General features: G+C 67.6%; 45 protein-coding genes (1 of these 45 running past the window's edge). 36 read left to right on the top strand and 9 right to left on the bottom strand.

Annotated elements, in window-relative coordinates; translation table 11 throughout:
* From GVL03_RS06910 to GVL03_RS22275, 7 genes are all read left to right on the top strand, one after another.
* Window positions 1-957, top strand: partial view of a TIGR03842 family LLM class F420-dependent oxidoreductase gene (locus GVL03_RS06910; protein WP_159500250.1) — the 3' portion only. 72 nt of this gene lie to the left of the window's left edge; the window shows 957 of its 1,029 coding nt (coding positions 73-1,029); its start codon lies off the left edge, out of view; it ends in the stop codon at window positions 955-957.
* Window positions 958-996: 39 nt separating this feature from the next.
* Window positions 997-2,325, top strand: coding sequence for an aspartate aminotransferase family protein (locus GVL03_RS06905; RefSeq protein WP_159500249.1), 1,329 nt, complete (start codon window positions 997-999; stop codon window positions 2,323-2,325).
* Between the two features lie 26 nt (window positions 2,326-2,351).
* Window positions 2,352-3,857: a CoA-acylating methylmalonate-semialdehyde dehydrogenase gene (locus tag GVL03_RS06900; protein ID WP_159500248.1), complete on the top strand. Its 1,506-nt coding sequence runs from the start codon at window positions 2,352-2,354 to the stop codon at window positions 3,855-3,857.
* A 220-nt stretch (window positions 3,858-4,077) separates the two neighbouring features.
* Window positions 4,078-6,366 (top strand): 7,8-didemethyl-8-hydroxy-5-deazariboflavin synthase CofG, encoded by a 2,289-nt coding sequence (gene cofG / locus GVL03_RS06895; RefSeq protein WP_235038056.1) that lies wholly within the window; start codon window positions 4,078-4,080, stop codon window positions 6,364-6,366.
* Window positions 6,363-7,949, top strand: a complete 1,587-nt coding sequence (locus GVL03_RS06890; protein ID WP_235038055.1) for an NAD(P)/FAD-dependent oxidoreductase — start codon at window positions 6,363-6,365, stop codon at window positions 7,947-7,949. The genes cofG and GVL03_RS06890 overlap by 4 nt, the downstream gene beginning before the upstream one ends.
* The gene (fgd, locus tag GVL03_RS06885; protein ID WP_159500246.1) at window positions 7,946-8,959 is read left to right on the top strand and encodes a glucose-6-phosphate dehydrogenase (coenzyme-F420); all 1,014 of its coding nucleotides are present in this window, start codon (window positions 7,946-7,948) and stop codon (window positions 8,957-8,959) included. Before GVL03_RS06890 ends, fgd begins: the two co-directional genes overlap by 4 nt.
* Before the next feature lie 153 nt (window positions 8,960-9,112).
* Window positions 9,113-9,349, top strand: a complete 237-nt coding sequence (locus tag GVL03_RS22275; RefSeq protein WP_235038054.1) for a hypothetical protein — start codon at window positions 9,113-9,115, stop codon at window positions 9,347-9,349.
* 161 nt (window positions 9,350-9,510) lie between these two features.
* Here the strand turns inward: GVL03_RS22275 and GVL03_RS06875 are convergent, their stop codons facing one another.
* On the bottom strand, window positions 9,511-10,758 hold the full coding sequence (locus tag GVL03_RS06875) for a M20 family metallo-hydrolase (protein WP_235038053.1): 1,248 nt from the start codon (window positions 10,756-10,758) through the stop codon (window positions 9,511-9,513).
* Between the two features lie 380 nt (window positions 10,759-11,138).
* Between GVL03_RS06875 and GVL03_RS06870 the strand changes: the two genes are divergently transcribed.
* The 11 genes from GVL03_RS06870 to GVL03_RS06820 all read left to right on the top strand — a co-directional run bounded on the left by GVL03_RS06870 (window position 11,139) and on the right by GVL03_RS06820 (window position 23,359).
* The gene (locus GVL03_RS06870; protein WP_159500245.1) at window positions 11,139-12,071 is read left to right on the top strand and encodes an ABC transporter substrate-binding protein; all 933 of its coding nucleotides are present in this window, start codon (window positions 11,139-11,141) and stop codon (window positions 12,069-12,071) included.
* A gap of 161 nt (window positions 12,072-12,232) precedes the next feature.
* Window positions 12,233-13,075: an amino acid ABC transporter permease gene (locus tag GVL03_RS06865; RefSeq protein WP_235038052.1), complete on the top strand. Its 843-nt coding sequence runs from the start codon at window positions 12,233-12,235 to the stop codon at window positions 13,073-13,075.
* On the top strand, window positions 13,072-13,857 hold the full coding sequence (locus tag GVL03_RS06860; protein WP_306770317.1) for an amino acid ABC transporter ATP-binding protein: 786 nt from the start codon (window positions 13,072-13,074) through the stop codon (window positions 13,855-13,857). The genes GVL03_RS06865 and GVL03_RS06860 overlap by 4 nt, the downstream gene beginning before the upstream one ends.
* Window positions 13,858-14,090: 233 nt before the next feature.
* A complete protein-coding gene (locus GVL03_RS06855) occupies window positions 14,091-14,861 on the top strand; it encodes a transcriptional regulator (protein WP_159500243.1) in 771 nt (256 codons plus the stop codon).
* A 64-nt stretch (window positions 14,862-14,925) separates the two neighbouring features.
* Window positions 14,926-16,056: an aminotransferase class V-fold PLP-dependent enzyme gene (locus tag GVL03_RS06850; protein WP_159500242.1), complete on the top strand. Its 1,131-nt coding sequence runs from the start codon at window positions 14,926-14,928 to the stop codon at window positions 16,054-16,056.
* Between the two features lie 130 nt (window positions 16,057-16,186).
* Window positions 16,187-17,014 carry an aldo/keto reductase gene (locus GVL03_RS06845; protein WP_159500241.1) on the top strand — a complete coding sequence of 276 codons (828 nt, stop codon included), beginning with the start codon at window positions 16,187-16,189 and terminating at the stop codon, window positions 17,012-17,014.
* Window positions 17,015-18,026: 1,012 nt separating this feature from the next.
* Complete coding sequence (locus tag GVL03_RS06840; protein ID WP_159500240.1) at window positions 18,027-19,055, top strand: ABC transporter permease; 1,029 nt, start codon at window positions 18,027-18,029, stop codon at window positions 19,053-19,055.
* Between the two features lie 80 nt (window positions 19,056-19,135).
* Window positions 19,136-19,978 (top strand): ABC transporter permease, encoded by an 843-nt coding sequence (locus tag GVL03_RS06835; protein WP_159500239.1) that lies wholly within the window; start codon window positions 19,136-19,138, stop codon window positions 19,976-19,978.
* Window positions 19,975-20,787, top strand: a complete 813-nt coding sequence (locus GVL03_RS06830) for an ABC transporter ATP-binding protein (RefSeq protein WP_159500238.1) — start codon at window positions 19,975-19,977, stop codon at window positions 20,785-20,787. Before GVL03_RS06835 ends, GVL03_RS06830 begins: the two co-directional genes overlap by 4 nt.
* Window positions 20,784-21,602 carry an ABC transporter ATP-binding protein gene (locus GVL03_RS06825; protein ID WP_159500237.1) on the top strand — a complete coding sequence of 273 codons (819 nt, stop codon included), beginning with the start codon at window positions 20,784-20,786 and terminating at the stop codon, window positions 21,600-21,602. The genes GVL03_RS06830 and GVL03_RS06825 overlap by 4 nt, the downstream gene beginning before the upstream one ends.
* A 161-nt stretch (window positions 21,603-21,763) precedes the next feature.
* On the top strand, window positions 21,764-23,359 hold the full coding sequence (locus GVL03_RS06820) for an ABC transporter substrate-binding protein (RefSeq protein WP_159500236.1): 1,596 nt from the start codon (window positions 21,764-21,766) through the stop codon (window positions 23,357-23,359).
* 63 nt (window positions 23,360-23,422) lie between these two features.
* Here the strand turns inward: GVL03_RS06820 and GVL03_RS06815 are convergent, their stop codons facing one another.
* Complete coding sequence (locus GVL03_RS06815; RefSeq protein WP_159500235.1) at window positions 23,423-24,448, bottom strand: LacI family DNA-binding transcriptional regulator; 1,026 nt, start codon at window positions 24,446-24,448, stop codon at window positions 23,423-23,425.
* A gap of 89 nt (window positions 24,449-24,537) precedes the next feature.
* Between GVL03_RS06815 and GVL03_RS06810 the strand changes: the two genes are divergently transcribed.
* Both GVL03_RS06810 and GVL03_RS06805 read left to right on the top strand, forming a co-directional pair.
* Window positions 24,538-25,920, top strand: a complete 1,383-nt coding sequence (locus GVL03_RS06810; protein ID WP_159500234.1) for an NtaA/DmoA family FMN-dependent monooxygenase — start codon at window positions 24,538-24,540, stop codon at window positions 25,918-25,920.
* Window positions 25,921-26,047: 127 nt separating this feature from the next.
* On the top strand, window positions 26,048-27,127 hold the full coding sequence (locus GVL03_RS06805) for an aldo/keto reductase (protein ID WP_159500233.1): 1,080 nt from the start codon (window positions 26,048-26,050) through the stop codon (window positions 27,125-27,127).
* Between the two features lie 577 nt (window positions 27,128-27,704).
* On the opposite strand, the gene GVL03_RS06800 is transcribed toward GVL03_RS06805, so the two are convergent.
* Window positions 27,705-28,937 carry an MFS transporter gene (locus GVL03_RS06800; protein WP_159500232.1) on the bottom strand — a complete coding sequence of 411 codons (1,233 nt, stop codon included), beginning with the start codon at window positions 28,935-28,937 and terminating at the stop codon, window positions 27,705-27,707.
* Between the two features lie 263 nt (window positions 28,938-29,200).
* Between GVL03_RS06800 and GVL03_RS06795 the strand changes: the two genes are divergently transcribed.
* Window positions 29,201-30,202, top strand: a complete 1,002-nt coding sequence (locus GVL03_RS06795) for an aldo/keto reductase (RefSeq protein WP_159500231.1) — start codon at window positions 29,201-29,203, stop codon at window positions 30,200-30,202.
* A gap of 73 nt (window positions 30,203-30,275) precedes the next feature.
* A complete protein-coding gene (locus tag GVL03_RS22010) occupies window positions 30,276-30,863 on the top strand; it encodes a hypothetical protein (RefSeq protein ID WP_200847083.1) in 588 nt (195 codons plus the stop codon).
* A 221-nt stretch (window positions 30,864-31,084) separates the two neighbouring features.
* On the opposite strand, the gene GVL03_RS06785 is transcribed toward GVL03_RS22010, so the two are convergent.
* Genes GVL03_RS06785 through GVL03_RS06775 form a run of 3 tightly spaced genes read right to left on the bottom strand, consistent with a single transcriptional unit; the run spans window position 31,085 to window position 32,810 of the window.
* The gene (locus GVL03_RS06785; protein WP_159500230.1) at window positions 31,085-31,609 is read right to left on the bottom strand and encodes a hypothetical protein; all 525 of its coding nucleotides are present in this window, start codon (window positions 31,607-31,609) and stop codon (window positions 31,085-31,087) included.
* A complete protein-coding gene (locus GVL03_RS06780; protein ID WP_159500229.1) occupies window positions 31,606-32,151 on the bottom strand; it encodes a hypothetical protein in 546 nt (181 codons plus the stop codon). Before GVL03_RS06780 ends, GVL03_RS06785 begins: the two co-directional genes overlap by 4 nt.
* Window positions 32,148-32,810 carry a hypothetical protein gene (locus GVL03_RS06775; protein WP_235038051.1) on the bottom strand — a complete coding sequence of 221 codons (663 nt, stop codon included), beginning with the start codon at window positions 32,808-32,810 and terminating at the stop codon, window positions 32,148-32,150. The genes GVL03_RS06780 and GVL03_RS06775 overlap by 4 nt, the downstream gene beginning before the upstream one ends.
* Before the next feature lie 103 nt (window positions 32,811-32,913).
* Here GVL03_RS06775 and GVL03_RS06770 point away from each other — a divergent pair, with 103 nt between their 5' ends.
* Complete coding sequence (locus tag GVL03_RS06770; RefSeq protein WP_159500227.1) at window positions 32,914-36,642, top strand: bifunctional proline dehydrogenase/L-glutamate gamma-semialdehyde dehydrogenase; 3,729 nt, start codon at window positions 32,914-32,916, stop codon at window positions 36,640-36,642.
* 40 nt (window positions 36,643-36,682) lie between these two features.
* Here GVL03_RS06770 and GVL03_RS06765 read toward each other — a convergent pair whose 3' ends face one another.
* Together GVL03_RS06765 and GVL03_RS06760 are read right to left on the bottom strand one after the other, a co-directional pair.
* Complete coding sequence (locus GVL03_RS06765) at window positions 36,683-38,629, bottom strand: MDR family MFS transporter (RefSeq protein ID WP_235038050.1); 1,947 nt, start codon at window positions 38,627-38,629, stop codon at window positions 36,683-36,685.
* Between the two features lie 202 nt (window positions 38,630-38,831).
* Window positions 38,832-40,121: a glycosyltransferase gene (locus tag GVL03_RS06760; RefSeq protein ID WP_159500226.1), complete on the bottom strand. Its 1,290-nt coding sequence runs from the start codon at window positions 40,119-40,121 to the stop codon at window positions 38,832-38,834.
* An 80-nt stretch (window positions 40,122-40,201) separates the two neighbouring features.
* Here GVL03_RS06760 and GVL03_RS06755 point away from each other — a divergent pair, with 80 nt between their 5' ends.
* The 13 genes from GVL03_RS06755 to GVL03_RS06695 all read left to right on the top strand — a co-directional run bounded on the left by GVL03_RS06755 (window position 40,202) and on the right by GVL03_RS06695 (window position 56,336).
* Window positions 40,202-40,846, top strand: a complete 645-nt coding sequence (locus tag GVL03_RS06755) for a TetR/AcrR family transcriptional regulator (protein ID WP_159500225.1) — start codon at window positions 40,202-40,204, stop codon at window positions 40,844-40,846.
* Window positions 40,847-40,974: 128 nt separating this feature from the next.
* A complete protein-coding gene (gene ddaH, locus GVL03_RS06750) occupies window positions 40,975-41,844 on the top strand; it encodes a dimethylargininase (RefSeq protein WP_159500224.1) in 870 nt (289 codons plus the stop codon).
* A complete protein-coding gene (rocD, locus tag GVL03_RS06745) occupies window positions 41,841-43,061 on the top strand; it encodes an ornithine--oxo-acid transaminase (protein WP_159500223.1) in 1,221 nt (406 codons plus the stop codon). Before ddaH ends, rocD begins: the two co-directional genes overlap by 4 nt.
* Entirely contained in the window at window positions 43,022-43,378 is a 357-nt protein-coding gene (locus GVL03_RS06740) for a VOC family protein (RefSeq protein ID WP_159500276.1), read from the top strand. Before rocD ends, GVL03_RS06740 begins: the two co-directional genes overlap by 40 nt.
* A 76-nt stretch (window positions 43,379-43,454) precedes the next feature.
* A complete protein-coding gene (locus tag GVL03_RS06735) occupies window positions 43,455-45,224 on the top strand; it encodes a circularly permuted type 2 ATP-grasp protein (RefSeq protein WP_159500222.1) in 1,770 nt (589 codons plus the stop codon).
* Window positions 45,218-46,150, top strand: a complete 933-nt coding sequence (locus GVL03_RS06730; RefSeq protein WP_159500275.1) for an alpha-E domain-containing protein — start codon at window positions 45,218-45,220, stop codon at window positions 46,148-46,150. The genes GVL03_RS06735 and GVL03_RS06730 overlap by 7 nt, the downstream gene beginning before the upstream one ends.
* A complete protein-coding gene (locus tag GVL03_RS06725; RefSeq protein ID WP_159500221.1) occupies window positions 46,147-46,992 on the top strand; it encodes a transglutaminase family protein in 846 nt (281 codons plus the stop codon). The genes GVL03_RS06730 and GVL03_RS06725 overlap by 4 nt, the downstream gene beginning before the upstream one ends.
* 49 nt (window positions 46,993-47,041) lie before the next feature.
* Window positions 47,042-48,334 carry an ROK family transcriptional regulator gene (locus GVL03_RS06720; protein ID WP_159500220.1) on the top strand — a complete coding sequence of 431 codons (1,293 nt, stop codon included), beginning with the start codon at window positions 47,042-47,044 and terminating at the stop codon, window positions 48,332-48,334.
* A 73-nt stretch (window positions 48,335-48,407) separates the two neighbouring features.
* Window positions 48,408-49,760: an MFS transporter gene (locus GVL03_RS06715; protein ID WP_159500219.1), complete on the top strand. Its 1,353-nt coding sequence runs from the start codon at window positions 48,408-48,410 to the stop codon at window positions 49,758-49,760.
* Window positions 49,761-49,797: 37 nt separating this feature from the next.
* On the top strand, window positions 49,798-51,309 hold the full coding sequence (locus tag GVL03_RS06710) for a carboxylesterase/lipase family protein (protein ID WP_159500218.1): 1,512 nt from the start codon (window positions 49,798-49,800) through the stop codon (window positions 51,307-51,309).
* A gap of 221 nt (window positions 51,310-51,530) precedes the next feature.
* Window positions 51,531-52,871, top strand: a complete 1,341-nt coding sequence (locus GVL03_RS06705; RefSeq protein ID WP_200847082.1) for an MFS transporter — start codon at window positions 51,531-51,533, stop codon at window positions 52,869-52,871.
* A gap of 87 nt (window positions 52,872-52,958) precedes the next feature.
* Entirely contained in the window at window positions 52,959-55,244 is a 2,286-nt protein-coding gene (locus tag GVL03_RS06700) for a family 78 glycoside hydrolase catalytic domain (protein WP_159500217.1), read from the top strand.
* A gap of 84 nt (window positions 55,245-55,328) precedes the next feature.
* Complete coding sequence (locus tag GVL03_RS06695) at window positions 55,329-56,336, top strand: LacI family DNA-binding transcriptional regulator (RefSeq protein ID WP_159500273.1); 1,008 nt, start codon at window positions 55,329-55,331, stop codon at window positions 56,334-56,336.
* 145 nt (window positions 56,337-56,481) lie between these two features.
* Here the strand turns inward: GVL03_RS06695 and GVL03_RS06690 are convergent, their stop codons facing one another.
* Complete coding sequence (locus tag GVL03_RS06690) at window positions 56,482-57,615, bottom strand: hypothetical protein (RefSeq protein ID WP_159500216.1); 1,134 nt, start codon at window positions 57,613-57,615, stop codon at window positions 56,482-56,484.
* Window positions 57,616-57,671: the final 56 nt, after the last annotated feature.

Raw genomic sequence — 57,671 nt, 5'->3', positions numbered from 1 at the left:
GAGCACGGTTTCGGCTACTTCTGGACTTATGACTCCCACGTGCTCTGGCACGAGCCCTACGTCCTCTACTCGCAAATCCTCGGACAAACGACCCAGATCAAGGTCGGCACGATGGTGACCAACCCGGCCACCCGTGACTGGACCGTGACGGCGTCCACTTTCGCTACGCTCAATGCCTATTTCGGCAATCGAACCATCTGCGGGATCGGTCGCGGAGACTCGGCGGTTCGCGTCACGAATGGTTCGCCGACGACGCTCAAAGCGCTCCGGGATTCGGTGCACGTCATTCGGGAGCTCGCTAACTCCAGGGCGGTAGAGATCAACGGGTCTAGCATCCGATTCCCCTGGAGCCGGGACTCTCAGCTCGACGTTTGGGTGGCAGCCTACGGGCCGATGGCGTTGAAGATCGCCGGTGAGGTCGGCGATGGGTTCATTCTGCAGTGTGGTGACGTCGATATCGCCAAGTGGATGATCAAGAACGTGCGGGAGGCCGCTGAGGGCGCCGGGCGTGATCCCGATTCGGTCAAGTTCTGCATCGCCGCTCCGATGTACATCACGGACGGGACCGAAGAGGGTCGGCGTCATGCGCTGGATCAGTGTCGCTGGTTCGGTGGGATGGTTGGCAATCACGTAGCCGATATCGTCGCGAAATACGGCACCGGCATCGATGTGCCCAAGGTGTTCACTGACTACATCGCGGCCAGGACCGGCTATGACTACAACCAGCACGGCAAGGCGGGAAGCTCTCATGTTGACTTCGTTCCAGACGAGATTGTTGAGCGATTCTGCGTGATCGGCACCGCAGAGCAGCATCAGGAGAAGCTCGAGGAGTTGAAGGAACTCGGGGTCGATCAGTTCGCGGGCTACCTCGACCACGACAACAAGGAAGAGACCCTCAGGGTCTATGGCGAGGTCGTGATGCCGGCTTTGCGAGACTACGTCCCCGCCAAGGTTTGATGACGTCGCACGGTTATGGAAAGCGAAGCAACTCAGTACATGTCTCTTACGCTCGCCCCCGCCGACCAGCAGATCTCGCGTGAACTCGACCGTGCCCACGTCTTCCACTCTTGGTCAGCTCAGGCTGCCTTGAATCCTCTGGTGATTGCCGGCGGGTGCGGATCGACTGTGTGGGATTTCGAAGGAAACGAGTACCTCGACTTCTCGTCGCAACTGGTCAATACCAACATCGGCCATCAGCATCCCGCCGTGATCACGGCGATCAAGGAGCAGGCGGATGTGCTCACCACCGTGGCGCCTGCGCACGCCAATCTCACGCGCGGTCACGCCGCACAGCGAATCCTCGACCGTGCCGGCCCCTCGTTCAGCAAGGTGTTCTTCACCAACGGTGGCGCCGATGCCAACGAGAACGCCATCCGGATGGCACGCCTGTTCACAGGGCGTGACAAGGTTCTTTCTGCCTATCGCTCCTACCACGGTGCCACCGGAGCAGCCATCGTGGCCACTGGAGACTGGCGGCGCGTACCGAATGAGTACTCGCGCGGACACGTGCACTTCTTCGGCCCGTTCACCTATCGTTCGGAATTCTGGTCGGCGTCCCCGGAAGAGGAATCGGACCGCGCGCTGCACCACCTCGAGCGGGTCATTCAGGCAGAGGGCGCCGGATCGATCGCCGCCATCCTGATCGAGACCATTCCGGGCACGGCAGGTGTGATCGTTCCGCCCCCCGGATACCTGGCTGGGGTGCGTGCAATCGCAGACCGATACGGCATCGTTCTGATCTTCGACGAGGTGATGGCTGGATTCGGACGCACGGGCGGCTGGTTCGCCTTCCAGTCGCTGGCCGAGGACGGTGAAGTCGCGCTGCCCGACCTCATCACATTCGCAAAGGGCGTGAACTCCGGCTATGTCCCCGCAGGAGGTGTGATCATCCCATCGATGATCGCTGAGACCTTCGATGACGCGGTCTACCCCGGCGGTCTCACCTACTCGGGACATCCGCTCGCCATGGCGGCGATAGTAGCCACGCTCGACGCGATGGAGGCGGAAGGAATCGTGGCGAATGCTGATCGGATCGGGCGAGAGAAGATCGCTCTCGGACTCGCCGATCTCGCAGACAGGCACCCGATCATCGGCGATGTGCGCGGCCTCGGTGTCTTCTGGGCGCTCGACCTGGTCGCAGACCGTTCCACTCGGGAACCGGTACCTGCCGCAGTCATCGGCAAACTCAAATCGGCAATGCTCTCCCAAGGCCTGTTGCCGTTCTTCGCGGACAACCGATTGCACGTGGTGCCGCCCTGCGTCGTCACCGAGGCGGAGGTCGACAAAGCGATCTCCATCTACGACGCGGCATTCGCGGCGCTCTGACAGAACTGACTAAGGAAACAGAACCAATGACGACAATCGACGCGCTTCCTGTGATCCAGCATTGGGTCGGTGGAGGAGAGTTGACCCCGACGAGCAGCCGCACGGCGCCCGTTTTTGATCCCGCGCTCGGCAAGCAGGCCAAGAGCGTCGCGCTCGCGGGACCGACCGAGATCGATGCCGCGGTCGCCGCGGCGAAGGCGGCCTTCCCAGCCTGGCGGGACACTTCCATGGCGAAGCGCCAGCAGGTGATCTTCGCGTTCCGTGAGCTGCTCAACAGCAGGAAGAGCGAACTCGCTGAGATCGTCACCGCTGAGCATGGCAAGGTCGTTTCGGATGCTCTGGGGGAGATCAGCCGTGGCCTTGAGGTCGTCGAACTGGCCACCGGCTTCCCGCACCTCCTCAAGGGCGAGTATTCCGAGAACGTCTCGACCGGAGTCGATGTCTACAGCATTAAGCAGCCGCTCGGCGTGGTGGGGATCATCAGCCCCTTCAACTTCCCGGCAATGGTGCCGATGTGGTTCTTCCCCATAGCGATCGCTGCGGGTAACACGGTGGTGCTGAAGCCGAGCGAGAAGAACCCGTCGGCGGCGAACTGGCTGGCAGCGCTGTTCGCGGAGGCAGGTTTGCCCGACGGAGTTTTCAATGTCCTGCACGGTGACAAGGAGGCTGTCGACGGCCTCCTGAACCACGGGGATGTGAAGAGCATCTCCTTCGTGGGATCAACACCGATCGCCCAGTACATCTACGAGACCGCCGCTAAGAACGGCAAGCGCGTACAGGCTCTCGGCGGCGCCAAGAACCATATGCTGGTGCTGCCCGACGCCGATCTGGACCTCGCGGCCGATGCCGCCATCAATGCAGGATTTGGCTCCGCAGGAGAGCGCTGCATGGCCATCTCAGTGCTCGTTGCAGTCGACACGATTGCAGACGAGCTCGTCGCGAAGGTCCAAGAGCGGATGGCGGGTCTGAGGACGGGAGATGGTCGCCGCGGTTGCGACATGGGCCCGCTGATCACCGAGGCGCATCGGGACAAAGTCGCGGGTTACATCGATGTCGCTGACGCCGATGGCGCGACGGTCGTTGTAGACGGCCGTGGAATCGAGGTCGACGGGGATGCCGACGGGTTCTGGCTCGGTCCCACCCTGATCGATCACGTCCCCACCTCGTCCTCGGTCTATGTTGACGAGATCTTCGGCCCCGTGCTCTCGGTGGTGCGTGTGCACTCATACGAGGAGGGTGTCGAGCTGATCAACAATGGCACCTTCGGCAACGGCACGGCGATCTTCACCAACGACGGGGGAGTGGCCCGCCGATTCCAGAACGAGGTCGAGGTCGGCATGATCGGTGTCAACGTACCGATCCCCGTCCCGGTCGCTTACCACTCGTTCGGTGGTGTGAAGGACTCGATCTTCGGCGACTCAAAGGCCTACGGTACTGCGGGCTTCCGCTTCTTCACACAGGAGAAGGCGGTGACGTCTCGTTGGCTCGATCCTTCCCACGGCGGCATCAACCTGGGCTTCCCCCAGAATTGATAGGGAGTGTTCGCACGATCGTTCCGTTCACCGGTAAGCGTGAGGTGCTCATCTGGATCGCATCTGACTATCGATGTACGAGAGATCGATGACCATTATCGAGCCGCCACGCTCGTCGATGTCGGAACGAGAAGCGCTCCGTGAGGCACTGCGACTCGCTGAGACAGGCGAACGACTTGACGTCGCACAAACCGAGATGCTCCTTGGCGGGGCCCCTGCCATGCTCAAGGAAGTACTCGCGTCGGCGTCGCGGGTGCGTGACGCGGGGCTGGAGGCATCCGGTCGGCCCGGGGTGATCACCTACTCCCGCAAGGTGTTCGTGCCGCTCACGACGCTGTGCCGCGACCGCTGTCACTACTGCATCTTCGTCGACACGCCCGGCCAGCTCCTCAAGAAGCACAAGCCCGTCTACATGACCGGCGACCAGGTGCTCGCGGTCGCCCGGCAGGGTCAGGCGATGGGCTGCAAAGAGGCGCTGCTCACCCTCGGCGACCGCCCCGAGGACCGCTGGCCCGAGGCGCGTACGTGGCTCGACGAGCACGGCTACGCCTCGACCCTCGACTACGTCCAGGCGATGGCGCGGCTGATCACCGACGAGACCGGGATGCTCGCGCACGCCAACCCCGGCGTCATGTCACTCGATGAGCTGGCGGCGATGCGGCCGGTCGCCCCGTCGATGGGGATGATGCTCGAGACGACCTCGCGACGGCTGTTCGAGGAGCCCGGCCAGGTGCACCACGGCTCGCCCGACAAGGACCCGGCGGTGCGCCTGGCCGTGATCGAGGACGCCGGCCGGGCACGGGTGCCGTTCACGACCGGCATCCTCGTCGGCATCGGCGAGACGCTGCGCGACCGCGCCGAGTCGCGCGTCGCGCTGCGCGACGCGCACGCCCGGCACGGTCACGTGCAGGAGGTCATCGTGCAGAACTTCCGCGCGAAGCCCCGCACGGCGATGGCGGGGGCCGCGGATGCCGCGCTCCTCGAGTACGTCGCCGCCGTCGCGGTGACCCGCATCGTGATGGGGCCGCGGATGCGCGTCCAGGTGCCGCCGAACCTCTCCGACCCGTCCGAGTTCGAGCTGCTGGTGCGCGCCGGGGCCGACGACTGGGGCGGCGTGTCGCCGCTGACCGCCGACCACGTCAACCCGGAGCGGCCGTGGCCGCACATCGACGAGCTCGCCGAGCGCACCGCGTCGCTCGGCTTCGCACTGCGCGAGCGGCTGACCGCGCAGCCGGAGTACGTGATCGACCGCGACCGCTGGATCGACCCGGTGCTGCACGGCGCCGTCGCCGCGCTCGCCGAGCCCGCCACGGGCCTGGCCGCCGCATCCCCCGCACCCCGTGCCACGGTCGATCCGGCCGGGGCGACGGAGCGCGCCGGTTCCGGAACACGGCCCGCGGGAGGACGTGTGCGGTCGACGGGGCGCCCGGGGCGCAGGCTCGTCGAGCATGCGCCGAGTGACCCGCTGAGCCTCGACGACGCCGAGTGGGCGACGCTCCTGGAATCCACCGGCGACGATCTCGACACGCTCGTCCAGGCCGCCGACGACGTGCGCCGCTACACCGTGGGCGAGGCGGTGAGCCTCGTCGTGAACCGCAACCTCACCTCCACGGGGCTTCGCAGCGTTCGCGGCGACGACCCGGCGACGTTCACGCTCGCCGACGCGGGCGACATCGCCGCCGACGCGTGGGAGCTGGGCGCGACCGAGCTGTGCGTGCAGGGGATGCTGCCCGCCGGCGAGGACCCGGAAGGCTACCTGCGGATCGCCCGCGCCGTGAAGGCCGCGGCCGGCCGCAGCCACCTGCACGCCTACCGCCCGCAGGACGTCTGGGATCTCGCCGACCGCGGCGGGCTCGGGCTCGACGGCGCGCTCGCGGCGCTGCGCGCCGCGGGCGTGGACACCGTACCGGGCACCGGGGTCAAGGTGCTGAGCGAGCGGGTGCGCGCACGCGTGGCCCCCGGCGACCTGGAGATCGACCGCTGGGTCGAGGGCATCGCCGCCGCGCACCGGGCGGGGTTCCGCTCGACGTCGGTGCTTTTCTACGGGCACGTCGAGACGACCGGCGAGCGCATCGCGCACCTGAGACGGCTGCGCGCGATCCAGGATGCCGCGACCGCCGCGGGAGCCGGGGGCGGGTTCAGCGAGTTCGTGCCGATCCCGCTGCCGGGCCATGGCGTGCCGCTCGTGGCCGGCCGCGGGGACCTCGACGAGCACCGGGCGATGGTCGCCGTCTCCCGGCTGCTGGTGTCGGGCAGCATCCCTCACATCCAGATCCCGTGGACCCGGTACGGCCGCGAGGTCGCGGCCGAGCTGCTGCGTGCGGGCGGCGACGACCTCGGCGGCACGCTCCTCGACGGCCGCGTGCGGCCCGAGGCGGGCATCGAGCACGGCCAGGAGCTTCCGCTGCACGACGCCGCACGCATCGCGCAGCGCCTGTTCCGCCCGTTCCGCCAGCGCACCACCGACTACCGCGAGCCGCCGGCCGACCGCAAGGCGGCGGTGCGGTGACCAAGGCTCAGGAACGCACGCCCGAGCGCGTCGAGGTCGCGATCGTCGGCGCCGGATTCGCGGGGCTGGCGATGGCGATGGCGTTGCGGCGCGCCGGCCGCGAGTCCTTCACGATCATCGAGCGAGGCTCCTCGGTCGGCGGCACCTGGCGCGACAACACCTACCCCGGCGTCGCGTGCGACGTGCCGAGCCATCTCTACGGCTTCGCCGACCACCCGCATCCGGGATGGTCGGGACTGTATGCACGAGGGTCCGAGATCCACGACTACCTCCGCGGTATCGTCATCGCCGAACGGCTGGCACCCCATCTGCGCCTGGGCACGCCGATGCAGTCGGCGCGCTGGGATGCCGCAGCCGCCCTGTGGCGCGTCGAGACCGGCGGATCCGAGCCCGGCGTGATCGAGGCGGATGCTCTCGTGCTGGCGTGCGGCCGGCTCACCGAGCCTGCGATCCCCGACCTGCCTGGCCTCGCGGGCTTTCCCGGACCCGTGTTCCACTCGGCGAGGTGGGACCACGACGCGCCCCTCGAGGGTGCGCGCGTCGCCGTCGTCGGCACGGGCGCCTCGGCCGTGCAGCTCGTGCCGGAGCTGGCGCGCACGGCCGGCCGTGTGACGCTCTTCCAGCGCACCCCCGCCTGGATCGTGCCCCGCGACGAGCGCTCGTACACCGACGCCGAGCGCGCGCGGTTCGCCCGGCATCCCGACGAGCTCGCGGCCCTGCGCGCCGAGCTGTACGCGGAGGGGGAGGCCCGGTTCGCCTCGCGGTCGGGCGATGCGCGGGCCGCCGCCGAGGCCGAGGCGTCCGCCCTCGCCCACCTGCGCTCGCAGGTCGCCGACCCGGTGCTGCGCGACGCGCTCACCCCCCGTTACGCGTTCGGCTGCAAGCGGGTGCTGCTCTCCGACGACTTCTACCCGGCGGTGGCCTCCGACCGGGTCGCGCTGGAGGCGTCCGCCCTGGTCGCCGTCCAGGGACACACGCTCGTCGCCGCGAGCGGCGCCCGGTACGAGGCCGACGCGCTGGTGCTCGCGACCGGGTTCGCCTCGTCGCGCCAGCCCTACGCCGACCTGGTGCGCGGCGAGTGCGGCCAGACCCTCGCCGCCCACTGGAGCGGCGGCATGACCTCGTTCGCGTCCACGGTCGTCTCGGGGTTCCCGAACCTCTTCGTGCTCAACGGCCCCAACGCCTCGCTCGGCCACAACTCCTCGGTGCTCATGGCGGAAGAGCAGGCCGGCTACGTCTCGCGCGCGCTCGGCCGGCGATCCGCCCTCGGCGGGGTGCTGCGCGTGCGCTCCGAGACAGAGCGCGCCTACAGCGCCGAGATCGACAGCGCCGCCGCCGCGACGCCCAGGGTCGCCGGCGGATGCCGCAACTGGTACGTCGACGAGCGCTCCGGACGCCTCACCCTGCTGTGGCCCGGCACCGTCGACGCGTTCCGCGCGATGCTCGCCGCCACCGACGGCTCCGAGTTCCTGCGGGCAGGCGACGCCACGCGCGAGCACGGCGACGACCCGACCGATCCGACGACCGATCCGACCGAGGATGCCGACATCCTCTCCGACCCCGCACCGATGGGAGCACCATGACGATCCCCCTGCGCCTGGGATACAAGGCATCCGCAGAGCAGTTCGACCCGGCCGAGCTCGCCGACCTCGCCGTGCTCGCCGAGGACGTCGGCTTCGACTCGGTGTTCATCTCCGACCACTTCCAGCCGTGGATGCACGAGGGCGGCCACGCCCCCGCCGCCCTCCCCTGGCTCGGCGCGGTCGGCGCCCGCACGTCCCGCGTGCTGCTGGGCACCTCGGTGCTCACCCCGACGTTCCGGTACCATCCGGCCGTCGTCGCGCAGGCGTTCGCGACGCTCGGTGTGATGTTCCCCGGCCGGGTGATCCTCGGTGTGGGCACCGGAGAGGCGCTGAACGAGGTGACGCTCGGACTCGACTGGCCGGACCCCCCGGAGCGCTTCCAGCGCCTCAAAGAGGCCATCACCCTGATCGAGAGGCTGTGGGCGGGCGAGCGCGTCACCTACGAGGGCACCTTCTGGCAGGTGACGGATGCCACCGTCTACGACCGGCCGACCACGCCCGTGCCGATCTACATCGGCGCCGCCGGGCCCGCCGCCACCCGGCTGGCAGGCCGCATCGCCGACGGCTTCATCACGACCAGCGGCAAAGACCCGTCGCTCTACAGCGACACGCTGCTGCCTGCGCTGTACGAGGGGCTCGAGAAGGCCGGCCGCGCCGACGACGCGATCGACACGCTCATCGAGGTGAAGGTATCGCTCGCGCCGACGCGGGAGGAGGCGCTGCAGAAGACGCGCTTCTGGGCGCCGCTCGCCCTCTCGCCCGAGGAGAAGATGGGCATCCACGACCCCATCGAGATGCAGCGTCGCGCCGCCGAGCTGCCGATCGAGCGCGCCGCCTCGCGGTTCATCGTCGGGGTTGACCCCGACGAGCACGTCGAGCAGATCTCCCGCTACGTCGACCTCGGGTTCCGTCACCTCGTGTTCCACGACCCCGGCTTCGATCAGGCCGGGTTCTTGCGCCTCTACGGTGAAGAGGTGCTGCCGCGGCTGCGCGCGCGGTTCGGCGCGTGACCGAGACCGCTGCCGACGACGCACGACTCCGCCGATCCGCCGCTGCGGATGCCGTGTCTGCGAGTCGTGCCCCCGGAACAGAGGAGTCGCGCACGGGCTGGGTCGTCGTCATCCCGGTCAAGCCCGCGGCGGTCGGCAAGTCGCGGCTTCGCCGTGCCGGGCATCTCGCGGGTGCCGCTGGCACGCGCGATCGCGCTCGACACGATCTCTGCCGCCGCCGCTTGCACGGACGTCGCGCGCGTCGCCGTCGTGACCGGTGATACAGAGATCGCGACGACATTCGTGGGCGACCTGCGGGTTTCGGTCGTTCCTGACGGCGCGTACCGGCGTGACATGGAACAGCGCGTTCGGGCCGGATTCCTTTGCACGCCATCTCGCGCGCGCGTGTGAACTGCTCGATATCGCCGCAGAATCCTCACTGCGGCGTGATGTCGACACTGCTGATCAGCTGGCCGCAGCGTCGCGCCTCGGCCCACGCACCGCGGCGCTCCTTATCGCTTCATCTCGCTCTCATTCAACTGCGGTGGCAGCTGAATGAGAGTGAAGCGGGCTCAGTCGAGTTCGCCATTCGCGACGCCGGCGACGACCTTCTCGAAGACGTTCAAGCCGGCGAGCAGGTCTGCCTCGGTCGACAACTCGCGTTCGTTGTGCGAGAGACCGCCGATACTCGGGATGAACACCAGGATCGTAGGTGCGATGTCCTTGACATGGGTGGCATCGTGGCCGGCGAGTGTCTTCACGCGGGTACCCGGCAAGTTGAGGTCCGCTGCGGCGGATTCGACGAGGCTCACACCCTTCTCGATGAAATCGGAGGCATCCCAGACGACCCCGTCGGGGAACTCGATCGTGGTGCGCGTCTTCGCTTCGATTTCTGCGACGCGCTTCCTCAGCAAGGCGAGCGCCTGGTCCAGGACCTCGGTCGACTCCGCCCGCATGTCCATACCCATCCGCACCTCGCGCGCAATCGTCACTGGCGAGTTCGGTTCGACGTGAAGTTCCGCGACAGTAGTGTGCAGACTCTCCACTGGGAAGTGCTCGATCAGCTCGTTGACGGCGGCGACGAAGTACGCAGCGCCCAAGAGCGCATCCTGGCGGTCGGCCATCCTCATGGAACCGGTGTGGCCTTGCTCTCCCTTGACTAGGACGTCGTACTTGTATGCGCTCCAGGTCGCGTGTACCGCACCGATGGTGTGACCGGACTCCGCCATCGACGGGCCCTGTTCGATGTGTATCTCGGCATACCCCGCCAAGACGGGCGCTTCGAAGTCTCCAACGCCGCCGATTGCGGCGAGGGCTTCGCGCACTGAAACGCCACGTGGGTCGGTGGAGTCCAGGGCGGCCTCGAGTGAGACCTTGCCCGTCACCACTGCCGAACCCATGAGCCCCGGCTTGAATCGGCTGCCTTCCTCGTTGAACCAGTCCACCACCGCGATGTTGTACTTCGGAGCGGTGGAGGCAACGCGGTGAGCGTCCACAACCCGTCGTGCCGCGTGAAGCGCCGCGAGAACACCGTAGGCGCCGTCGTACTTGCCACCGTAGGGCTGGCTGTCCAAATGCGAACCGAACAGCACATACGGGGCTCCCGGAGTGAGTTCGGCGAGGCCATAGACGTTTCCGATCGCGTCCCGTCGCACCACGAATCCAGACTCGGCGAGGAGCCCGGCGAACCAGTCGGTGAGCTCACCGTGTGCTGCTGTCCCCGCTTCGCGATGTACTCCGCCGCGTTCCGTGGCGCCGAACGACGACATCGTCCAGAAATCAGTGAGGAACAACTGGTCTTGTTCAGCGGACATGTCCATACCCACTCATCATGCTGCTCAATGTATGTACTCCAGATTTCACAGACGTTTCGGGTGGCCTGTCGAACTTCGATAGGGCGCCCGGCGACGGGCCATACCCGAGGCTCACGCGCGGACGAGGAAGCCTTGGTCACATCACCTGGCTGGGTGCCGTAACGAACTGTTAACAACTTGTAACAAGCCGGTGACGGAAGTGACGCAAAGAGTCAACAAACTGTTGATTATCATGAGGGGGATGGCAGTCCTTTGCCATTATCAATCGCATACTGCGACTTTGTGTTGAGATACTCAACTGTGGGTGGCAGGAACAATCACGAATCACTCCCGTATCAGCCCCGCGTTGCGTCAGCGCCGCCCGAGACTCCCCAGGAGAGTCCGTCATGTCCCGTGTCACCGCAATCTCGAAGTTCGTTGTCACCGCGACCGCCGCGGTGTCCCTGATCGCGCTGACGGGATGTGCGTCGGATGACGGCGATACGCCTGCTCTCTCTGACTCGTCTTCGTCGACATCGGCCGTGAACCAAGAGGCGCGAGCCTTGCTGCCGGACGAGATCAGCGATCGCGGCACCCTCGTGGTTGCCAGCTCGCTGAGCTACCCGCCATTCGAGTACACAACGACGGACGGTGTGAACGAGGGCTTCGACATCGATCTGGTCGCGGCTCTGAGCGATGCCCTCGGCCTCGAGGTCGATCTGCAGAAGATTCCGTTCGAGGGACAGATCACGGGGCTGACCAACAGTCGCTTTGACCTCGCCATGGCGACGTTCACGATCACTCCGGAAAGGCTTGAGCAGGTGAACTTCGTCCAGTTCCTCAGCGCAGGAACTGTGGTGTCCGTACTCAAAGGAAGCGACGTCGGGATTGACGGCGTTTCCTCGCTGTGCGGTCACACCGTCGGAGTGCAGACCGGCAGCGCAGCCGAGGTGCAGGTGCAGACCTTGAACGACGAGTGCGTGGAGGGCGGTGAGTCGGAAATCGTCGTCTCGACTTTCCCCGACCAGTCATCGCTTGTGCAGGCGGTGCTCAACGGGCGTGTGGAAGCCAGGCTCGACGACTCCACCACGACCGCGTACATCAATGAGCAGGTCGATGGTCAACTCGAGGACATCGGCGAGGCCTACGCCACGTCGCCCACCGGATTCGCGATCGCCAAGGACAACGATGGCCTTCTCGCTGCCACTCGGGTGGCTCTGCAGGGTCTCATCGATGACGGCACGTACAGCCAACTCGCCGAGGAATGGGGACAGAGCAAGAACACCGTCACCGAGGCGACCGTCTTCACCGATCCGGCGGACGTGATCGCCGGCAGCTAGCCGCCTCAGCGATACCCGGACCAACTCCAAGGAATCACATGTCAACTTCTACGTCGCACCCCATCTTGGGCGGGGACGGTCATGCGAACGTGGAAACTCCTGCGTCGCAACTGCGCACCAAAGCGCCGAGGCGCCCAGGAAGGTGGGTAGCCAGCGTTCTCGTGCTGTTCCTCGCGTTGCTCCTGGTGCAGTTCCTCGTCACCAGTGAGAACTTCGAATGGGACGTGGTCGGGCAGTACTTGTTCTTCCCACGGATCCTGCAGGGCTTGTGGACGACTATCTGGCTGACCGTCGTCTGTATGGTTATCGCCGTCGTCCTCGGCACGCTGGTGGCCGTAGCGAGGATGTCGCCGAACCCGATACTCAGCGTTCCCAGTGCGATCTACGTGTGGTTCTTTCGTGGCACTCCCGTGCTGGTGCAGCTGATCTTCTGGTTCAACCTTTCGTCCCTGATACCGGAGATAACCATCGCGCTGCCTTTCGGGGGGCCGGTCCTTTTCAGTGAGTCCACTAACGCGCTGATCACGCCGCTGATGGCGGCCATCCTCGGGCTCGGGCTGAACGAAGCGGCATACATGTCCGAGATCGTACGCGGCGGCATCCTCGGAGTGGACCAGGGTCAAAGTGAGGCGGCGACGGCTCTCGGAATGCCCAAGAGGAGGATCCTCCAACGGATCGTCTTGCCCCAGGCCATGCGGCTGATTATCCCGCCCTCGAGCAATGAGTTCATCAACCTGCTCAAGACGACGTCGCTGGTCAGCGTGATCACGTTATCGGAGCTGCTGTACTCGGCTCAGTCAATCTACTCGCAGAGCTTCCAGATCATTCCGCTGCTGGTCGTTGCCAGCATCTGGTACCTGGTCGTAGTCAGTGTTCTTTCCTTCGGGCAACGGTTCCTCGAACAGCGGTTCAGCCGCGGAAGCAGTCGGTCGGCGCCCGTCTCTCTCTGGGCGCGATTCAGCCGCAACCTGATGCTCAGACGACCTCGAGGAGCAGCGTCATGACCCAGACGGGAATGGCCGGACAGCCGATGATCAACGCCGAGAACGTCCACAAGAGCTACGGGAATCTGCAGGTTCTCAAAGGTGTCAGCTTGGAGATCTCACGAGGCGAAGTCGTCTGCCTGATCGGACCATCCGGCTCAGGAAAGACGACGATGCTCCGATGCATGAACCACCTGGAGAAGATCGACTCAGGTGCGATCTTCGTCGATGGTGAACTGCTCGGCTATCGCCGGGAGAAGACGTTTCTGCGAGAGATGCGCGACAAGGACGTCTGCCGTCAGCGCGCTGACATAGGAATGGTGTTTCAGCACTTCAACCTCTTCCCCCACATGACCGTCCTGCAGAACATCATCGAGGCTCCAACCGGCGTCAGATCAGTGAAGGCGTCGGTCGCGAAGGATCGGGCGCGAGAGCTGCTCGATCGAGTCGGGCTTGCCGAGAAGGCATCGGCCTACCCGCGGCAGCTGTCCGGGGGCCAACAGCAGCGCGTTGCCATCGCTAGAGCTCTGGCGATGAACCCCAAGGTGATGCTGTTCGACGAACCCACCTCTGCCCTCGACCCAGAACTGGTCGGGGATGTTCTGAACGTCATGCGCGATCTCGCCGAGCAGGGGATGACGATGGTCGTGGTCACCCATGAGATGGGGTTCGCTCGAGACGTCGCGGACCGCGTCGCGTTCTTCGAAGCTGGAGAGATCCGGGAGTTGGGAACTCCCGCAGACGTGTTCGGCAATGCAAAGTCGCCGCGGACACGCGAGTTCCTGCGTCGGGTCGTGGCCTGACTTCCTCTCAACCAGTGATTCGCGCCACGGAAGGTGAAGGAACCGGCAGCAGGTCGTCCGGTCCCGTGATCAGACCCAGGCCTCAGGGGCGGCGACCGCGCCACGGGGCGCTGCGAGGCCGTCCTTACACTAAGACCATCGAGTGCCGTCCATCCCCTAATTTAGCCGGAGCGAGTAGCTGCTCGAGAACCAATCACCCATGCGCGGTATGCCAGCCGAGAAAGTCGTGATCTATGAGTACGCCCATCGCATCGCCCGACACCACACCGTCGGACCAGCTAACGGTCACGCATGACTCGCAGCCGTTGTCCATGGCCAGCCTGACAACCCTGATCGAGAAGCTGGGCGACGTCCTTCCTCCGTCGACCGAGATCATCCTCCATGACTTCGCCGACATCGATGCCACTGTCGTCGCGGTCGGCGGCGCTCTGACAGACCGTGTCAAGGGCGACCCGCCCACCGACCTGCTGCTCGCCCACTTCGCCGCGGGAGCGACAGAAGACCTCCGCGAGTATGTCAGCCATCTGCCCGACGGGCGCATCGTCAACAGCTCCACCCTGATACTGCGCGCACCGGACGGCAGCCCGGTGGGGGCATTGTGCCTCAACCACGATGTATCGCTCTGGCGGCGAGTGCGTGACATCGCCAATCTCGCCCTGAAGGATGATCCCTCGACCATCGCGACCGCGAGGGGCAGCACCCCAACCACCGAGACCCCCGCCGAAGAGCCAATGTCCCGATCCAGCGTCGAGCATTTCCCCCGGAGCATCGACGAACTTGCACAGCTGCTCATCTCTCGAGCGATCGCTGAAGTGGGCGTCGCCCCGGAGCTAATGCGGAAACACCACAAGGTTCGCGTGGTCGCCACATTGGAAGCTCAGGGGATGTTCATGCTGCGCGACTCCGTGGAAACGGTCGGCAAGGCGCTCGGCGTCACCCGTTTCACGATCTATAACTACCTCAGCGAGCTCGAGCCCAAGAGTACTGCCACCGAGCCCGGGTGACGCCCGCGCGGCAAACGGTCTGCCCCGGTACGATCTATCGCCCCTATCAAATAGCGAGAACGAGATGACTCAGGAATTCGACGGCATACATCGCTCCCTATATCCCGGTACCCAGGAAGCGCCATATCTCGATGCGGCTGCTGTCGGCATCATCTCCTCGGATGTGCGAGAAGCCATACTGCAGATCACCGCGGATCACGAAGCGAACGGAATCGGGGCCTGGATTGCCGGGGCAGATCCCCAGAAAGCCCTCGCGGTCGAACGGCTCGCCGCGCTCGTGAACGGTTCGCGCTCATCGATCGCGCTCACGCAGAACACGAGCACAGGTCTTGCCATCGTTGCCAACGGCATCCAGTGGCGTCATGGCGACAACATTGTCGTTCCAGTCAACGAGTTCCCGTCGAACTTCTACCCATGGACACAGCTTCGTCGTCACGGTGTCGAGATTCGCGAAGTACCCATGGCTGAGGGGCATGCCCTCATCTCCGACTTCGGGAAACTGATCGACGATCGCACCCGGGTGGTTGCCGTCAGCGCAGTGCAGTACTCCTCCGGCTATCGATACGACCTTCGCGCTTTGGGAGACTTCTGTCGTCAGCTCGACGCCCTCCTCGTTGTCGACGGAACTCAGGCCTTGGGTGCGATGACCATCGATGTCCGAGCGTCGCTGATAGATGTCCTCGTCGTCAGTGCCCACAAATGGATGCTCGGACCATTGGGAATCGGGTTCGCGCACTTTTCCGAACGAGCCCTTAACAGCCTCTACCCATCGACCACGGGGTGGCTGAGTGTCGACAGGCCATTCGACTTCGACCACGAGCCCAAGCTGGCGGTGGACGCGCGTCGGTATGAGTCAGGCACCGAGAACGCCGCGGGCATCGTCGGTATCAGCGCCGCGGTCAATCTCGTGCTCAAGGCGGGGCCGGCGGCCATCGAGTCGCACATCCTTCACGCTGGCGCTTACCTGGCAAAGCTTCTTCGCGATCTTGGCTGGAGAGTCCTCAATGACTACGGCGACGAGCACCGGTCCGGGATTCTCATCGCGTCCAGCGGGCGAAACGATGCGGGGTATCATCGTCGACTGCTGGACAACGGAGTGCGCTGCTCGTTGCGCGGCGGAGGAGTGCGTTTCTCGCCACACTACTTCACGTCGTCCTCGGACCTCCACCGGGTGGCGGATGTCGTCGCTGCATGAGGCAGCACTCTGGCATGCTGGGAGAAAGGAGTGGTCGCGGCGGCGGAGTAGCTGAGAGGCGTCCTCTTCTCGAGGAACTCGTGAATGACCCCGTCGATGCTCTGGGTTCGTCGCTGGCTAGGGTGGAGGGATGACGATCCCCACCGTGCAGTTCAACGACGGCAACAGCATCCCCCAACTCGGCTTCGGCGTCTTCAAGGTCGACCCGGCCGGCACCGAGCGCATCGTGCTCGATGCCCTCGAGGCTGGCTACCGCCACATCGACACCGCCGCGTTTTACGACAATGAGGAGGGCGTAGGCGCGGCCATCGCCCGCAGCGGCATCCCGCGCGAGGAGCTGTTCGTCACGACCAAGCTGTGGAACGACCGGCAGAGCGGCGACGAGCCTCTTCGCGCGATCGACGAGAGCCTGGCGAAGCTCGGCCTCGACCACGTCGACCTGTATCTCGTCCACTGGCCGGCCCCGGCCAAGGGCGACTACGTCAATGCGTGGCAGAAGCTCGTCGAGATCCGGGACGCCGGCAAGGCGCGCTCCATCGGCGTTTCGAACTTCCTGCCCGAGCACCTCGCCGCCGTCATCGAGGCCACCGACGTCGTCCCGGCGGTCGACCAGATCGAGCTGCACCCCGCGTATCAGCAGCGCGACGTGACCGACTACGCCGCAGCCCGCGGCATCCGCATCGAGGCGTGGGGCCCGCTCGGGCAGGGCAAGTACCCGCTCTTCGAGGAGGAGCCGGTGGCGGCCGCAGCGCGCGCCCACGGCAAGAGCCCGGCTCAAGTGGTGCTCCGCTGGCATCTGCAGCAGGGGAACATCGTGTTCCCGAAGTCGAACAGCCCCGAGCGCGTCCGCGAGAACCTCGACCTGTTCGATTTCGCCCTCACCGACGCCGAGCAGGCGGCGATCATCTCGCTCGAGCGCGGCGGGCGCGTGTCCGCTCACCCGAACGAGGTGAACTGACCGGGCGGCGGCATACAAGGAGGTCGCCAGAGGCTTCTTCCGCTACTCGCCCCATCGGGACCGGAGCATCGCGCATTGCGAGTGGACGCTGACCGACACACGTGGCGCTGATCGACATCGCCCTCGATGTGCGGAGCGCCAGTTCAGGGCGCTGCCCTCTACGTATCCTCATCGAGTTCTCCCAGCAGCTATTGGGGGAGGCCTCGGTGCAGGAATCGAAGTCGTGGACCGGTGGTGGACGCAGCAAGGGGGTGTGCTGAATGCCGCTCGCGAACGCACCGCCGAGCGTGTCGACGGATACCGGGGAGGGCAGCGGCCCGTCATCAATCCCGGGGCGTGGGTGTATGGATAGGTCAGTCACGTCGTGTACCCGAGAGTGAGACCTGTCTTGTGCATGCTGCGGGTGCCGTCGATCAAGGGCGTGTGTTTGGGTACCCTCACGAAGGATGGGTGCGTCTTGACGCCGCAGTAGGTGCGCGGGGTGATCTTGAAGCCCTGCTTTGCGTAGAACCGTGCGGATCGCCTCGAATCCGGCCCGCCATCTGGCCGACCTCAGCGCGCGGTCTGGCTACACCGTCGGGTGCAACGCCGATGGGCGGCGTGCTTCCAAGCCCGCGGTGGTGGTCGCGGGATGCTCCTCTCGTGTCGAACTCGGCCTGTCTGACGCTGGTACGCAGCCTGTCAGGCGTGGATGGTGCACAAGTCCACGATGCGCTTGGTTGCCTCGGCATTGCATGGTCGATTCCGGTGTGCGATCCAACGTTCGTGGCGCGCCCGCAACCCGAACTACAACTAGCCGTACCTCCGCGGCGCGGCCATGACCCTCCTTCCCCGGGATCGTGAGACCCATCAAACGCTTGGGACGCTGCTACATCGCGGATCCGGAGCTGAGCCCGCCGCTGAACGGTGGGAGTCACGTTACAACCCTCGTTTCTGATCGAAACACCAGTGAAACGAGCAGACCATATCTTGTGAAGAACCGGTTCGCCACTTCGCAAGAACTAGGAAATCTATGCAACTGCTGGGTTTGATCGCGCGACGTTCTGCGTGGGTGATACCAGTTGCTCTCGGTGTAGCAACGCTCACCTTCTTCTTCGCGCGAATCTTCGGTGGCGATCCCATTGGGCAGTATCTGCCGCTGGAGGCATCGGACGACGCGTTGAGGGATGCGATAGCCGCTCGTTATGGACTGGACTTGCCTCTATGGCAGCAGTATTTGAATTTCCTGGCAGGGGTCTTCACCTTTGATCTAGGAGAGTCGATGAGCACGGGACAGCCTGTTCTCAATGACATTCTCAGCCGCTTACCCGCGACCCTGGAACTCGCGATCTTTGGCCTGACTTTCGGGACGATTTTCGGCATCGTCATTGGTGTGATAGCTGCCGTCAGACCAGACGGGATCGTCGATTGGTTCGCTCGCGGGATCGTCATCGGCGGCATGGCGATGCCGTCTTTTGTTACTGGTCTGATCTTGATGCTTGTATTCGCAGTGACGCTTGGTGTTCTCCCGGGACCCGTGGGGCGTCGGTCGGTCGGTTCGGAGCCGCCGCCCCAAGTGACAGGGTTCTACGTCGTCGACAGCCTCCTGGCTGGAAACATGGACATGTTCTGGGATAGCCTCGCGCATCTCGCTCTACCGATTGCCACACTCACGATAGGTGTGATGGCGCCAGTCGCACGTGTGGTCAGAAGCGCGATGGTTGAGTCGCTGCAGTCGGAGTATGTTCGCACGTCGGTGGCTATGGGGCATGGCCAGACGCGAGTTTGGTTCGATCATGCTCTCCGCAACGCACTGCTTCCAACGGTGACGCTCCTTGCTGAGGCATTCAGTTTCACTTTCGGCGGAGCCATCCTGGTAGAGAGCATTTTTGGATGGCCTGGGATTGGCCAGTACACGCTTCAAGTCACGCTGGCGTCGGATTTTCCATCGTTGCAGGGGGTCGTACTCTATGCAGCGTTCCTCACTGTCCTGGCGTATCTCATTGCAGACGTCCTGTACATGCTGATCGACCCGAGAACCAGAACGGCGGTGCGAGTTTGACTCAGCATGCCCCAGCTGCCCGCTTTATAGAGCAGTCTCAGCAGGCGGCCGCAGAGCCAGCAAGGTCGAACGAGCCGTCGGTGAGCGGAGGCCTCGCGGTCTCGCGGAAGAAGCTGCCTCTGTCCCTGAAGATCGGGGGAGCGATGATGGCCTTCTATTTCGTGGTGGCGGTTATCGGCTTGGTCTGGACTCCGTTCGATCCGCGGCTGACGGGGCAGGGCCCGACGCTAGTTCCTCCTGAGGAAACTCACTGGTTTGGGACGGATCGCTTAGGACGGGACATCTTTAGCCAAACGATCTACGCAACCCACCTCGATCTGGGGATCGTTCTCATCTCGGTAGCGACATCATTCGTCGTCGGTTCCGTCGCAGGAGTGCTCTCTGGGTATTTCAGAGGATATCTCGATGTGATCACGACGAGAGTTCTCGAGGTTCTTCAAGCCTTTCCTAGCCTCCTTCTTGCAATCTTCCTTGCGCAGGTTGCCGGTCCCGGAGTCGCCACCATTGTCATCGTGCTGACGATCAGCGGGATTCCAAACTATGTCAGGTTAGCGCGAGTACAGATGTTGTCTCTGCGAACGGCACAATACGCGGATGCTGCGCGTCTGGCAGGTGTTCCCCCATTTCGAATCGCATTCCAACACCTTTTGCCGAATGCGATCGGACCACTGGTCGCATATACATCGATCAACGCGGCTTGGTCCGTCCTCATCATCGCCAGTCTGGGTTTCGTAGGCGTGGGTCTTCCTCCGGGGATGCCCGAGTGGGGTTCGATCATTGAGTCCGGCCGTGACGCCATCATGTCCGGTCAGTGGTGGGTTCTGGTGTTCCCCGGAATCGCCGTCTCCGGACTTGCTGCGACCTTTTATCTTATCGGTGACGGCCTGAGTGATCTCTTCGACCCGCGAAGGAGAGGGGCATGACGGGTGCTCTCAATGATGACATCGTTCTCGAAGTTGACAATCTGACCGGGCACTTCGAGGGGCAGAGTAGCTCAACTCTTCGAGGAGTCACGTTCTCGGTGCGGAAAGGCGGTCTCACCGCGATCGTCGGTGAGACCGGGAGTGGGAAATCCCTCACCGCGCTGTCCGCCTTAAGGATTGCCCCGAGGAACTTCGTTGTCGATAGTGGCGTCATCCGTTTCTGTGGCGTGGATCTGCTGAGTATGGACAACGCCGAGATCAAGTCCATGCGAGGCGCAGGCATCGCAATGGTGTTTCAGGATGCGCGGACTGCACTGAACCCTTTGATGACCGTGGGTACTCAGTTGTCGCAGGTTTGCCGGCTCCATCGCAAGGTTTCGAAGCGAGAGGCTGACCTCATTGTCTGTGAGGCGTTGGAGAGGGTGGGCATCAAGGAACCTCGACGACGCAGCAAGCAGTATCCGCACGAGTTCTCTGGGGGAATGGCGCAGCGTGTCATGATCGCGATGGCGCTTATCTGCCAGCCAGAGCTTGTGATCCTCGACGAGCCCACGACCGGTCTGGACGTGACAATTCAGGCCGGCATCATCGACCTGATCCTCGAGTTGGTCGATGGCGGAATGACGGGATGCCTCATCACTCACGATCTCGGTGTTGTCGCAGAGGCGTGCGATGAAGTCATCGTGATGCGTCACGGACAGGTGCTCGAAGGGGGTTCGACGCGAGATGTGTTCGAGCGCCCAATCCACGAATACACGCAGCTTCTTATTCGCGCCAGCGAGGAGATGTCTGAGGGGAGCAAGCCATGAGCGTTCCTGCACTACGCGTTGAGCGACTCGGCAAGACCTATGGATCTGGCGTGTTCAGGCAACACAGAACTGTAGCGGTGGACGACGTTAGTTTCGAGCTCTGGCCCGGGCAGACGGTGGCGCTCGTGGGGGAGAGCGGTTCCGGAAAGTCGACGATCGCGCGCTGCCTACTGGGACTGACCGCTCCCGACAGTGGCTCGATCAAGCTCGATGGGCACGAACTCAAGCAGCCGCGTACACGTGCTGAGCACCGCAGCATCCAGATGGTCTTCCAGGATCCGCATGCCTCTCTGAACCCCAGGCATGACGTGAGGCGGACCCTAGAAGCGCCACTGTACAACCTGCTCGAGATGCGCGCCAACGAACGCGAAGTCCGCATGCGAGAACTCATCGAACTCGTTCATCTGCACCCCGATCATCTGAAGCGTTACCCTCATGAATTGAGCGGCGGGCAACGCCAGCGGGTCGGGATCGCCCGGGCCTTGGCAGCCGACCCGAAGGTCCTCGTTCTCGATGAACCGACGTCCTCATTGGACGTCTCGGTTCGAGCTCATGTAGTGGACCTACTTGAAGACCTTCAGGAGCGACTGGGGCTCGCCTATCTCTTCATTACTCACGATCTCGCCGTTGTCCGACGAATCGCCGACGAAGTGCTCGTCATGACCGCAGGCCGTGTCGTCGAACGAGCGCCGGCTGAGGAGATCTATCGAGACCCGAAGGACGCGTACACGAGGCAGCTTCTCAGCGCCGTTCCCGTTCCGCGCTGGGAAGTGGACTCGCGTCGTCATTCTCGCAGGGTGCTCAGCCGTAAGTAACTCCCAGATCGGTTCCCCGACCCATACGACCCGCACCACAAGTCAGCGCCCGACAAGACAAGAGAAAGAGAGCAAGAATGCACGACTCTGCACATCGCAAAGCACGGCCACACGCACTCCGCTCAGTTCGTCCGATCGCAGCAGCGGCCATCGTCGTGGTGATGGCGCTCACCGGTTGTACCACCGGTTCCCCAGAGACTGGTACGAGCGCCGTTAGCGCTCCTGACCAGATCGTGATGGGCTGGTCCGGCGACATCAACTCGATGGACCCGCCGAACCAATCGAACACTTGGAACAACGAGTTCAGCCTGAATGTCTACGAAACCCTCTTGAGTCACTCTTATGTTGAGGATGGGGCGGATCAGCTGTGGCAGCCCAGTGAGTATGAGCCGGGTCTCGCTCAGTCGTGGGATATCGACGGGGCCACCGTGACCTTCCATCTGAATCCCGACGCGCAGTTCTATCCGAGTGGAAATCCGGTGACCGCCGACGACGTCTACTGGTCGTTCGTCCGCATTCTGCATGAGCCGTCGCAGTATGCCGTCTTCAACGCGTCCCTCGCTGGCATCTACGAACCAGAGGAACAGATCGAGGTGATCGACGAGCACACCGTCGCGATCACCTTCCGGAACCGGCTGGGCGAAGAGACGCTGGTTCCGCTGGCCCTGCCCATCATGCGATTCCCGCACTTCGCGATCATCGACTCCGTCGAGGCGAAGACCCATGCAACGGAGGACGACGAGTGGGCGACCGAGTATCTCGCGGAGAACGCTCTGGGTTCGGGCCCCTACTACGTCTCGTCCCGCACTCCGGGACAGGAGATGATCTTCGATGCTGTCCCTGACCACTATGCGGGAGATCCGGAGTTCTCACGGGTGATCGCTCGCATCACGGGCAGTGGCGACCAGGTCGCTCTGATGAAGAGTGGTTCGGTGGACTTCGTTCGCAACGGCCCGACTCAGGCGCAGTTCACTGAGCTCGAGAGCAGCGGATTCCATGTGCGCACCGGTTCGACGCGCATTCCGACGAGCATGCAGATCCTTGTGGCGACGGACGATCCCATCCTCGAGAACCAACTGGTTCGTCAGGCGCTTGCGTATGCGGTCCCTTACGAGCAGATCAATGACGTCGTGTTCTATGGTCGCGCCGAGCGCGACTATTCCGTGGTGAACCCTGCATCTCCTGGGTACGTTCCCGCTTGGAACATCTACGACACAGATCTCGAGACGGCGGCCGACCTCATAGAGCAGTCCGGGGTGGGTCCGATTACGGTTCCCCTCTTCTACAGCACGGGAGATTCCGACAACGAGGACGTGGCACTGCTCATCAAGGACTCATTCGAGCAGATCGGCGTGACGCTCGACTTGCGCGGACAGGATGCTGCCACCTTCTCATCAGAGAGAAGGGCGCGATCGACGGGTCAAGAATCGGATCACACGGGACTCGCTCTCAGCTCCGGAACAACCTGGCTGCTTGATGCTTCCAACCAGCTGGATTCCTTCACCGTGGCTAGCACGAACGCGTGGACTCGCTATGAGGGCGAACTGCTCGAGTCTGTAACCCTGGAATTCTCACAGAGTGACCAGGCAGAAGCTCGCGCTGAGGCCTACGGAGAAGTTCAGGCACAGATGGCCCAAGATGTGCCGGCGATTCCCATACTCATCACCGGAGTGACGATGGCTTCGGTACCGGAGTTGGGTATCTCCTTCACGAGTGATGTGGCGCTCCGCTACAAGCTGCTCTCCTGGAACGAGTAGCGAGAAACGGCAAGTTGTCGGCGGGACCTATGGCACACGGGACGAGGCTCCCGCCGACGACGGTCACCTTGCCGTTGATTGACGTTCGATGACCGAGAGAGGGAGGAAACTCGAATGGGATGTCGTACTGGAATCACTGTCCAGCTGCTCGAACATGAGTTCGGCGACCCGTTGCGCCTGCTCTTGGTTGTCCACGGTCAGAGAAGTCAAGGGTGGCTTGGTGTTCCGAGATCGGGTGCTGTTGGCATTGGTCATGACCATGACATCGCCGGGAATCTCCAACCCGAGCGAAATGATCTTCGACGTCGCCTCGGCGGCGAGCAAGTCGATGGGGGCATAAATGGCATCGAGCCGACCTGCCAAGTTCTGCAAGTGTTCATAGGCCTCGCCTGCCGCTCCGCCGCCACCGGCGATCGAGGCGGTCGCGATGTGAATCTCAAGGTCGTCGTCGCGGCCATGCTCTTTGGCGTATCGAGCGGCCGCAATGGTCGACACAAACGGCTCCTCGGACAGAATGAACCCGATTCGTCGTGCGCCCTTGGACCGAAGGTGCTCGACGGCGACATCGGCGCCGGCGTAGCCTCGGTCCAGATAGCTGACGGGCTCCGAAGTCTTCACTTTTCCGATCGTCACGACGGCGACACCTCGGTCGATGAACCTCTCCAGGATCGGGTCGTCGTCGATCGGATCGGTCATGATGACTCCGTCGACGTCGATCCTGTCGAAGTATCGCGGTTCAGAGATAGGCGGCGCGACGACCAGCGAGTATCCCTTGTCGAGCAGAAGGGGCGCCAAGCTCGTTGCCAGTTGCAGTATCACTGTGTACTGCGACTCGTTGGCGAGCACCGCGGCCGGCATGCTCGACACCGTTGCAATGGCGTAGGAACGTCCTCCGACAAGGCGCTGAGCTCGTATGTCGGGAACGTACTTGAGGTCGCGCGCGACTTTCCTGACCCGCTCCCGCGTCGCAGGGGTCATCCTTCCCTTCCCGTTCAGCGCCATCGAAGCGACGCCCTTCGAGACCCCGGCTGCTCGCGCCACATCAGCGATGGTTGCCCTCGACCTCCCAGTGGGCACACGAACGGACATGTAGTGAATCATATGCCTCCATCGGTGCAGCTGACGTCCGCCAGTCCAGACATGCGAACGAACCACAAGAAACAGATTGAGAGAACGAGATGAGCAATCGGATCTACTTGGGTGTCTTTGACCGCTTCGGAATTCGCGGAGATTGGGCTCACTCCAAGAGCGAGTCGTTGCGATATCGCGACATCGACTACTGGATCGAGAAGGCGAAGCTCTTGGATGAGGCCGGATTCGACTTCGTCTTCCTCGCTGATGTCCTCGGATATGGCACGGATGAGGACGGGCGCATTTCGAGAAGCGGTGTAGCTGGTGGTGGCTCTGTCCCGCGTATGGATGCACTCGCCGTGATCCCCGTGATGGCGGCGGTGACCGATCGACTCGGGTTCATCTCCACTATGACGACCGGACTTGAGCATCCGGCCAAGTTCGCACGAACACTGACTTCATTCGACCACATCACTGGTGGACGACTCGCCTGGAACATGGTGACGGGAGCCGCGCAGGATTCTGTCGCCCAACTGTACGGTCACGGGTCCACCATTCCGCACGACGAGCGGTACGAACGTGCCTCGGAGTTCCTCGAGGTGGCGATGAAATACTGGGAGGGCTGTTGGGAAGATGATGCGGTCCTGGAGGACCGCGTGAACCGAGTGTTTGCGGATCGTGACAAACTCCACCGAATCGAACACAATGGGCGCTTCTATGAGTCCAGCGGGTACCTCACTGGCGATCCTTCACCGCAACGCACGCCGGCCCTCGTGCAGGCAGGAAACTCCGAAGCAGGCATGGATTTCGCGGCGCGCTACGCGGAGGCCGTCTTCGTCCAAGGTCACATCCCGAACAGCATCCACGCAATCCAAGAGCGTGCAGTTGCGTTCGGGCGTCACCCTGGCGACATCAAGTTCTTCAGCGACATTAGGGTTTTCACAGGAGCTTCTGCAGAAGAGGCGGCGGAGGATCTCTCTGGCTGGACCTCCCGGCGCACTCCGGAGCAGACGGCAGCTGGATTCCGTACCCTCACCGGTATTGACCTTCTCAAGCTCGACCCGAAACTGCCCCTTACGCAACTCCCGCCCGAGAAGCTGCGAGTCGAGACAGGGCAGTCGAGCGTCGATAGGTGCATTGCCTTGCCGGGTGAGCCGGAGATCACTGTGGAGGAGATCCTTCGTACCTACATGGCGCCCTCCGGCTCCACCATCACCGGAACCGGCGAAGAGGTCGCGGACCGAATTATCGAGTACGTGGACGAGAACAACCTCGATGGAGTGATGATCGATCTCGTCTATGACTTGCACACGTGTCGCACATTCATCGAGAACGTGCTGCCAGCGCTGGAAGCCCGTGGCCGGCGGGTAGAACCGCAAGGTACCACTTTCCGCTCACGGTTGATGGGATATGGCGATCGCCTTCCTGATCGACATGTCGCGGGCGCTTTCCGCCCGAAGAGTGAAGCCTCGGCTTCTCCTATCGCGTAGTTGCGCGCATGCGATCGCATCGGGCCGACGGGAGTGTCTGGCGCTCTGACGATCGGGCTCCGTGTGGATGCTGATTGTGAATGAGCGAAGTGCAGAGCGAAATCGACATCTAACGAGAGAGGCCATCATGACGGACGGCAGCAATTGGTATCGTACTCTGGGCAGGACAGGTGTGAAGGTAAGCCCACTCACTCTGGGGGCGATGAACTTCGGAGCGAACTTCAACGGTGACCACGTTGAAGCGACACGGATGATCCATGCCGCGATCGATGGCGGGATAAACCTGATCGACACGGCGGACGTATACTCCCGGGGCGAGTCGGAGGAGATCGTCGGTACGGCGCTCGGAGGCCGTCGAGACGACATCGTGCTCGCCACCAAGTTTCACGGGAGCATGGGGTCCGACCCCAATCACGGTGGCAACTCACGCCGCTGGATCTATCGTGCTGTCGAGGACAGCCTGCGCCGTTTGAGCACTGACTATATCGACCTTTATCAGGTACACCGTCCGGATCCGAGCATCGACATGGATGAGACGTTTGGTGCGCTCTCCGACCTGGTTCGTGCCGGCAAGATCCGCTACTTCGGGACAACGACGTTCGAGGCGCACGAACTCGTCGAAGCCCAGCATCTCGCCGAGCGCCGCGGCTACGTGCGAGCAGTATCGGAGCAGCCGCCGTATTCTATCCTCGCTCGAGGAGCCGAACGCGCTGTGCTGCCGGTCACGCAGCAATACGGCATCGGCGTGCTGACGTGGAGTCCGCTGGCGGGAGGGTGGCTTTCCGGACGGTGGCGTCGCGGCGTTGATGTGCCAGCGTCTTCGACGCGGATGAAACACAATATCTGGCGGCATGACCCCGAACTCGAGGTGAACAGAATCAAACGTGAAGCCGCAGAAGATCTCGCTGATATCGCCGAATCGGCGGGGCTCAGCATGGTCGAGCTCGCGCTCGGCTTCGTGCTCCGCCACCCGGCGGTCACGAGCGTGATCATTGGTCCGCGCACGATGGAACAGCTGCGGGACCAACTAGAGGCTCCGAGCGTGGTTCTCGGTGACGATGTGCTCGACGCGATCGACGCGATCGTTCTCCCGGGCGTCACGATCAACGCGGCCGACGCCGGCTACGCGCCGCCCTCGCTCACCACTCCCTCCGCCCGCCGCAGGCACTTGGATGGGCCGGCTGTGGGCCTACAAGCGCAGACGTAACGAACCTGATCGGGCGGTGCGAGAAGAGTCAGCCGCGTAGTGTTGTGCAGATCGTGCCGCTGTGGACCGTTCGGCCCGGCGCTGGCGATCCTGATGCAGCCGGTTCGGAGCGACAGATGCCCTGATGCACTCCAGGCGGATCCGCTTGTCGTCGGCGCAACACGCGAACGATGTCGACGACGTCCTCCCAGGTCAACTCGGCGCGGATCTCCCTCCTCGTCGTCCAGGTTCGCCTCTGGCGTGGTGCGGATGTCTCGATCGGCGTGGCAGGCCCGACCACTCAGCATGGCCAGCGCGTTATTGACGCGTAGTGGTGCTCGGGCGGTCTGTGGCACCGGATAGCGCAGCACATGACACCTGGCCGGAATCTCGAGCCGGTTGCAGCGTGTCCGTCGGTGCAGTCGATCGGCACCGCTGTCGGCATCTCGATGGGTTCAACTTGCAGCCGGGCTTGGGCGCAGAAGGGACCGGTGATTTCTTGACGAGTGAGAGCAGCTTCGTTCCCAAGGGCATCTCTCCCCATTGACCCGGCGGACAGCTCAATCCATGTCAACGAGAGGGTCAAGGACGCGGTTTCTCATGCGGGGCCAGCCGCTAACCTTCTCCGATGGCGATCGATCAGGTACCACGACGCTGCAATTCCTGCGGCAGCCAGCCCTGCGGTGACTCCCAGCAACATCGAGACCCGAGGATTCGCCGCTTCTGCAACATACCCTATGAGCGGTGATCCGATCGGACTGCCACCCATGAGGATCGCCATGTAGAAGGAGATGACTCTCCCTCTCAGAGCTGATGGGGTGGTCGTCTGTACATACGCATTGGCAGACGTGAGCATCGTGAGAGAGAAGAAGCCGGCGGGGATCAGCGCGGCCCCGAACAGGACCATGTTCGGCATGACGGCTGCGAGGGCCAAGCTGAGGCCGAAGCAGGCGGCCGCCACAGTGATTACCCTCAATCGTGGCCGGTCTCTGCGAGCAGATGTCAGCCCACCCGCGAGCGAGCCGAGAGCGATCATCGACGACATCAGGCCGTAGGCTGCCGACCCAGCCCCGAACTCGATCCTTGCCATCGCTGCGATATAGACGGGAAAGTTCAGCCCCAGCGCTCCTACGACAAACACCATCGCGAAGATCACCAGGATGTCGGGTCGTGTTTGCAGGTACCGGAGGCCTCCGCGCACGTCTGCAGATCGTGCGCCCGTCCTTTTCGTCCCAGCGGTGCGGGCTGTGCGGATGAGCCCGACGAGCACCATGATGACCGCGACCGACATCGCGGCGTTAATCAGGAAGACCCAGCCTGGGCCGATGAGCGCGATGAGGAGACCCGCAACAGCGGGGCCGACCATACGAGCCGCATTGAAGGAAGACGAGTTCAGATTGACGGCGTTGGACAGCAGGCTCGACGGTACCAACTCACCGATGACTGCTTGTCGCGCCGGTGCGTCGAAAGCGGAGACGACGCCAGAGAGGAAAGCGAAAGCGAAAACGAGCGGAAGGTTCGCGGCGCCAAGAAGTGTGACGACGCCGAGAACGAGGCTGAACAGCGCAATCAAGGTCTGGGTTATCAGCAGCACGGTCTTGCGGTCGAAGCGATCGGCAACGGTGCCTGCGAGCGGGCTTAGAACCAACGCTGGAGTGAACTGTAGACCCATCGTGATCCCGACGGCGAACGCGTTGTTGTCGGTGAGGATCGCTAGAACCAGCCAATCCTGCGCGATGCGGTCCATCCAAGACCCGACATTGGAGACAAGGGCCCCGAAGAAGTACACGCGATAGCCGGGAACCTTCAATGACCGAAAGATTGCCGCCACGTTCTATCCTCCCGCGCATCTGAGACCACTCCTGACAAACCGGTTTTGCAAGCCTATCTAGGTTGCGTTTCCGGGTTATTTCGGTCAAGGGTCGCTGTCGCTGTCGCCAGAGGTGGGATGAAGGGTGCCAGCGGAGTTCGCTCGCTGATGGGTCCAGGTGAAACCAGCTGGAAACACGCGATATGTATCCTTTGAAAAACCGATTCGTCAGCCACGTGACCAGCGCGTTGTCGGCGCAATCCCCTTCGACTGAGGAGTCGCGGATGTCAGACGCTGCGTTACCAGATTTCCTTCCGTCTCGTTGCGCGGGTCGTAGCGGGCTCATGCTCCCTCCGCTGTCGCTGGGGCTCTGGCAGAATTTTGGCCGGACCCGCTCGTTTGAGTCGCAACGTGAGTTGATCCTCGCCGCGTTCGAGGCGGGCGTTTGGCACTTCGACAACGCCAATCGGTATGGGCCCCCGCATGGCTGGGCCGAAGAGGTGCTGGGTCGAGTCATCAGTGAGGATCTCGCCGCATATCGCAACTTGCTCGTCGTGTCGACGAAGGCCGGGAATCCGATCATGAACGGTCCATACGGACGGGGTGGATCACGCAAGCACTTGCTGGAGTCCCTAGATGACAGCCTCAAGCGGCTGAACCTCGATCATGTCGACATCTTCTATTCGCATAGTCCTGACAAGGATGTGCCTCTGGAAGAGACGGTCGCTGCGCTCGCGCACACGGTCACGAGTGGTAAGGCGCTATACGTCGGGATCTCCAACTATGGGGCGGAGGCTACGGCGGAGGTCGCGAGACTGCTCGCGTCCCTGGGGGTTCCACTCGTTCTGCACCAGCACAAGTACTCCCTGCTGCATCGCGATCCAGAAACGAATGGGGTTCACAGAACTCTCCGTGAGAACAGCATCAGCGGGATCGTCTACTCGCCTCTGGCGCAGGGGCTTCTCACCGACCGCTATCTGACCGGAAGGGTGCCGAGTGGAGCACGCGCCGAATCCAGTGTCTTCCTGACTGCTGATTTTCTCACTCAGGAGTATCTCGCTTACGTACAAGCACTGGCCGACGTTGCGGCCGAACGGAGTCAGACTGTAGCGCAGCTCGCTCTTCAATGGGTGATGCGGGATCCGACGATAGCGAGTGCGATCATCGGGGTCAGTTCTGTCGCACAACTACATGCCAACCTCGCGGCGCTGAACTCCCCACCGCTCGACGATGAAACCGTGACGCGGCTGAAGGGGCTATCACTTCAGGGCCGACTGGGCCACTGACGATCGAGCGGTCAATCCTGCCGCACTCGCCCAGCACGTAAACTTCAGCGCGCCGCGCTGAGCCGTTCCACGCGTGCGGGGCGGGGGCGACATCGACCGCGAGACGGCTCGCGCCCACGGTGGCCATCTCCGCGCCGCGATCGTCTCGGCGTCTCGGCTCGGAGTGCCCTACGTCGGCACCTTCCTCAGGCGGGATGTGCGTCGCAGCGTCCCGGAGAACATGGCGGAGGCCGAGCGCGCGCTCCCCCTGGTCGACTTCGCGCGCGAGCACGGGGTCTCGCTCGTGATCGAGAACTGCGTCATGGAGGGGTGGTATCCCGACGGATACCCGGGCAACATCGCGTACAGCCCGGAGGTGTGGGAGTGGATGATCGCGCTGGGATTTCGCCTCAACTGGGATCCGTCGCATCTTCCCCGCAGGTCCGGAAACCACTCACTCTGCCGCGGCGCCGTGTACGGCATTGGGCCACCCCACTCGCACGTGTCCTTCGACTTTGCGAAGGGACATCGTTCGATCCACGGTCGTCACGGAAGTCATCGAGCACTCACTCGCGCGCCCTACTTCGTCCGGGTCGCGTCGTTGATTCACACATCCGACATATCTGGCGTCGGCGCGATCGTCGACGCCGGAAGCTGTACGGCGGTCACCGCGGTGTCGTGAGAGGGATCGTGCGCGGCGATAGAGGCGCGTAGCGCGGCCGCGTGCGGACCATCCATCCAGGGAAACGTCTCCACGAGCGTCGCCGATGCCTCGAAACGAACACGACCGTGCGGCCGCGGGGCAGCGCGCCGAGGTCGGCAGTATTCATTCGGAGTGTGCTCACACTGCCACAGACGGCGACGCTCGCCGCGCTGCCCCCGGTGAGCACGCCGAGCATGCCGTCAGGGCGCGACGGGGAGGCGGAGGAAGCGGGGAAGCTCCTCCGCCGGGGCGATGTCGACGACGAACGGTCCGGCGGCGTCGTCCGGCAGGATGAAGGAGACGACGATCGTGTAGGGGGCGTCGGCGTCGGCGTCGCATGACGTCGCGCCGCCCGGCCCGAAGGACGAGAACGGCCGGGTGTCGTTCCACTGCCGTCCGTCGCCCCCGTCCTCGCGCAGGATCGGCGGTGCGCACGATGCCGGCGGGTCGTCCGGGCTGACGGGGACGGTGACCTCGAGCACGCGCGCGCCGTCCGGCGCCTCGATGCCGTCGGCGGTCGCCGGCGCCCATTCCGCCGTCGCCGGCCCCCAGAGATCGCCCGAGAACTCGACGCGGTCGCCGGCATCCGCCGTCACGGGCACCGACGGGAGTGCGCCGTGGCGATCGTTCCAGGCCGGCAGCGTGAGCGCCGCCGCCGTGGCCGGCACGACGACCGCGAGCGCGCACAGCGCCACGGCGTTCCGGCGCCACCACCCCCGGGTCACGGCGCGGCCCAGCCGGTGGGCACGAGGTCCGCCCGTGCCACGCGCGGCACGGCGTCCAGGGCGATCGGCAGCTCGAGCAACGAGTCCAGCCGCGTGTCCGCGTCGAGCCCCAGGCTCAGCGTCGCCGTGCCCGTCGGCGGGTCGCCCGGCAGCTCGAACGCCAGGCCGCCGGTGCGCGGGATGCCGACGCTCAGCGCCGCCCCCAGGAGGGAGGCCGGCCGCTCGCTCGCGCGATAGGTCGTCCCCCCGACCTCGAGGGTCGCCGCCGTCAGCAGGGCGTCGTCCTCCGCGACGACGGCCTGGGCGTCGAGGTCGACGACGAGCCAGGTGCCCTCGGCGCTCCACGCGCCGGCCGCGACCTCCCGCGCCATCCGGACGTCGATGACGGTGACCTCCAGATTGCGCCCCGCGGCCGCCTGCCCGAGCTCGAGCCGCACGGCGAAGGGGCTCTCGACGTCGTCCTGGGACGGCGTCGCCAGGGCGACGAGCCACGCCGCCATCAGCGCGCCCGCGCCGATCGTCCAGGTCAGCCACGGTCTCATCCCGCATCCACCCCCGCCCCCACGTCCCGGAGCGCGGCGGTCACGACGGCGACGGGCCGCGGGTCGTCCCAGAACTGCTCGTCGAGAACCATCGACCCGGTGTAGAGCGTCTCGTCGTGCAGGACGATCCGCAGCGCCTTGCCCTCGGCGTATCGCGTGCCGTCGACCGCCCACGCCACCACCAGCTCCGCCGGCACGCCAGGCTGCAGCCACGGGGTGAGTGTGCCGTCGTCGAGCCGGGCGACGCCGTCGGGCGCGGCATCCGGCATGTCCTCGATGCGCAGTGCATCCGAGACGCTCTCGTGCGTCCGGGTCGGCAGCGGGCGGTCCCAGAGGTTCTCGGCGACGACGACCACGACCAGCACGCGCTCGCCGTCCTCCACCGAGATCCCGGCCTCCGGAAGCTCGTCGATGAGCACGGCGCGCTCCACCATGACGGAGAGCTGGGCGTTGCGGTGCTCGTCGCCGGGTGACAGCTCGGCCGGCCCCGCCGCCTCGACCGTGGCGAGTCCGCCGAACGACGCGGTCGCGGCGAGGAACAGCGCCGTCGAGATCCCCGCGAACCACTTCGTCGGCACCCGGTCGGCGGCCGCACGCACCCAGCGGAACCGGCGGGGCGGCTCGGGCTGGGGGCTCGCGGGAGCCGCGGGTTCCGACATGGCGCCCAGCATAGAGCCGCGACCCGGTCGGATGCGGTGCCAGTACGTCCCGCGGGGCCCGTCGTTCCGCGGGAGGACGGGCCGCCGCGCTTAGGCTGAGGCCATGTCCCGGAGCAACGAAGACGGCTCGCCCGCGCCCCGCACCGAGGCCGAGGCGTCTCTCGCCGCCGACGCCGTCTCGCTCGCCCGGAGCTGGGTCGCCGAAGCGGCCGCCGTCGATGCGGATCCGGCCGCCGAACGGCTCGCCGGCATCCTGCGCGACCCCCGGGGCCTCCCCTTCGCGATCGGCTTCGTCGACGGGGTCATGCGGCCCGAGAGCCTGGCTGCAGCGGCGACCAACCTGAACCGCGTCGCCCCGCTCGTCCCGGACTTCCTGCCCTGGTACCTGCGCTCCGCCGTGCGGGTGGGCGGTGCCGTCGCCCCCGCGGTGCCGTCGCCGGTCGTGCCGATCGCTCGGCGGGTCCTGCGCGACATGGTCGGGCACCTCATCGTCGACGCCCGCCCCGACCGGCTCGGCCGCGCGATCGCGCGGCTGCGCGCCTCCGGCGCGCGGCTCAACCTCAACCTGCTCGGTGAGGCGGTGCTCGGCGAGCAGGAGGCCCGCCGCCGCCTCGACGGCATCCACGAGCTCGTGCGCCGCCCCGACGTCGACTACGTGTCGGTGAAGGTCTCCGCCATCGCGGGACGCATCTCGATGTGGGCGTTCGAGGAGGTCGTCGAGCGGGTCGTCGAGCGGCTCCTGCCGCTGTATCTCGCGGCGGCGACGGACGGCACGTTCGTGAACCTCGACATGGAGGAGTACCGCGACCTCGATCTCACGATCGCTGTCTTCACCCGCCTGCTCGAGGATGAGCGTCTCGCCGGGCTCGAGGCGGGCATCGTGCTGCAGACGTACCTGCCCGACGCGCTGCCCGCCCTCCAGCAGCTCACCGCCTGGGCGCGCCAGCGCGTCGACGGCGGGGGAGCGCCCATCAAGGTCCGTCTGGTCAAGGGCGCGAACCTCGCGATGGAGCGGGTGGAGGCGGCGATGCACGGCTGGCCGCAGGCCCCGTACGACACCAAGCTCGACACCGACGCGAACTATCTGCGCTGTCTGCGCTGGGCGTGCCGGCCCGAGCGCACGGACGCGGTGCGCATCGGCGTCGCCGGCCACAACCTGTTCGACATCGCCTACGCGTGGCTCCTCGCCGGGGATCGCGGCGTGCGCGAGCGGGTCGAGTTCGAGATGCTCCTCGGAATGGCGCAGGGCCAGGTCGAGGCGGTCGCCCGCACGGTCGGTCATGTGCTGCTCTACGTCCCGGTCGTCCGCCCCGACGAGTTCGACGTCGCGATCAGCTATCTCGTCCGCCGCCTCGAGGAGAACGCGGCGGAGGAGAACTTCCTCTCCGCCGCGTTCGACCTCGAGGACCGGCCCGAGCTGTGGATGCGGGAACGGGGTCGGTTCCTGGCATCCCTCGAGCGCGCCGACGACCCGGGTCTGCGCGTCGGTCCCCGGCGCGGACAGGACCGCGGGCGGCTTCCGGCCGACTCCTCCGACCCGACGATCCTCCGCTCACCCGCACCGACGCAGGAGATCGAGGGGCTCACCCAGGCGGTGCTCGGCATCGCCGCAGACCGAGCCGACCCCGACGTGCGGTCGGTGCTGTTCGGCGGCGCCGAGTTCGTCGAGACCGCCGTCTTCTCCGACCGGGAGTCCGCCGCCCGGGCCCCGGGCGCCCCCGGCTTCCGCAACGCCGCCGACTCCGACCCGGCGCTGCCCGCGGGTCGCGAGTGGGCGCGGGAGATCCTCGCCCGCGTCGAGAGCTCGACCGCGGGCGACGCCGACATCGCGGCCGCGCGCGTCGACGACGCCGACGCGCTCGAGCGGATCGTCGCTCGCGTGCGCGGCGGGGCCGAGACCTGGGGTGCCCTCCCCGCCGTGGATCGCGCCGTCGTCCTGCAGTCCGCCGGCCGGATGCTGGAGGCCCGTCGCGGGCAGCTGATCGAGGTCGCGGCATCCGAGACCGGCAAGGTGCTCGCCGAGGCCGACGTCGAGGTCAGCGAGGCCGTGGACTTCGCGAACTACTACGCGGCCACCGCCCGCGAGCTCGATCGGGTCACCGGCGCGGTCTTCGAGCCCTCGCGGCTCACGGTCGTGGCTCCCCCGTGGAACTTCCCGCTCGCGATCCCCGCCGGCGGCGTGCTGGCCGCCCTCGCCGCCGGGTCCGGCGTCGTGCTCAAGCCCGCCCCGCAGGCGCGACGCTCGGCCGCGGTCGTCGCCGCGGCGCTCTGGGACGCCGGGGTGCCTCGCGACGTGCTCGCGCTGGTCGACATCGAGGAGGGCGAGCTCGGGGAGCGCCTGATCGCGCACCCCGACGTCGACCGGGTGATCCTCACCGGATCCTGGGACACTGCGCGCCTGTTCCGCTCCTGGCGGGCGGACCTGCCGCTGCTGGCCGAGACGAGCGGCAAGAACGCGATGATCGTGACGCCGTCGGCCGACCTGGACCTCGCCGCGGCCGACCTCGTGAAGAGCGCTTTCGGGCATGCCGGGCAGAAGTGCTCGGCCGCGTCGCTCGCGATCCTCGTCGGCTCCGTGGGCCGGTCGGCGCGCTTCGCCCGGCAGCTCCAGGACGCGACGCGCTCGCTGCGCGTGGGGACCCCCGCCGACCCGCTCGCCGAGGTGGGCCCGATCATCGAGGTGCCGCAGGACAAGCTCGCGTGGGCGCTCGAGACGCTCGACGACGGCGAGAAGTGGCTGATCCGCCCCGAGCGGCTCGATGCGTCGCCGGAGCTCGCCGGACGCCTGTGGAGCCCCGGCATCCGCACCGGGGTCCAGCCGGGCTCGCGCTTCCACCTCGAGGAGTTCTTCGGCCCGGTGCTCGGCATCATGCACGCCTCGTCGCTGGCCGAGGCGATCGAGCTGCAGAACGCGGTCGCCTACGGGCTGACGGCGGGACTCCACACGCAGAGCCCCGAGGACCTCGCCCTGTGGCTGGAGCGGGTCGAGGCGGGGAACCTCTACGTCAACCGCGGGATCACCGGCGCCGTCGTGCAGCGGCAGCCCTTCGGCGGGTGGAAGCGGTCGTCGGTGGGTGCCGGCGCCAAGGCGGGTGGCCCGAACTACCTCGTGGGCCTCGGATCGTGGCGGCCGACCGCATCCGGCGCCGCATCGAGCACCCTGCACCTGCGCGGTCTCGACTCCCGCATCACGACGATCATCGAGGCGGCGCAGCCGTCGCTGGACTACGAACGGTTCGAGTGGCTGCGGCGCGCGGCGCTGTCGGACGCGGTCGAGTGGGACCGTGAGTTCGGCCGTATCAAGGACGTGTCGAAGCTCGGCGTGGAACGCAACCTCTTCCGGTACCGGCCGGTCGACGTCTCGGTGCGCGGCACGCGCGGCGCCGAGGTGCAGGAGGTGCTGCGCGTCGCGCTCGCCGGCATCCGCGCCGGGTCCGCCTTCACCCTGAGCGTCGCCGCGGGGCTGCCGGGCGGCATCCGCCGCGCGCTCTCCGAGGCGGGTGTGACCGTGCACGTCGAGACCGACGCCGAGTGGATCGAGCGGGCGACGCACGCCGGCATCGACGCGGCCGTCGCGCTCACCGCTACGGGGAGGGATGCCGCGCCCCCGCGTCCGCCGCGTGCCCGGCTGATCGGCCCCGCCGACGAGGTGCGGGCGCTGCACCGCGCTCTCGCCGAGGCGGTGGAGGGCGACCCCGATCTCGCGATCCGCGCCGGTGCCGTCACGACCGCCGGACGGCTGGAGCTGCTGCCGTTCCTGCACGAACAGGCGATCTCGATCACCGCGCACCGCTTCGGCAACCCCGACCCCTGGAGCGAAGCCGTCGTCTGAGCGGCGTCGGAGGGGGTGCCGCAGTCCGCCGGAGACGCCCTCAGCGGCGCTCGCGCAGCTCTCGCCGGGTGAGCGGGCGCCCGGTGCCCCCGGCATCCGCGCTCCCGGTCGTGCCGGCGTCGCCGTCGGCGCCGGCATCGGCATCGGCGTCCGGGGAGACGAGAGCGCCCGTGTCCGCGGCGGCCTGCGCGGCGAGCAGCGCCGCGTCGTCGGCGGCCTCCTGCAGCGCCGACTTCGCGCGCAGCGGCGGCGTCCGGAAGAACAGCGACAGCAGGAACGCCAGCAGCACGACGCCGAGAGCGACGCGGTAGATCACGACGGCGGAGTCGTTGAAGCCGACGAGGATCGGCTTCGCCAGCCGTGGGTCGGCCCCCGTGAGGAAGGAGGTGTCGTCCATCACCGCGCCGCCGAACGAGCTCTCGTCGCCGCCGCCGGTGAGGGACTGCTCGACCTGGGGCAGCACCGACGCGACGAAGGCGCTGCGCTGGTCGTCGTCGGAGAGGTCGACGGAGGAGGCGCTCGCCGCATCCGAGAGGCTCGACACGATCGGCGTGTAGATCTCGCTCATGATCGCGGCGTTCTCGGGGGCCGTCGCGACCGCCGGGTCGAGGGCGGCGTCGAGGGCGTCGCTCAGGGTCGTCTCGTCGGCGAAGGCGGTCTGGATGCCCGCGGGCACGAGGGTGAACAGCAGGGACAGCAGCACGGCGGTGCCGAGCGTGCCGCCGATCTGACGGAAGAACGTCGACGCGCTCGTCGCGACCCCCATGTCGCGCAGGCCCACCGAGTTCTGGCTCGCGATCGTGAGGGTCTGCATGAGCTGTCCGAGCCCGAGGCCGAGCAGCAGCATCGCTCCGGCGAGGTATGCGTACGAGCCGTCGGCGCGGAGGAACGTCAGAGCGAGGTAGCCCGCGGAGAGGCAGAGCGTGCCGAGGATCGGGAACATCCGGTACCTGCCGGTGCGGGCGATGACCTGACCGCTCGCGATGGAGGCGATCATGAGGCCGAGGATCATCGGCAGCATCTGCAGGCCGCTCTCGGTCGGGGTCGCGCCGAGCACGAGCTGGAGGTAGAGCGGCAGCGTCATCATCGCGCCGAACATGCCGAAGCCGACGAGCACGCCGATGACCGTCGCCATCGAGAAGGTCGGCGACCGGAAGAGCGTGAGCGGGATGAGGGCGTCGTCCTTCATGGCGCGCTCGACGAGGACGAACAGCACCACGCCGATCGCGCCGACGAGGTAGCAGCCGATCGACAGCGGCGACGTCCACCCCCACTCGCGGCCCTGCTCCGCCACGAGCAGCAGCGGGACGAGCGCGACGACCACGAACGTCGCACCCCACCAGTCGATCCGCACCGACTCGCGGGGGTGGCGCGGGATGTGCAGGAAGAGCAGCACGACGATCAGCGCGATGATGCCGATCGGCACGTTGATGAGGAAGACCCAGCGCCATCCGGCGATGAAGAGGATCTCGTTCGCCCCGGCGAAGACGCCGCCGATGAGCGGGCCGATGACGCTCGAGATGCCGAACACCGCGAGGAAGTACCCCTGGTACTTGGCGCGTTCGCGCGGCGCGAGGATGTCGCCCATGATCGCGAGCGGCATCGACATGAGCCCGCCCGCGCCGAGGCCCTGCACGGCGCGGAACGCCGCGAGCTGCACCATGTCGGTGGAGAAGCTGGAGAGCACCGACCCGACGATGAACACGGCGATCGCGAAGACGAAGAGCGGGCGCCGTCCGAAGATGTCGGAGAGCTTGCCGTAGATCGGCGTCGAGATCGTCGACACGATCAGGTACGCCGTCGTCACCCACGCCTGCAGGCTCAGACCGTCGAGGTCGTCGCCGATCGTCCGGATCGAGGTGCCGACGATCGTCTGGTCGAGGGCCGAGAGGAACATCCCGGCCATCAGGCCGAAGATCACGAGCAGGATGGCGCGGTGCGTCATCACGGGCTGGCCGGATGCGGCCGGCTGGGCGTTCTCGGACATGGGACCTCCGCGGGGGATCGAGCGGCCGGAACGCGCAGCGCCCGGCGGTGTCCCGCGGGGAGCGGAACGCCTCATCGTAGTGCCTGCGCTCCTGCGCGGCGAAGAAGACGGGTTTATCGTGATCGCGGCATCCCGACTCCTTCGATTGCGGCGCACCCCGCCACCCTGCCATGTCGGGGGCGCGGAGCAGGAGCGATCCCGGTCAGCGGGTCGGCGCGCCGGCTGCGACGGCCCGTGCGAGTCCCTGCTCGATCTCGTCGATCGTGCGGTGGCGGGCGATGTCGTCGCGCAGCCGCCGGGCCTCGGTGCGGAACCGGGGCTCCGTCAGCACTCTGCGCACCGCCGCGCGCACCGCATCCGGGGACGGGGTCCCGGTGCGCAGGTCGATGCCCGCGCCGGTCCAGGCCACGCGCGCGGTCACCTCGGGCTTCTCCTCGGTGACGCCGGCCAGCACGAGCGGGACGCCGTGCGACAGCGCCGCCTGGACGCCGCCGAAGCCCGCGTTGGTGACGAACACGTCAGCGCACGGCAGCAGCCGGTCGTAGCGGAGGTAGCTCGACGCGCGGGCGTTCGCGGGCAGCGGCCCGATCTCGGAGGCCGCACGCCCGCCGGCCGAGACGACGACGAGCACGTCCTCGTCGGCGAGGGCGTCGAGGGTGGGCCGCACCAGACGGCCGAAGTCGAGGTTGTCGATCGTGCCCTGCGTGACGTGCACGACGGGCCGCGATCCGTCGAGGTCGCCCCACCAGGTGGGCGACTCGCCCGCGGTCGGGTCCTGCGGGATCACGCCCACGTACGAGACGTTGGGGCTCAGGCGGGGGCGAGGGTAGTCGAGCGCGCGAGGGCCGGTCTGGAAGAAGAGGTCGTAGCGGCCGGCGACCTCCATGATCGGGAAGTCCAGCGTGCGCCCGATCTCGGCGTGGACGCGCCGGGCCGCCTGCTGCACCCCGCGGAACAGCACCTTCTGCGCCAGCACCCCCATCGCCCGGTACCGCCAGCGGTCCCATGCGGTGCGCGCGGGCGCGAGACCGAGTCCGTGCGGCGCGACGCCGACGTCGGACTGACTGAGCGGGGTGACGCCCAGTGCCGCGACGACGGGCCGGGGGCCCGGGTCCCGGGTGAGGGGGATCGCGCCGGCGAACGCGTTGTCGACGAGCACCGCATCGGGCGAGAGGTCGGAGACGAGCGTGGAGACGGCGCGGAACTGGTCGGGGATCGTCTCGACGAACAACGACCGGATCTCGTACTGCGCGCGGCGGATGCCGGTGTACGACTCGCGGTCGGGGATCACCGTGTCGGGGTCGCGGTCGTCGAAGTCGGCGCGTCCCGGGAGAGGCTCGAAGCTCAGGCCGCGGCGTTCGACGGCGTCGCGGAAGCGCGTGCCGGTCAGCATCGTGACATCGTGACCTCGGTCGAGGAGCGCGGCTCCGACCTGCAGCACGGGACCGACGTGCCCGTGGATCGGGCTGGAGGCGAGCAGGTAGGTTGCCATTGTGGGCTCCGGGTTCTATTGGATAGATTCTGAATCTAACCATAATGACGGAACGCCGTAAAGAGACAGGAGGTCGCCGGATGTCGCCACGTCGCTACTCCTCGCCGCTGCGCGAGGCCGAGGCCGCCCGCACGCGCGCGCGCATCGTCTCCGCCGCCGGCGTGCGGTTCGCGCGCGACGGGTACGCGGCGACCACGATGAAGGCGATCGCCGAGGAGGCGGGCGTCTCGGTGCAGTCGGTCCACCTGGCGGGTTCCAAGTCCGCCCTGCTGATCGCGGCGTTCGAGCTGTCGTTCGCCGGGGACGAGGGCGAGCACAGTCTGAGCGAGCGGCCGCAGATGGCCGACATCATGGCGCGCGAGAGCGTGGACGACGTGCTGGCCGGCTGGCTCGACTACGTCGCTGCCGCCAATGCGCGGACGGCCGGGCTGTCGCGCGCGATGGTGACCGCGGGAGAGGTCGACGAGACCGCGGCCGCGGCGGTGGCCGACCTCAACCGCCGCCGGCGGCGCGACATGCGGCTCGCGGCGGGGTGGGCGGTGTCGCGCAGACTACTGGCGGAGCAGGCGGCGGAGCAGGCCGCCGACGAGATCAGCTTCGTGATCGGGCCCGAGGCGTACGACTTCTTCGTCGTGCAGGCGGGCTGGTCGCAGCGTCGGTACCGTGCGTGGCTGGAGGTCGCGATGCGCGGCCTGATGGGTCGATGGGCGGAGGCGCTCTCCTAGACCCGTGTCCGAATTCCCTCTCCGGGGTTTTCGAGCGAGAATGGGTGACGGCGTGCCCGTGCGTCGGCATCCATGTGCTCCGCCGGGCCTGGAGGACAGCGTCCGCCACCGTCCACGCAAGGATCAACATGTCCCTCCCCGTGCCTTCCCGCCGCATCGCCCAGCACCGCACCTACCTCATGTGCCGCCCGGATCACTTCACGGTCAGCTACTCGATCAACCCGTGGATGGAGCCGGCCAAGCCCACCGACACGGCGCTCGCCCTGCGCCAGTGGCAGGCCCTCCACGACGTCTACGTCGCGCTCGGCCACGACGTGCGACTGGTCGACGCCGTGCCGGGGCTTCCCGACATGGTCTACACCGCGAACGGCGGCTTCCTCATCGACGGGGTCGCCTACGGTCCCAAGTTCCGCTTCGCGGAGCGCGCCGGCGAAGCGGAACCCTTCATGGCATGGTTCGCCGCGAACGGCTACCGCGTCGCCGAGCCCGTCGAGGTCAACGAGGGCGAGGGCGACTTCCTGCTCGTCGGCGACACGATCCTCGCCGGCACCGGATTCCGCTCGACCGGCGACAGTCACCGCGAGGTCGGTGAGGTGTTCGGCCGGGAGGTCGTCTCGCTGACCCTCGTCGACCCGCGCTTCTACCACCTCGACACCGCGATCGCCGTGCTTGATCCGGTCGAGGGCGCGGACGGCGTCGAGAGGGCCAACATCGCCTACCTGCCCAGCGCGTTCGACGCCGACAGTCGCGCGATCCTCGAGGAGCGCTTCCCCGACGCGATCCTCGTCTCGGATGCGGACGGCGACGTGTTCGGCCTCAACTCCGCCAGCGACGGGCTCAACGTGCTCATCTCGCCCCGGGCGACCGGGTTCGAGGCGCAGCTGCGCGAGCGCGGCTACAACCCGATCCTCATCGACCTCTCCGAACTCCTCCTCGGCGGGGGCGGCATCAAGTGCTGCACCCTCGAACTGCGCTCAGAAAGGCAGAACGCATCATGACCACCCCGCGCCTGGACACCGCCACGATCGACATCATCGCGGCCGAGGAGGACCACCTCGCCCACAACTACCATCCGCTGCCGGTCGTCATCGCGCGCGGCGAGGGATCGTGGGTGACCGATGTCGAGGGCAAGCGCTATCTCGACCTGCTGTCGGCGTACTCGGCGCTGAACTTCGGGCACCTGCATCCGGCGATCGTCGCCGTCGCGCAGGAGCAGCTGGGCCGTCTCACCCTCACCAGCCGGGCGTACCACAACGACCAGCTCGGCGTCTTCGCGGACGCGCTCGCGAAGCTGTGCGGCAAGGACCTCGTGCTGCCGATGAACACCGGAGCCGAGGCCGTCGAGACCGCCATCAAGGTCGCCCGCGCCTGGGCCTACCGGGTCAAGGGGGTCGCGGCCGACCGGGCGACGATCATCACGGCGGCGGGCAACTTCCACGGCCGCACCACGACGATCGTCGGCTTCAGCGACGACCCGTCCGCGCGCGAGGGCTTCGGGCCGTTCGCCCCGGGCTTCGCGACCGTCCCCTACGGCGACGCCGCGGCGATCGAGGCCGCCATCGAAGAGAACACCGCGGCCGTGCTGATCGAGCCCATCCAGGGCGAGGCCGGCGTCGTCGTCCCGCCGGAGGGGTACCTGCGCGCCGTGCGCGAGATCTGCACGCGCCGCGGCGTGCTCTTCGTCGCCGACGAGATCCAGTCCGGCCTCGGCCGGGTCGGCCACACCTTCGCGTGCGATCGGGAGCAGGTCGTGCCCGACGTGTACGTGCTCGGCAAGGCGCTGGGCGGGGGCATCCTGCCGGTGTCGGCGGTCGTCGCGGACCGGGACGTGCTCGGCGTCATCCGCGCGGGCGAGCACGGCTCGACCTTCGGCGGCAACCCGCTCGCCGCGGCCGTCGGGCACCGCGTCGTCGAGATGCTCGCGACCGGCGAGTTCCAGCGGCGTGCCCTGGCGCTCGGCGAGCACCTCGAGTCGCGACTGGCCGACCTCGTCGGCAAGGGGGTGACCGCCGTGCGGGTCGTGGGTCTGTGGGCGGGCATCGACATCGACCCGGCGGTCGGCACCGGGCGTGAGATCGCCGAGCGCCTGCTCGGCCGCGGCGTGCTGGTGAAGGACACCCACGGCCAGACGATCCGCATCGCCCCGCCCCTCGTCATCCGGGGGACCGAGCTCGACTGGGCGATCGAGCAGCTGCGCGTCGTGCTCGAGGGCTGAGGCCCGCGTCCGCCGCGCGTGCCTTCTATTCCGAGACGCTCGGGTTCGACGTCACCGCGGAGGCGGACGGCGCCCTGTTCTACTCGGCGGGCGGGTACCACCATCACCTCGCGACGAACACGTGGCAGAGCGCGGGCGCCGGGGCGCGTTCCGGTGCGATCGGTCTGGAGCGCGTGACGGTGGTCCTCCCCACGCGCGACGACGTGGAGGAGGTGGCCGAACGCCTCGATGCCGCCGGCGCGGCCTACGAACGCTCGGACGACGCGCTCGAGGTCGCCGATCCCTGGGGCAACGGCGTGAGGATCGTCGTCGGCTGAGACGGGCTCGTGCCCCGGCATCACGGCCCGGTCCGTGGAAACAATTCCGCAACACGGCCGGGGCTAGGCTCAGCACATGGGCGACCTCTTCGACGGCTACGGCTCCACGCTGGCGCCCCGCAAGACACCGACCGGACTGCCGGCGTTCGACGAGATGTTCGGCCATCCCGACCACGTCGGCGGCCTCGCCCAGTCCCGCACCGCCTACCGCGAGCTGTACCAGGCGCTGGCCCGGATGACGCAGGAGGAGCTGCGCGGTCGCACCGACTCGCTCGCGAGCTCGTATCTCGCACAGGGCGTCACATTCGACTTCGCGGGGGAGGAGCGCCCCTTCCCGCTCGACGCCGTGCCCCGCATCATCGACTACGCGGAGTGGTCCGAGGTCGAAGCCGGCATCAAGCAGCGGGTTCGGGCGCTCGAGGCCTTCCTCGACGACGCCTACGGCCGGCAGAACTGCGTCCGCGACGGTGTCATCCCGGCCAAGCTCATCGCCTCCAGCCAGTACTACTACCGGCAGGCCTACGGCATCCGCTCGGCCAACGGCGTCCGCATCCAGGTGTCGGGCATCGACCTGATCCGCGACGAGCACGGCAAGATGCGTGTGCTCGAGGACAACGTGCGGGTGCCCTCCGGCGTCAGCTACGTCATCTCGAACCGCCGGGTGATGGCGCAGACGCTGCCCGAGCTCTTCCTCTCGATGCGGGTGCGTCCGGTCGGCGACTACCCGAACAAGCTGCTCGCCGCCCTCCGGGCGTCCGCCCCGCCCGGCATCGACGACCCGAACGTCGTCGTGCTCACCCCCGGCGTCTACAACTCCGCCTACTTCGAGCACACCCTCCTGGCTCGCCTCATGGGCGTCGAGCTCGTCGAGGGGCGGGACCTCCTGTGCATGGGCGGCCGCGTCTTCATGCGCACGACCCGCGGCCCGAAGCGCGTCGACGTCATCTACCGCCGCGTCGACGACGACTTCCTCGACCCGCTGCAGTTCCGCGCCGACTCGATGCTCGGCGCCCCCGGCCTCATGCTCGCCGCCCGCATGGGCAACGTCACCATCGCCAACGCGGTCGGAAACGGCGTCGCCGACGACAAGCTGCTCTACACCTACACGCCGGACCTCATCCGCTACTACCTGTCGGAGGAGCCCCTCCTGCCGATCGTCGACACCTGGCGGCTCGAGGACCCGAACGCCCTCGAGGAGGTCCTCGACCGGCTCGACGAGCTCGTCGTGAAACCCGTCGACGGCTCCGGCGGCAAGGGACTCGTCGTCGGTCCCGACGCCTCGCGGGCCGAGCTCGACACCCTCCGCAAGACCCTCCTCGCCGACCCCCGGGGCTGGATCGCGCAGCCGGTCGTCATGCTCTCCACCATCCCGACCCTCGTCGAGGACGGGATGCGGCCCCGCCACGCCGACCTCCGTCCCTTCGCGGTCAACGACGGCGACGACATCTGGGTGCTGCCGGGCGGGCTCACCCGCGTGGCGCTCCCGGAGGGGCAGCTCGTGGTGAACTCCAGCCAGGGCGGCGGGTCGAAGGACACCTGGGTCGTCGGCGGCTCCGCACCGGGACACGTCGAGTACGGCCAGGGGCACGGGCTCGCGGGCCTCGTCGCGGATCAGGCGTCGACCGTGACGCAGGCGATCCCGATCATCACGGAGCCCGAGTCGCAGGCCGCCGCGTCGGCCGCTCAGCCCGTCCCCGAGGTCAGCCACTCGCCGCAGGACCGTCCGCGCTCGCGCGTCGAGCAGCAAGAGCAACAGCAACAGCAACAGGCTGCGGTGCGGCATCCCGCACCGTCCGCCCGGACCGCCCCGGCGTCCGAGCAGGACGGGGGCTCGACATGCTGCTGAGCCGCATCGCCGAGAGCCTGTTCTGGATCGGCCGCTACATCGAGCGCAGCGACGGCACGGCCCGCATCCTCGACGTGCACCTGCAGCTGCTGCTCGAGGACCCCTGGATCGACGAGGACACCGCCTGCCGGTCGCTCCTGTCGGTCATGGGCTCGTCGCCTCCCGAGGGCATCGACTCCGTCTCCCGCGAGCACGTGCTGGCGCGGCTCGCCGTCGACCGCCTGAACCCGGCCAGCATCCTCTACTCGCTGACCTCTGCCCGCGAGAACGCCCGCCGGGCGCGCGAGATCGTCTCGACCGAGCTGTGGGAGTGCCTGAACACGACCAACGCCCGGATGCCGCGGCGGCTGCAGATCGAGAAGGTGCACGAGTTCTTCCAGTGGGTGCGCGAGCGTTCGGCGCTCGCCGTCGGCATCGTGGACTCCTCGACGAGTCGCGACGAGGCCTGGCAGTTCTTCACGCTGGGGCGGTCCATCGAGCGCGCGGACATGACCGCGCGGCTGCTGGCCACCCGGTCGCTGACCGAGGCGTCGGGGCCGTCGTGGACGACCATCCTCCGCTCCTGCGGCGCGTACGAGGCGTATCTGCGCACCTACCGCGGCATGCCCAGCGCCCGGAACGCGGCCGAGTTCCTCCTGCTGGACCGGCTCTTCCCCCGCTCGATCATCTACTCGATCTCGCGGGCCGAGGAGTGCATCAGCGCCATCGACCCGCGCGAGGACCGCGTCGGGCACTCGAACCAGGTGCTGCGCGCGCTCGGGCGCATCCGCAACGACCTCGAGTACCAGCCGATCGGAGAGATCCTCACCGAGCTGCCCGGGCACATGCGGCGCGTGCAGACCGTCACCCGCGAGGCGTCCGACGCGATCCGCCAGCGCTTCTTCCCGACGCAGGCCGAACCCAGCTGGATCGGAGAGACCTCATGAAGCGCCTGCGGATCGAGCATGAGACCGGGTTCAGCTACGGCGGAGACGTGTCGGCCTCGTACAACGAGGCGCGGATGCTTCCGGGCACGACCGACAGCCAGTTCGTGCTGAGCTCGTCGCTCGACATCGAGCCGTCGACCGCCGTGAACAGCTACGTGGACTACTTCGGCACACGGGTGAGCACGTTCGACGTGCTCTCGCCGCATCGGGCGCTGCGCATCACCGCGCGGTCGCTCGTCGAGGTGCGGCCGCGGCCGATCGAGCACACCGGCATCACCTGGGACCGCCTGCGCGCCGAGGCGGACCGCGGGATCGAGACCGTCGAGCAGCTGACGCAGTCGGCCCGCACGCAGCCGCACCCGGAGGTCGTCGAGATCGCCAGTTCGATCGCGGGTCGCCACGACGACCCGGGACGGGCGGCGCACGACATCTGCGTCGCGATCGGCGAGGCGGTCGAGTACGTGCACGGGGTGACCGGCGTGCACTCGACGGCGGGCGAGGCGTGGGAGGCCCGCAAGGGCGTGTGCCAGGACCTGGCGCACATCGCGCTCGGGGCCCTCCGCGCGGTGGGGATCCCCGCGCGGTACGTCTCCGGCTACCTGCATCCGACGTCGCAGGCCGAGGTGGGCGCTCCGGTGGCGGGGGAGTCGCACGCGTGGGTGGAGTGGTTCGCCGGCGAGTGGACGGGCTTCGACCCGACCAACAACATCGAGATCGGCGACCGGCACGTGCTCGTCGGACGTGCGCGCGACTACAACGACGTGCCGCCGCTGCGCGGCGTGTACGCCGGGCCGTTCAAGTCCAACCTGCACGTGAAGGTCACGATCACCCGGGAGGCGTGAGGCCGGCGCCGACGACGGGGCCGAGCCGGTGCCGTGGCAGGATCGACGCATGACGGGCGCGCGGTCGGAGGGGCTCTCCAGCACGGACGTGCGGGCGCACAACCTCGGCCTCGTGCTCTCGCAGCTCGACCGGGCCGGAGCGGCCGCACGCAGCGAGCTCGCACGCTCGACGGGGCTCGCGAGGGGCGCGATCACGCTGCTGGTGTCGGAGCTGAGAGAGGCGGGTCTCGTGCGGGACGCCCCTGCCGGGACCTCCGACGCCCCCCGTCCGGGCCGCCCCCGAGAACGACTCGAGGTCGACGGCGACGCGATCGCGCTGATCGGCCTGCAGTTCGTCGTCGACGAGGTGCTGATGTCCGCGGTGGACCTCGCCGGGCGTCCGCTGCTGCGCGAGGCGAGGGGGATGCGCACCCCGCACGGCGATCCCGATGCGCTCGTCGAGCAGCTCGCGTCCGTGATCGACGACATCGCCGGGCGCCTGCGCGCGCAGGGGGTGACCCCCGCCCGGCTGGTCGTGGTGGTCCCCGCCCCCGTGACGCGCTCGTCCGAGACGATCCCCGTGGCGATCGATCTGGGCTGGATCGACGTCGACCTCGCCGCGCTCCTGCGCGCGCGGATCGACGAGCCGCCGCTGGGCATCCGGGTCGTCAACGACGCCAACGCCGCAGCGTACGCGGAGTTCGCCGAGCTGCAGGCCGAATGGGCCCCGGGCATGGTCACCGACATGGTCTACCTCAAGTCCGACACGGGCATCGGCGGCGGGGCGATCGTCGAGGGCGAGATGCTCGCGGGACCGGACGGCATCGCGTTCGAACCCGGGCACGTGGTGGTCGTGCCCGACGGGGATCCGTGCGCCTGCGGCAAGAGCGGATGCCTCGTCACGGTCGCCGGCCCCGAGATCGTGCTCACCCGTGCCGGCCTGGCCGCATACCGCGATGCGCACGGCCTGCCGCAGGCGCTCGACGAGCTCGTCCGGCGGTACCGTGCGGGCGAGGCGGGCGCCGTCGCCGCGCTCGACGAGGCGCTGGGGTGGATCCGGCTCGTGCTCGCCAACTGCGTGGCGCTGCTGCAGCCGCAGTTCGTGGTGGTCGGAGGCTACCTCGCGGACCTCGTCGAGGAGCTGCGGGGGATGCCGCGGTCCTGGCTGAGCTCGCTCGGCGGGCTCGCGCCCGGCGCGGGTCCCGAGGGCGATGTCGCCGTCGGGGTGCGCCCAGCCGTGCACGGCCTCTTCTCGGGCGTGGACGGTGCCGTGCTGCACGACCGGCGGGAGCTCCTGCTCGCCCCGGACCGGCTCCGGGCGGTGGGAGCCGGGTGGGGCGGGAACAATAAATTCAACACTTGAAATAACCACGACTCCGGGACTACGGTGAGGCGACGGCCAGGTCGCCGTCGCAGGAGATCTCAAGGAGGAGAAAATGTCGAACGTCCCGGACGACACAGAGCGGGGCGTCCCGCCCGAGGCCGTATCCGGCCCGGCGATGCAGACGCGTCCGGCCCCCGCCGCCGCCGAGGGGATCGATCCCTCGACGCTGACCAGCACGGTGCCGGTCACCGGTGCCGCACGCCAGCGGCTGATCGTGTCGATGCTCGTGGCGAACGTGTTCCTGTTCGCCACCTACGCGGGTGTCATCGCGATCCTCCTCCCGCAGCAGCTCGCCCTGCTCGACGATGCGAACAAGATCACCAACCTCGCGATCGTCACGGGCACCTCGTCGTTCTTCACCCTCTTCGCCCAGCCGGTCGTCGGCGCCTTCTCCGACCGCACCAGGGCCCGGCTCGGACGGCGCTCCCCCTGGCTGATCATCGGCGGCGTCGGCGGCGGCGTGCTCACGATCGTGCTGCAGTTCGCGCCGAACGTGTTCTGGATCACCGCCGTGTGGGTGGCCGCGCAGGTTCTGCTCAACGCTTTCCAGGGTCCCCTCGCGGCTGTCATCGCCGATCGCGTCTCCCGCGACGGCCGGGCCACCGCATCCGCCTTCGCCGGCGCCGGCACCGCCATCGGGGGAACCATCGGGATCGTGGTCGCAGGCCAGCTGCTCGCTCAGCTGGGCGTCGCGTACGCCGTGTTCGGCCTCGGCATCATCGTCGTCTCGGTGCTGTTCGTGCTCGTCAATCGCGACGGGGACTCCCGGCTGCTGCAGGTCGGTCGTTTCAGCTGGGTCGCCTTCGCCAAGAGCTTCTGGGTGAGCCCGCGCAAGCACCCCGACTACGCCTGGGCGTTCGCCGGGCGCTTCGTCATGATCCTCGGCTACCAGGGCGTGCAGGCGTACCAGTTCTACATCCTGACCGACCGCCTGGGGCTCGCCCCGGCGGAGGCCGGGGGGATCGCCGGTGTGCTGGCGCTGGTCTCGATGGTCACCCTCGTGGTCAGCACGCTCGTCTTCGGCCGCATCAGCGACAAGCTCGGCCGGCGCAAGGTGTTCGTCTTCGCCGCGAGCGTCGTCATGGCGGTGGGCATCGCGATCCCGCTGTTCGTGCCGACCGTGCCCGCCATGATCGTCTACTCGCTCATCGTCGGCCTCGGCTACGGCGCCTACATGGCCGTCGACGTGGCCCTCATGATCGACGTGCTCCCCTCGCAGGGCGACGCCGGCAAGGACCTCGGCGTGCTGAACGTCGCCACGAACATCCCGCAGGCGATCACCCCCCTCGTCGCCGCCACGCTGCTCGGGATCTTCGCCGGCGACTACGCGTCGATCTTCGGCTTCGCAGCGCTCATGGTGCTGCTGTCGTCGGTGCTCGTCTTCCCGATCAAGTCCGTGCGCTGAGGCCGCGGACGCCGAACCACCCGATGCGGAGGAACACATGACCACTGTCGAGCCGTCCACGACCGCTGCGACGATCCCCGAGGCCGCGACGACCGCCGGGCGGGTGAGCGGGGCGTGGCGCGGGGAGGCGGCGACGTTCCTCGGCATCCCGTTCGCCGCCTCGCCCACGGGGTCGCGCCGCTTCCTCGCGCCGCAGCGCCCCGAGCGGTGGGACGGCGTGCGTGTCTGCGACCGGTTCGGGGCGACCCCGCAGCGGCGGCCGTTCGGTCCGGTCACGACGATCCCCGAGCCCTCCATCCCGGGCGACGACACGCTGAGCGTCAACGTGTTCACCCCCGCGCCCGGCGACACGGCGGCGGCGCTGCCGGTGCTCGTCTGGGTGCACGGCGGCGGGTACTTCGCCGGCTCGCCGGCCAGCCCCTGGTACGACGGCCGCTCGTTCGCGCGGGACGGCGTCGTCGTGGTGACGCTCTCGTACCGACTGGGCTTCGACGGCTTCGGCTGGATGCGGGACGCCCCGCTCAATCGCGGCATCCTCGATCAGCTCGCTGCGCTGGAGTGGGTGCAGGAGAACATCCGCGCGTTCGGCGGGGATCCCGATCGGGTCACCATCGCGGGCCAGTCGGCCGGTGGCGGCAGCGTCCTGACCCTCATGACCTCGCCGCGCGCGGCAGGTCTCTTCCGCGGTGTCGTCTCGCACTCAGGCGCGGCGGGCCACCTCGCGGCCGACACGGTCGAGCCGATCGGTCGGGGGCTCGCGGCGGCGCTGGGGGTGCCGCCGACGAGGGAGGGCTGGCTCGACGTGCCGGAGGATCGCATCCTCGACCACGAGCGCGACTTCACCCAGGTGCCGGGGGCCCTGGCGCCCGGCGCTCCCGCCGATCGGGTCCTCGCGGTGCTCGCCGACGATCCGATGGCCACGACCGGCCTGGCGTTCGCGCCCGTCGTCGACGGCGACAGCGTCGTCTCGGTGGCGGATGCCGTGGCCGCCGGCGTCGGCGGCGGCCTGAGCCTGATGCTCGGGGCGACACGCAACGAGTTCGCCTTCCCCTCGGCGACGCCCCTGGCCGACATCGTGGGAGCCGTGCGCGCGGCGGGCGTGGACGAGGCGGCGATCGCCCGCTACACGACCGAGGTCGAGCGGGTCGGCGACGCCTTCGCCGACAGCCAGCTGTCGGTCGTGTCGACGTTCCGTGCGCCGGCGGTGCACGTCGCCTCGCGGCGCGTCGCCGGCGGGGCGGGCGAGCGCACCTGGCTGTACGACTTCGCCTACCACTCGCCCGTCGACGGTCTGTCCGCGCACTGCTACGACCTGCCGTTCGCCTGGGACCTGCTGCACGCGGACGGCGTCGAGAGGGTGCTGGGCGAGGCGGCTCCGTCCGCGCTGGCCGACGAGATGCACGGCCGATGGCTCGAGTTCGCTCGGACGGCGCGCGTGCCGTGGGCGCCCGCGTCCGAGAGCGTGCGCGGCGCCATGGTGTTCGACGAGCACTCGGGCTTCGACGCCGAGGCATACGCGTTCGAGGCGGAGCTGCTGGCCGGGCCCTAGACGGCGAGGCGCGCAACCCCGGGCGACGAGGAGCGACGACGGTCGCGGGCGCCTCGTTCCCGGGTTGCGAAGCATGAATCGGTTCAATATGCCTTGGACGGCATCCGACAGGATTGTTGTGAATCGATTCATTTGCTGGTAGCGTGCTCGATCAGCATCGTGATCGTGCCCGCACCGCCGCCCGGCGGAACTCGAGGGCCGACTGTTCAAGGGAGAACTCAATGGCCAGTGCAGCCCCGGCGGGCAGGCAGCCCAACGCGTGGTGGGTGGGCGTCGTCTGCGGAATGGCGTCCTACATCGATGCCGCCACGATCGTCGCGACCGGTATCGCCCTCGTGATCTACCAGTACACGATCGGCATCACCCCGACCGAGATCGGCATCCTGTCGGGAGTTCTCACGCTGGGCATCGCGGTCGGCGCGATCTTCGGCGGACGCCTCAGCGACCGGTACGGGCGCCGGAACGTCTTCCTCACGACGATGGTCATCATCATCGCGGGAATCGCACTGCTGGTGTTCAGCACGACCTTCCCGCTGCTGCTCGTGGGCATCGTCCTCGCCGGCCTCGGGACCGGCGCCGACCTGCCGGTGTCCCTCTCCACGATCGCCGAGGCCGCCAACGACAAGAACCGCGGCGCCATCATCGGCTTCTCGAACATCCTGTGGACCCTCGGCATCCTCGGCACCATCCTGATCGCCACCATCTTCGGCGACGCGGGACACCTGGGCGGTCAGCTGCTGTTCGGCCAGGTCGGCATCATCGCGATCGCGGTCTTCGTCTGCCGGCTCACGATCCCCGAGTCCAACCTGTGGCGCGCCGCGCGCGACGAGCGCGACCGCGGCGTGGAGACCATCCGCGCGGACCGGGCGAAGGTGCGCGATCTCCTGCGCGCGCCATACCTCGCGCCGTTCGTGGCGCTCGTCGTCTTCTACGCGCTGGTCAACGTCGGCGCGAACACCGGCGGCCAGTTCGGCACCTACCTCGCCGTCAACGTCGCGGGCATCTCGGTCGCCACCAACTCGCTCATCGGCCTGCTCTCGTTCCCCATCGGCCTCGCCGGCGGACTGCTCTTCATGAAGATCGTGGGCGGCAAGCACCGCATGACCTTCTTCACGATCGGCGCGGTCCTGCTGCTGTGCTCCTACCTCGTGCCGGCGGTCTTCGGCTTCAGCATCGTGACGATCGTGATCATGAACGTCCTGGGGGCGTCCGGCGGCGCGTTCGCGTTCGAGGGGATCATGAAGGTGTGGACGCAGGAGTCCTTCCCGACGCTGCTGCGCTCCACCTCGCAGGGCACCATCATCGCCGTCGCCCGCGTCGTGGCCGCCCTGCTCGCCTTCGCCACCCCGGCGCTGGTCGCCATCAGCCCCCAGGGGCTGTACGCGGGACTCGGAGTCGTCGTCGGCATCGGCCTGCTGGTGGCGTGGCTCACCTTCCGCAAGGATCGGGGCAACCAGTTCGACGTCGAGGCCTCGATCGACCCGGCGGCGGTCGCCGGCGGCGAGACGGCCGCAGGCGCAGGCGAGGTGGCCGGCGCAGGGACTGCCGCCTCGCAGTCCTGACGCACGACACGACCCCCGCGCACGGCTCGGCGACATCACCGGGCCGTGCGCGGACACGAGGACAACTCTTCGAGAGGAAGCATCACCATGTCGTCCGAGCCCCTGACCGCAGACCGTGAGAGCACCGCCGCGCTGGAGGGGGCGACCTTCATCTCCGCTGCGGCCGCCGCGGGGACCGCGCCCCGGCTGTGGACCCTCTCCGCGCCCGACCGGCCGCGGACGGAGATCGCGCACGCGGTGCTGACCGCGACCGCGCACGGCGTGTACGAGGCACGGATCGACGGGCAGGCGGTCTCGGGCTCCGTGCTGGACCCGGGCTGGACCTCCTACGAGTGGCGGCTCAACGTGCAGCGCCACGATGTGACCGCGATCCTCGCCGCCGGTGACGGCGACGTGCGGATCGAGCTGCTGCTGGGCAACGGCTGGTATCGCGGCGACCTCGGGTTCGAGGGCGCGGACGCGAACTACGGCGACGAGATCGCGGTGTGCGCGGCGCTCGACATCGTGTACGCGGATGGCGCGACCCAGCGCATCGCGACCTCGACCGACTGGTCCGCCGAGGCGTCCGACGTCGTCCGCAACTCGCTCTACAACGGTCAGACGATCGATGCGCGCCTGCGCGATGCGGTCGCCGAGCCCCTGCCGGTGCGCGCCGTGGAGGTGGACCGGGCAACGCTCGTGGCCCAGAGCGGACCGCCGATCGTCCGCCACGAGGTCGTGCGTCCGGTGCGGGTGTGGACGTCGCCGAGCGGGCGCACGCTCGTCGACTTCGGCCAGAACCTCGTCGGATGGATCCGGTTCGCCGTGCAGGGCCCGGCGGGCACCGAGGTCACCATCCGTCACGCGGAGGTGCTCGAGCACGAGGAGCTGGGGACCCGTCCGCTGCGCGCGGCGCAGGCGACCGATGTCTTCGTGCTCTCCGGCGGCGTGGACGCCTTCGAGCCGACCCTCACGTTCCACGGCTTCCGCTACGCAGAGGTGGAGGGGTGGCCGGGCGAGCTCGCCGTCGACAGCCTGGAGGCGGTCGTCGTGCACTCCGAGATGCGGCGCACGGGCCGTTTCGAGTGCTCCGAGCCGCTCGTGAACCAACTCGTGCACAACTCGGTCTGGGGTCAGAAGGGCAACTTCCTGAGCGTGCCGACCGACTGCCCCCAGCGCGACGAGCGGCTGGGCTGGACCGGGGACATCGCGGCGTACGCGGCGTCGGCGTCGTTCCAGTTCGACACCGCGGACTTCCTCGACAACTGGCTGCGCGACCTGTACGAGGAGACGGCGCACGCGCCGAACGGCGCCGTTCCCATGGTCGTGCCCGACCCGCTCAAGTATGCTCACTTCGGCGACGACTTCGCGTTCCCGGACGTCGGCGCCACCGCGATCTGGGGCGACGCCGCCGCGTGGGTGCCGCAGGCGCTGTGGACCGCGTACGGCGATCGCGAGCGGCTCGCCGCCCACTATCCGGCGATGGTCCTCCACCTCGAGTCGGTGGAGCGCGTGCTGTCGCCGACGGGACTGTGGGACGAGGGCTTTCAGTTCGGCGACTGGCTCGACCCGGATGCCTCGCCGCACGACCCCGCGGCGGCCAAGGCCGACCCGCGCGTGGTCGCGACCGCGTGCCTGTACCGCACCGCCTCGTTCGCCGCGGAGACGGCGGAGATCATCGGCGAGGCCGCCGACGCCGAGCGCTGGACGGCGCTCGCCGCGCACACCCGGGCGGCGTTCGCCGAGCACTACGTGCAGGACCGCCGGATCGTCTCGGACTGCGCGACCGTGTACGCGCTCGCCATCCGCTTCGGTCTGCTGGAGGACGACGACCTCGCCTGGGCGGGCGACCGGCTCGCCGAGATCGTCCGTGCCACGGGCTACCGCGTCACCACCGGATTCGCGGGCACGCCCTTCGTCACCTGGGCGCTCTCGGAGACCGGTCACGTCGAGGACGCCTACCGGCTGCTGCTCGAGCGCTCCTGCCCGTCGTGGCTCTACCCCGTGACGATGGGGGCGACCACGATCTGGGAGCGCTGGGACTCCATGCTCCCCGACGGCACGATCAACCCGGGCGAGATGACGAGCTTCAACCACTACGCCCTCGGCGCGGTGGTGGACTGGGTCTACCAGGTCGTGGGCGGTATCCGTCCCGCCGAGCCCGGCTATGCGCGCGTGCGCATCCAGCCGGTTCCCGGGACCGGCATCGACTGGGCCCGGACGTCCTACGAGTCGGCCGACGGCACCGTCGAGGCGTCCTGGCGCGCAGCCGCGGACGGCTTCGAGCTGGAGGTGCGACTTCCCGAGGGCGTCCCGGCCGACGTCGTGCTGCCCGACGGCAGCGTCCGAGAGGTGCGCGGCGGCGAGCACGTGTTCCGGTGCGCGCCGGCATGACGTCGCTGCCGCCCCGCCACGGGCGCTCCGATCGAGAAGCCGCGGCGGGATAGCCTATGCTCGGCCTGTGAAGGGATGCGACCCGTGTCGGTGAGCGTGCGCGACGTCGCCGAGCGTGCGTCCGTCTCGGTCGGGACCGTCTCGAACGTGCTCAACCGCCCCGAGAAGGTGGCGCCGGCCACTGTCGAGCGCGTGATGCGCGCGATCGACGAGCTGGGGTTCGTGCGCAACGACGCGGCGCGGCAGCTGCGCGCGGGGCGCAGCCGCACGATCGGGCTGGTCGTGCTCGACGCGCGCAATCCCTTCTTCGCCGATGTGGCGAGCGGCGCGGAAGGGCGCGCCGCCGGCCGCGGGCTCGCCGTCCTGCTCGCCAACTCCGACGAGACGAGCGCGCGCGAGGACACCTATCTGTCGCTCTTCGAGGAGCAGCGGGCGTTCGGCGTGCTGGTGACCCCCGTGTCCGAAGACCTCCGGCGTCTGCGCCGCCTGCGCGAGCGCGGGATCCCGGTCGTGCTCGTGGACCGGGAGTCCTCGGACGCGACCTTCCCCTCCGTCTCGGTCGACGACGTCGCCGGCGGGCGGCTGGCCGCGCAGCATCTGCTGGACCTCGGCCGGCAGAGGCTCGCGTTCGTGGGCGGGCCCGCCGGCATCCGTCAGGTCGCCGACCGCCTGAGAGGGGCGCAGCAGGCGGTCGCCGCGACGCCGGGGGCGATCCTGGAACCGGTCGTGACCCGGTCGCTCACCGTCCAGGAGGGGCGGGAGGTCGGCCGCCGGCTGCGTGAACGACCGCCCGGCGAGCGGCCCGACGCCGTCTTCGCCGCCAACGACCTGCTCGCGCTGGGGATCCTGCAGAGCCTGGTGATGGTCGGCGACCTCCGCGTGCCCGAGGACATCGCGCTCATCGGCTACGACGACATCGACTTCGCCTCGGCGGCGGTCGTGCCGCTCAGCTCGATCCGTCAGCCCGCCTCGCTCCTCGGCGAGACCGCGGTCGACCTGCTGCTGCGGGAGGTCGCCGAGCCGGAGAGCAGTCACGAGCGCAGCATCCGCTTCCGTCCCGAGCTGGTCGTCCGGGCCTCGACGCTGCGCTGACCCCCTCGACGTCCTGTTCCTGTTCCTGTTCCTGTTCCTGTTCCTGTTCGCCGAGCCCACACTCATCGCGCGAGCCCACATATATTAATGCGCCGGAACGAGTGGGTTCGCGCGGAACATGTGGGTTCGCGGTATCGATGGACGGTCAACGCGGGGGGACGACGCCGAACGCCGCGAGCCGTCGGCCGAGCGTGAGGGCGGTGTCGATGTGCGGCATCCCCCAGCGCGCGAACGGGCGCTTGCTGCGACCGCGGATCCAGTCCTCGCGTTCCTTCTCGCGCACGAAAGCCTCGCGCGTGGTGCGCGTGCCGAGCATGGCCGGATCGAAGTACTTCCCGACACCGTCGAACTCGCCCCACGCGGGCACGTCTTCCAGACCGAAGTCGATCTCGAACCGCTCGCCCCGGGGGCCGCGGAACGGCACCTGCAGCCGCGGCGGCGCGAAGCCGAGATCGGCGAGGTAGAGGCGGCTGACGCTCTCCCCGGGAAGCTGCGCCTGCCCGTCCGCGAACGCGGCGACCCAGCGCGCCTGGCGGATGCCGCGTGCGCCCGGGTTCCGTGCGATCCGCTCCGTCAGCATCGATCGCCAGGACTCGGCCTTCTCGAGGTCGTAGACGCGAGCGGTCGCGTCCCACGCGGCGGCGCGCAGAGCGGCATCGGCGAACGCGATCGCGGTCTCCGGCGGGACCGTGCGGATCACGTCGTAGACCGTGCGCTCGAGCGTCGTGCACGGGATGCCCTGGATGACCGTCCGATCCGCCTCGGGAACGGCCAGCTCATGGCGGCGCATCCCGTTGCCGGTCCAGGCCACGCCGTTCGTGCGCGGTCCGCTCACGTGCACGCCGCCGGGGGAATACCGGAACAGCGGCAGCCCCCGCACGACGCCCGCCGAGCCGTGCGAGAACGTCACGGCGTCGGTGCGCCGGCGGGAGTCGGCCGCGACGACGCGCAGGAGATGCCGGGCCTCCGGATACGCGGCGTCCCAGTCCGCACGACGCACGAAGCGTCCGCGATGCACCGTGACGAGGTCCCCTGTGCGCACGGCGGCACGGATGGCGGAGATGCTCAGGCCGCTGCGCTCGAGCGCAGGCGTCGTGAGAACCAGCGAGCGGGCAGCGTCCACGGCGGTGCCCGCCGGGGTGGGCTCCGTACCGGTCCGCGCGCCGGTGTGCTCTCCGGTCCGCGTGCCGGTGTCCTTGCCGGTCCGCGTGCCGGTGTCCGTCGTGTCCACACTCTCGCGACCGCGCATGCCCCCGCCGAAGCCGTTCCCCGTGTCCATGGCGAGAGCATCCCGCCCTCACGCCCCGCGCGGTCGCCCGCCGCGCGATCCGTGGA

This window comes from Microbacterium sp. 18062, assembly GCF_902706225.1.
GTDB lineage: Bacteria > Actinomycetota > Actinomycetes > Actinomycetales > Microbacteriaceae > Microbacterium.
The sequence above is the reverse complement of the archived record's forward strand: the minus strand, read 5'-3'. Positions and strand labels throughout refer to the sequence as shown.

Bases quoted from the DNA above. Each gene is read 5' to 3' on its own strand.
- GVL03_RS06765 (WP_235038050.1), bottom strand. From the start codon at position 38,629: ATGTCCGAGAACGCCCAGCCGGCCGCATCCGGCCAGCCCGTGATGACG.
- ddaH (WP_159500224.1), top strand. From the start codon at position 40,975: ATGTCCCTCCCCGTGCCTTCCCGCCGCATCGCCCAGCACCGCACCTAC.
- GVL03_RS06725 (WP_159500221.1), top strand. From the start codon at position 46,147: ATGAAGCGCCTGCGGATCGAGCATGAGACCGGGTTCAGCTACGGCGGA.
- GVL03_RS06855 (WP_159500243.1), top strand. From the start codon at position 14,091: ATGAGTACGCCCATCGCATCGCCCGACACCACACCGTCGGACCAGCTA.
- rocD (WP_159500223.1), top strand. From the start codon at position 41,841: ATGACCACCCCGCGCCTGGACACCGCCACGATCGACATCATCGCGGCC.
- GVL03_RS06870 (WP_159500245.1), top strand. From the start codon at position 11,139: ATGTCCCGTGTCACCGCAATCTCGAAGTTCGTTGTCACCGCGACCGCC.
- GVL03_RS06845 (WP_159500241.1), top strand. From the start codon at position 16,187: ATGACGATCCCCACCGTGCAGTTCAACGACGGCAACAGCATCCCCCAA.
- GVL03_RS06825 (WP_159500237.1), top strand. From the start codon at position 20,784: ATGAGCGTTCCTGCACTACGCGTTGAGCGACTCGGCAAGACCTATGGA.
- GVL03_RS06840 (WP_159500240.1), top strand. From the start codon at position 18,027: ATGCAACTGCTGGGTTTGATCGCGCGACGTTCTGCGTGGGTGATACCA.
- GVL03_RS06805 (WP_159500233.1), top strand. From the start codon at position 26,048: ATGACGGACGGCAGCAATTGGTATCGTACTCTGGGCAGGACAGGTGTG.
- fgd (WP_159500246.1), top strand. From the start codon at position 7,946: ATGACGATCCCCCTGCGCCTGGGATACAAGGCATCCGCAGAGCAGTTC.
- GVL03_RS06780 (WP_159500229.1), bottom strand. From the start codon at position 32,151: ATGAGACCGTGGCTGACCTGGACGATCGGCGCGGGCGCGCTGATGGCG.
- GVL03_RS06710 (WP_159500218.1), top strand. From the start codon at position 49,798: ATGACCACTGTCGAGCCGTCCACGACCGCTGCGACGATCCCCGAGGCC.
- GVL03_RS06905 (WP_159500249.1), top strand. From the start codon at position 997: ATGTCTCTTACGCTCGCCCCCGCCGACCAGCAGATCTCGCGTGAACTC.
- GVL03_RS06875 (WP_235038053.1), bottom strand. From the start codon at position 10,758: ATGGACATGTCCGCTGAACAAGACCAGTTGTTCCTCACTGATTTCTGG.
- GVL03_RS06760 (WP_159500226.1), bottom strand. From the start codon at position 40,121: ATGGCAACCTACCTGCTCGCCTCCAGCCCGATCCACGGGCACGTCGGT.
- GVL03_RS06770 (WP_159500227.1), top strand. From the start codon at position 32,914: ATGTCCCGGAGCAACGAAGACGGCTCGCCCGCGCCCCGCACCGAGGCC.
- GVL03_RS06735 (WP_159500222.1), top strand. From the start codon at position 43,455: ATGGGCGACCTCTTCGACGGCTACGGCTCCACGCTGGCGCCCCGCAAG.
- GVL03_RS06720 (WP_159500220.1), top strand. From the start codon at position 47,042: ATGACGGGCGCGCGGTCGGAGGGGCTCTCCAGCACGGACGTGCGGGCG.
- GVL03_RS06700 (WP_159500217.1), top strand. From the start codon at position 52,959: ATGTCGTCCGAGCCCCTGACCGCAGACCGTGAGAGCACCGCCGCGCTG.
- GVL03_RS06795 (WP_159500231.1), top strand. From the start codon at position 29,201: ATGTCAGACGCTGCGTTACCAGATTTCCTTCCGTCTCGTTGCGCGGGT.
- cofG (WP_235038056.1), top strand. From the start codon at position 4,078: ATGCTCAAGGAAGTACTCGCGTCGGCGTCGCGGGTGCGTGACGCGGGG.
- GVL03_RS06690 (WP_159500216.1), bottom strand. From the start codon at position 57,615: ATGGACACGGGGAACGGCTTCGGCGGGGGCATGCGCGGTCGCGAGAGT.
- GVL03_RS06775 (WP_235038051.1), bottom strand. From the start codon at position 32,810: ATGTCGGAACCCGCGGCTCCCGCGAGCCCCCAGCCCGAGCCGCCCCGC.
- GVL03_RS06860 (WP_306770317.1), top strand. From the start codon at position 13,072: ATGACCCAGACGGGAATGGCCGGACAGCCGATGATCAACGCCGAGAAC.
- GVL03_RS06755 (WP_159500225.1), top strand. From the start codon at position 40,202: ATGTCGCCACGTCGCTACTCCTCGCCGCTGCGCGAGGCCGAGGCCGCC.
- GVL03_RS06810 (WP_159500234.1), top strand. From the start codon at position 24,538: ATGAGCAATCGGATCTACTTGGGTGTCTTTGACCGCTTCGGAATTCGC.
- GVL03_RS06830 (WP_159500238.1), top strand. From the start codon at position 19,975: ATGACGGGTGCTCTCAATGATGACATCGTTCTCGAAGTTGACAATCTG.
- GVL03_RS06820 (WP_159500236.1), top strand. From the start codon at position 21,764: ATGGCGCTCACCGGTTGTACCACCGGTTCCCCAGAGACTGGTACGAGC.
- GVL03_RS06850 (WP_159500242.1), top strand. From the start codon at position 14,926: ATGACTCAGGAATTCGACGGCATACATCGCTCCCTATATCCCGGTACC.
- GVL03_RS06705 (WP_200847082.1), top strand. From the start codon at position 51,531: ATGGCCAGTGCAGCCCCGGCGGGCAGGCAGCCCAACGCGTGGTGGGTG.
- GVL03_RS06715 (WP_159500219.1), top strand. From the start codon at position 48,408: ATGTCGAACGTCCCGGACGACACAGAGCGGGGCGTCCCGCCCGAGGCC.
- GVL03_RS06900 (WP_159500248.1), top strand. From the start codon at position 2,352: ATGACGACAATCGACGCGCTTCCTGTGATCCAGCATTGGGTCGGTGGA.
- GVL03_RS06815 (WP_159500235.1), bottom strand. From the start codon at position 24,448: ATGTCCGTTCGTGTGCCCACTGGGAGGTCGAGGGCAACCATCGCTGAT.